The organism is Pseudoalteromonas sp. MMG005 (assembly GCF_018101015.1).
Classification (GTDB): Bacteria; Pseudomonadota; Gammaproteobacteria; order Enterobacterales; family Alteromonadaceae; genus Pseudoalteromonas; species Pseudoalteromonas aurantia.
Genome location: NZ_JAGJEK010000037.1, coordinates 1 through 45,598, shown reverse-complemented (window position 1 = coordinate 45,598; position 45,598 = coordinate 1). Strand labels below are relative to the sequence as shown.

General features: G+C 40.2%; 24 protein-coding genes. 6 read left to right on the top strand and 18 right to left on the bottom strand.

From position 1 onward, the window contains the following. Positions 1-348: 348 nt before the first annotated feature. Together J8M01_RS22875 and J8M01_RS22870 are read right to left on the bottom strand one after the other, a co-directional pair. On the bottom strand, positions 349-2,733 hold the full coding sequence (locus J8M01_RS22875) for an SIR2 family protein (RefSeq protein WP_211059465.1): 2,385 nt from the start codon (positions 2,731-2,733) through the stop codon (positions 349-351). Positions 2,734-3,304: 571 nt separating this feature from the next. Continuing rightward, complete coding sequence (locus J8M01_RS22870; protein ID WP_211059464.1) at positions 3,305-5,074, bottom strand: diguanylate cyclase; 1,770 nt, start codon at positions 5,072-5,074, stop codon at positions 3,305-3,307. Between the two features lie 314 nt (positions 5,075-5,388). Here J8M01_RS22870 and J8M01_RS22865 point away from each other — a divergent pair, with 314 nt between their 5' ends. Continuing rightward, a complete protein-coding gene (locus J8M01_RS22865) occupies positions 5,389-6,258 on the top strand; it encodes an AraC family transcriptional regulator (protein ID WP_211059463.1) in 870 nt (289 codons plus the stop codon). A 73-nt stretch (positions 6,259-6,331) separates the two neighbouring features. Here the strand turns inward: J8M01_RS22865 and J8M01_RS22860 are convergent, their stop codons facing one another. From J8M01_RS22860 to J8M01_RS22835, 6 genes are all read right to left on the bottom strand, one after another. After that, positions 6,332-8,791: a TonB-dependent receptor gene (locus J8M01_RS22860; RefSeq protein ID WP_211059462.1), complete on the bottom strand. Its 2,460-nt coding sequence runs from the start codon at positions 8,789-8,791 to the stop codon at positions 6,332-6,334. A 253-nt stretch (positions 8,792-9,044) separates the two neighbouring features. After that, positions 9,045-10,178 carry a PepSY-associated TM helix domain-containing protein gene (locus J8M01_RS22855; RefSeq protein WP_211059461.1) on the bottom strand — a complete coding sequence of 378 codons (1,134 nt, stop codon included), beginning with the start codon at positions 10,176-10,178 and terminating at the stop codon, positions 9,045-9,047. Between the two features lie 133 nt (positions 10,179-10,311). Beyond that, positions 10,312-11,640, bottom strand: a complete 1,329-nt coding sequence (locus J8M01_RS22850; protein ID WP_211059460.1) for an NERD domain-containing protein — start codon at positions 11,638-11,640, stop codon at positions 10,312-10,314. 96 nt (positions 11,641-11,736) lie between these two features. After that, a complete protein-coding gene (locus J8M01_RS22845) occupies positions 11,737-12,732 on the bottom strand; it encodes a hypothetical protein (RefSeq protein WP_211059459.1) in 996 nt (331 codons plus the stop codon). Between the two features lies 1 nt (position 12,733). Beyond that, the gene (locus J8M01_RS22840; RefSeq protein WP_211059458.1) at positions 12,734-13,723 is read right to left on the bottom strand and encodes a WD40 repeat domain-containing protein; all 990 of its coding nucleotides are present in this window, start codon (positions 13,721-13,723) and stop codon (positions 12,734-12,736) included. Between the two features lie 113 nt (positions 13,724-13,836). Continuing rightward, on the bottom strand, positions 13,837-14,289 hold the full coding sequence (locus J8M01_RS22835; protein WP_192510002.1) for a DUF4920 domain-containing protein: 453 nt from the start codon (positions 14,287-14,289) through the stop codon (positions 13,837-13,839). A gap of 211 nt (positions 14,290-14,500) precedes the next feature. Between J8M01_RS22835 and J8M01_RS22830 the strand changes: the two genes are divergently transcribed. Further along, positions 14,501-16,705 (top strand): TonB-dependent receptor, encoded by a 2,205-nt coding sequence (locus J8M01_RS22830; RefSeq protein WP_211059457.1) that lies wholly within the window; start codon positions 14,501-14,503, stop codon positions 16,703-16,705. Between the two features lie 42 nt (positions 16,706-16,747). Here the strand turns inward: J8M01_RS22830 and J8M01_RS22825 are convergent, their stop codons facing one another. Next, the gene (locus J8M01_RS22825; RefSeq protein WP_211059456.1) at positions 16,748-17,902 is read right to left on the bottom strand and encodes a helix-turn-helix transcriptional regulator; all 1,155 of its coding nucleotides are present in this window, start codon (positions 17,900-17,902) and stop codon (positions 16,748-16,750) included. Between the two features lie 162 nt (positions 17,903-18,064). Here J8M01_RS22825 and J8M01_RS22820 point away from each other — a divergent pair, with 162 nt between their 5' ends. After that, the gene (locus tag J8M01_RS22820) at positions 18,065-18,745 is read left to right on the top strand and encodes a DUF2306 domain-containing protein (protein ID WP_211059455.1); all 681 of its coding nucleotides are present in this window, start codon (positions 18,065-18,067) and stop codon (positions 18,743-18,745) included. Between the two features lie 66 nt (positions 18,746-18,811). On the opposite strand, the gene J8M01_RS22815 is transcribed toward J8M01_RS22820, so the two are convergent. Next, entirely contained in the window at positions 18,812-19,696 is an 885-nt protein-coding gene (locus J8M01_RS22815; RefSeq protein WP_211059454.1) for a LysR substrate-binding domain-containing protein, read from the bottom strand. A gap of 107 nt (positions 19,697-19,803) precedes the next feature. Here J8M01_RS22815 and J8M01_RS22810 point away from each other — a divergent pair, with 107 nt between their 5' ends. Continuing rightward, entirely contained in the window at positions 19,804-20,124 is a 321-nt protein-coding gene (locus J8M01_RS22810) for a hypothetical protein (protein WP_211059453.1), read from the top strand. Positions 20,125-20,170: 46 nt separating this feature from the next. Here J8M01_RS22810 and J8M01_RS22805 read toward each other — a convergent pair whose 3' ends face one another. Continuing rightward, entirely contained in the window at positions 20,171-21,175 is a 1,005-nt protein-coding gene (locus tag J8M01_RS22805) for a hypothetical protein (RefSeq protein WP_211059452.1), read from the bottom strand. Positions 21,176-21,589: 414 nt separating this feature from the next. Here J8M01_RS22805 and J8M01_RS22800 point away from each other — a divergent pair, with 414 nt between their 5' ends. Both J8M01_RS22800 and J8M01_RS22795 read left to right on the top strand, forming a co-directional pair. Next, positions 21,590-22,561: a hypothetical protein gene (locus J8M01_RS22800; RefSeq protein ID WP_192509995.1), complete on the top strand. Its 972-nt coding sequence runs from the start codon at positions 21,590-21,592 to the stop codon at positions 22,559-22,561. 55 nt (positions 22,562-22,616) lie between these two features. After that, positions 22,617-24,161, top strand: a complete 1,545-nt coding sequence (locus J8M01_RS22795; protein WP_211059451.1) for a hypothetical protein — start codon at positions 22,617-22,619, stop codon at positions 24,159-24,161. Positions 24,162-24,466: 305 nt separating this feature from the next. Here J8M01_RS22795 and J8M01_RS22790 read toward each other — a convergent pair whose 3' ends face one another. From J8M01_RS22790 to J8M01_RS22760, 7 genes are all read right to left on the bottom strand, one after another. Continuing rightward, on the bottom strand, positions 24,467-26,038 hold the full coding sequence (locus tag J8M01_RS22790; RefSeq protein WP_211059450.1) for an NAD(P)-binding domain-containing protein: 1,572 nt from the start codon (positions 26,036-26,038) through the stop codon (positions 24,467-24,469). Between the two features lie 46 nt (positions 26,039-26,084). Next, positions 26,085-26,915 (bottom strand): amidohydrolase family protein, encoded by an 831-nt coding sequence (locus tag J8M01_RS22785; RefSeq protein WP_211051885.1) that lies wholly within the window; start codon positions 26,913-26,915, stop codon positions 26,085-26,087. Between the two features lie 21 nt (positions 26,916-26,936). Continuing rightward, entirely contained in the window at positions 26,937-27,926 is a 990-nt protein-coding gene (locus J8M01_RS22780; RefSeq protein WP_211051884.1) for a methyltransferase, read from the bottom strand. Between the two features lie 405 nt (positions 27,927-28,331). Then, positions 28,332-29,348, bottom strand: a complete 1,017-nt coding sequence (locus tag J8M01_RS22775; RefSeq protein WP_211051883.1) for a TauD/TfdA family dioxygenase — start codon at positions 29,346-29,348, stop codon at positions 28,332-28,334. A 15-nt stretch (positions 29,349-29,363) separates the two neighbouring features. Next, on the bottom strand, positions 29,364-30,302 hold the full coding sequence (locus J8M01_RS22770) for a TauD/TfdA family dioxygenase (protein ID WP_211051882.1): 939 nt from the start codon (positions 30,300-30,302) through the stop codon (positions 29,364-29,366). Next, positions 30,302-38,911 (bottom strand): non-ribosomal peptide synthetase, encoded by an 8,610-nt coding sequence (locus tag J8M01_RS22765; RefSeq protein WP_211059449.1) that lies wholly within the window; start codon positions 38,909-38,911, stop codon positions 30,302-30,304. Before J8M01_RS22765 ends, J8M01_RS22770 begins: the two co-directional genes overlap by 1 nt. 63 nt (positions 38,912-38,974) lie before the next feature. Beyond that, positions 38,975-45,595: a non-ribosomal peptide synthetase gene (locus tag J8M01_RS22760; RefSeq protein WP_282100543.1), complete on the bottom strand. Its 6,621-nt coding sequence runs from the start codon at positions 45,593-45,595 to the stop codon at positions 38,975-38,977. Between the last annotated feature and the right edge of the window lie 3 nt (positions 45,596-45,598).

Genomic DNA, 45,598 nt, shown 5'->3' with positions numbered 1-45,598 from the left:
TTACTGGCTGCTATGAGCGCGAAGCAGACGGCCAGCAAACTCGTTTTTGGAATAAATGAGTTAGTGCAAAGGTTCTAAAGGTGGTTCTCGGGATTAGAAAATGTATGGTAATCAAATAAAGTTTACTCTAATCCTACTGGTCCCACATATGTTTTTAGTAGTATTTTTAGCATGGAACGGCGACAAAGGCGTGAAAAACAATGGTACCAGGATATGTCCTCAATACTGATTTTGGTTCGTCTTGGGCGAGGCATACTTTAACCGATAACTGAAGCTTATTAGGAGCGCGCAGGCCATACTATTTAGTATGGCTGGCTATATTTATTGTTAAAAATATCGATACCTAAGCTAATTTCTTACGTTCATTTTTAGCTTTATTTCATCTAATTTTTCTTTAGCTAGCAATAATTCAACACTACTATTCGACTGTACAATTTTCATGAATTTTTCATATAATATGCCTGACTGACTCTTTCCTTTAAATAGTGCCGTATTATAACTTAAATTACCTTCTTCATTTATCGTTTGATGAATAGCGTCGATAGTAGAAATAATATCCTTTATTTCCGCTGGCTTTGATAATGTAACTTTCTTTAAGCAAAGCTGAGCTTTGACGTGTGAAATGTTTTGCTGAGTTTTTGAAGAGTGACTAGACTTGGCCCAAGTATAAGCTATATTTAATTCTTGAATACATTCATCTATTTTTGTCTTGACATCACTCGACTCATACATATTAAAGTAAGCTTTTGATTTTTGAACATAAAATTCAGGTTCCTTACCTTCGATTTCGTTTAATTTTTCATAAATCTCAAGTATTAATGCAGCGGCCCCATGTTGTGATGCTGTAAATACGAAATTTAAGCTATCAAATTTTCTTAGTTCGACTACAAACTGCTTAGATGTCTTATAACTATGTTTGAATAGTTCCATTAAGGTATCGGAGCACCATTTTAGACCCTTTTCTTTAAAGAACTCTCTTAGCATAGAAACAACCCAGCTGCTCGCATATGATGTTATTTTAAAATTAGTATGGTCGACTTGCTCATGAGAATCGATCTGCTCTATTAGTAGAAATGGCGAGTGTTCTTCAGCCAGTTCAAGTATTGTTTTTTCATCGAAACCTGAAAAGAAAACCTCTTCACCAGTAAAGCTATGACGAACGGCTATGACATAAAGTAATATGAACAATTCTTTTGATTTATCTATTCTTGACATGACATTGTATTCACCAATGACATTAAATACATTGTAAATTTTATCTAGCAGGTGTTTGCCTTCTGTAAAGGTTGGCAATCTTGAATTAATAGCATTTTTATTGATAATAGCTAGTTCAGTTTCTGTTATTAATGTTGGTAATCTAATTACTCCAGTTCTAGAGGCCGTAGTGTTTAAGATATATTCAGCATCATTGTCATTATCATTGGCGCAAATTAATATTGATACCTTATTTTCACTGAGTTTTTCTCTGTGTGTTTTAATTAAACTAAAACCATTTTTGTTCAAAGATCCATGATCAAAAAAGATAATGGAGTTTTTTTGACCAAGTAGTTGGACAATTGTACCATTATCAAGTCGTTGATTTGAATTGATGATGTAAATGTTTTTATCCTTAATTTGGTTCAATAAATGATAAGCTAATAATGTTTTACCCGAAACACGTTTTCCGCGAAGTATTGTTATTTCATTTTCTTTTAGTGACTTTAAGACTTGAGCGCCTTTCTCCCTTTCTCCGAAGTAAAATGGAATAACCCTTTTATCTAACCTGTCTTTGTTCTTTAACTCAGTTAGGCCTTTTATAAGGAAGTCCTGATTCTTTTCATAATCAGAATCAAGCACAGTAATTGGCTTCTTAAATATCTCTAAGTTATTAGAGTTACTCCCTGAGTCTTGATAAGCCTTGATCAGTGTTTCATATATTTGATTATATGCACCTTTTTCGAACGTTATAATTGTATCTATACCAACACTTAAGTAATCTTGCTCGTCGACAAAGTCTAATTTAGAAGAGAGAAATGCTATATTTCGTGTTTCTTTTCTTTCACTCTTATTTTCTTGTGCTACAAGAAATGAAATATCAAGTTCATCCGATAAGCTACAACCGATATAAATAACATTCTTATTAATAAGATCTAGCTTTAGGAAATCCAGCATCTTTTTGTTTGAACTTAACGATTTTAAATAATCTTTCTTTTTAAAAACTAACCGACTTTCATCATGCCTGAGTTCATAATTGATATCACCATGAAGTTTGAATAATGTAGGAAGTTCTTTTGCTCTCTCAGATAAGTTACTATCGTAAGGGTGAGCCACTTGATAATCAGAGTGTCTTTCAATTGCATCATCAGCATTTAATGTATAAATATAAGGCCAGTTTATGTCGCTGATAAATGATTTTTTTATATCATCAAGTTGTACATTCTGAAAAGAAGATTTTAAGTGGTAATTAATTTTTTCTTTAGGAACGAAATTAAAATATAGTTCGGCTATGGCACTGAAGTTTTTACTTCGTATTTTGTTGATACTGTCGACATTAAATTCTTCACATTCAGCTAAACGATATATCATTTCATTTTTGAAATCCAGTCCGGAAGGCACTGTTCTGCTATGGCCTGTCTGACAACCTCTAGTGAAACCTGCTCCAATAACTGGTACTAAATTATTATTTGAGAATGCGCTGGATAATAAATTGATAGTTTCATCATCACTGTAATGTAAGTAATTAATTTGTTTCATTTACGTCCCTTAAAATTATATCTTGATGATTTTATTATTTTTATCTGATTTGTATAGCTGAAAAACGGTCATGACTTCATGGAATTATTTCAATTTAGAAATCTAACCGCTCTTCTTGGCCACCAACATGTTCAAAAATGTGTACTAGTTGGACATCTTATAATCCTAACTCAAAGATAGACCATAATATCAACTCTCAGATTTTAAAGTATTGTTCATAATAATCAAAATACAATCCGCGCAAAAAACGACAAATGTCCATAATTTGCTTATTATAGAACACAGACTAATATTACTGGATATAAAAACAGCGTTAAGTCGGGTGGGATCTTAGTTTGCGGTAAACTGCCTAGGTCGATACACTCGCCACTCGAACACCCATTCGGATAACTTGTGATAAGGTAAACCCGCACTAACAGAATGTGAATGAGCTTTTACTCTAACGAATAATGGGGCAGAAACGAGTTATGCTGATGATCCGTTATTAGCACTAAGCAGACATTCACGGCCAAACCTTAATACCCCATTAATCAAACGTAGCCACTCAATTCATACCAATGAAAGAGTCCATTTACCTCGGCTTAATTTCATTCATTTCGCCAGCCATCACAACTTGGTTTCGCCCGTTTCTCTTTGCGGTATATAATGCCTTATCAGCGAGTTCCAGTTGCGTAAGCGGCATATTGCAGTCTGGCTGATGGCCTGCGACCCCAATACTGATTGTTAATTCAATGGGGCCTGCGCTGCTCATTATGGGCTGAGCAGCAATACTTTCTCTAATTCTTTGCGCTATATTTGCACCATCTAATTCATGGGTATAAGGTAAAACAATACAGAACTCCTCACCACCGTAACGGGCGACTAAGTCGCCGACTCGAGTTATTTCATTGGAAATACGCTCTGCAATCAGCTTCAAGCATGTATCGCCAACTTGATGCCCATATTGATCATTTACGCGCTTAAAATAATCAACATCTATCATTAACAAGCATATCGGATAGTTAAACCGAACCGCGCGTGCATATTCAACATCTAAAAACTCATCTAACCGTCGGCGATTGGCAACTCCGGTTAAGGCATCTGTTATAGAGGACTGCATTAATTGTATGTTTGCCTTTTCAAGTTCTGCAGTACGCTGTAAAACTTGCTGCTCTAAGGTGTCTTTTGCATTGGCCATATGTGTCATTAGCGAGTCTTTCAAGGCAATTTTCTCTTTTCGCTCGATTTGCAAACTTTTGGCGATTGCAAACGACAAACACAGTATCTCAAAACTTATTCCAAACATCAGTGCATGCTCTGTAAACCAATTGAAAGGCACTAAACTTATTTTAGTACCGACCAAAACTAACCCACCAAATAACGCCCCTCCCCAAGCGATACTATAAAACTTAGCCACTTCTAAGCCATCTTTAACTCTCAGGTAGCCTATTACCAGTCCAAGTACACAACATGCCATGCTAAAATAAATGGTCGGTGCCAAAATAAGTTCATACGGTAGTGCGAGTGACGCTATTGCCATCATTCCAACGGCAACAGTAAGATACCGTAAAAGCCGATTAAACTTAGGGTAAGCGTGCTCTATGACAAGTAAATTACGACTGAATAGAATGCCAAAAAGAACAATAACGTACAGAATAAAAATACTCGACTGTCCATTCCACCAAATACTATTAGGCCAGAAATACTGAAAACTTAAGCCCGATAAATTACACAGCAACAATGTCATACTTGAAATATAACCAAGATAATATCCATAAACATGCTTGCGTGTGATCACCGCACAAGAAAAAACGTAGACGAACAACAAAGTCATCAATCCAAAGTAGGCCCCTAATATGAGCGTGTTTATCTGGTTCCTTTGTGTAAAATCAGACGACTTCCACAGTTTTATCGGTAATATCATCACACTGGATGTTTTCAAGCGAGCGTATAACTGAACGTTTTCATGTGGTCGAATAACAAAAGGGATCAAGAAAAAGCGATGTTTTATCGGACGACTTGAGAAGGGTTGCAGATCCCCCAACTGATAAGAGGATATCTTTCCATCATGTTCAATAAATAACTGTAAATCATCTAGTAAAGGATAACTTACTTCAAAAATGACATCCTGCGGTGTATTACCGTGAATAGAGAAAGTGTGTCTAAACCAGTATGTTCCCTGCGTAATTCCCAAATTCAGATTATCTTTATGGTGCGGTTGCCATTTTAGCTCTTTCGCGGTAGATACATAATCAAACGTCGCCACATCTGAGGTTTCAACATATGAAAAACTTCGACTTATTCCTGCCCCACCTTGCGTTAAATCGTACTTTGGTTGACCTGCATTAACATGCAAACACATAAAAAAAACTATGACATACAACAGGGTATGACACACGCTTAATCGTGATTGTTGAAATACACTTCTCATATAATTAGCCTGGCTACAGTGAACGACAGCAACACAGCATGAACATGTTAGGACTATTGCATTCAGCTCAATTAACTTTATGCCAGATCCCCCATGTTTACAAATCAATTTCAAATGGCAATACAAAAGAACCATGTTGAAAGAAAGCAAACATTATCAATTCAATATCGCATAAAGTAACCACCATTGCATAAGCAAGTACATTTATATAGATTTACTCGCAATACGATATTACGGAGCATGACATGAAAGCCATCACACGTAACCATTATCAACAACGACTTCTGAGCGTGATTGATTATATGTATGACAACATAAATAAGGATCTTGATGTGAACACATTGGCAGATAGAGCATGTATGTCGGCCTATCATTTTCATCGTATTTACCGTGAGTTTGCGGGTGAACCTATCAATGTAACCGTTAGGAGAATGCGCCTACAAAAAGCTTCTGTAATGTTACTACGTAGTGATATGAGTCAAGCTGAAATTGCCGCAAAAGTACAATACGGCAGTGTTGCCGCCTTTAACCGCGCTTTTAGCAAACACTATGGTCAAACACCTGACGTGTATAGAAAGTTACGAAGTACACCCTTGGTTGACCACTCTGCGTTTTATCCTTTATCAAAGAAAGAGTATCCGTTTATGTTTAATATACAGCAGCACACCACGCCAGAAATCATGCTCATAGGTCTTGAACACCATGGTGATTATATGAAAATTGGCCAAGCGTTTGAAAAATTGACCGTCATTGCTGGCGCCCATAACCTCATCAATGAAGCAACACGGTTTTTTGGTTTATACTACGATGATCCAAAATCTGTTGAACAATCACAGCTCACATCACTTGCCTGCATCAGTATTGCACCCGATGAAGCAGAGCAACTAGATCCACAATTAAAAGTCGTAACTGTACCTGCAGGCAACTGTGTGAGTATATTATTTAAAGGTGACTATGCAGAGCTGAAAAAACCGTATGATTGGCTTTTTGGACAATGGCTGCCGCAAAGTGGCCTAGAGCTAATTGACTTCCCACCATTTGAAGAATATCTAAATGACTTAAAAGACACCGCCCCCGTGGACTTACTGACCAATATTAATTGCCTAGTCAAATAACATAAAGCCCTGATATCACTATCAGGGCTTTATCAATTAACCACATTGTTCGCTATTTGTTTATCTCTACAATCTAAAATGTATAGCTTGCTGTTAATTTAACGTTTCGTTCATTTCCTGGTAAACCACCTAAAAAGAGTGCTTTAGCATAATATTTTTCATCCGTTAAATTTTCTAAATTTAACCTAAGTGAGTATGTTTCAGTATGATATGCAACCGCTGCATCCCAACGCGTATAGCTACCAATGGTCGATGTTGGTAATCCAAAATTAGCGGCGTTAATTGTACGCTCACCAATATAGCTCGCTCCTAAACTGACCTTTAAGGGTGCATTTAATTGCGCTAATGCTAAATCATAATTCAGCCATATGCTCCCTAGCTTCTCTGGGATCCCTTTTCTTTGACCTGATGCTTTGTTGCTTCGAATCTCAACTGCATCTTGCCAAGTGGCATTCGCATTCATACTCAATACATCATTAATCGCCAAATTGATGTCTACTTCGACTCCGTCTGATTTGTTTTCATCATCATAAAAGTACTGCGGCACATCAATATTATACTCTGCATCATCTGGATTATCGTTAAATTGCTCATTATTATAACGAAGGTTCGTACGACGCGTATCAAACCAAACCACCGATCCAATCAAGTCTTCATCTAATGCGGTAAAGCGCACACCTAAATCGATTGATTCAGACTCTGAATCTGGTCGATTCTCTTCATTTTCATATCTGGGCGTGCTGGTGTCAATCAAACTACCCAACACACTATAGGCTGTGCGACCTTTCGCAACGTTAATAAATGCGGCAAGCTGCTCAGTAAACTGGTAATTGGTACCTGCATTAAAGGTAAAACCACTATCACTGGTATCAATTTCATCACTAACCCCTGGAGTGCGGTCAGTCCCTTTATGTTGATATTTTTGCTCTACCTTTGTATGCGCTGCGCCTAAGCGAACCGTTAATTCATCTGTAACGTACAAAACTTCCTGAGCGCTGATCCCATACGCTGTGAGTTTTTTGTCATAATTGCTTCGTAACGTAGGGCTATAATCTTCAAATGTACCCGTTGGCCAGTTCGGATTGCGAATATCTAAAATGTAAGGCAATGCATTTTTACCTTCACCCGCGCCATCTGCGTCATATATTGACCAGCTTTTATAAGCCATATCACGGCTTTCATAGTTCGCACTGACTAAGTGCTCACCAACCACTGAACCGAAACTCCAACTCAGTTTTAAGTCAGCAAAATATTGCCATGTTTTCTCACTGGCGATTTGCTTTCTGTATTCTTGGCGTCGTGCTGAGTAAGGATAAACGGTGTCACCGAGTAATAACGGCGCGCGCGGGTCAGCATTAATTTCACCATAACGTTCCCAATACACATAATTGTACGCACCGGTCTGACGAATAAAGTTAGAGTCGTATTCTCGATATAATAGTTGTTGTGTAAAACTTGACGAATTATCAAAGTACCAATCATGACGAAGTTTCACGCGTTTTTCTTCACCTTGGTTTGGTTTTGACAAAGGTGAAATTAAGTTACCAGACCCTAAATCAAAAGGATGTAACCCATCAGACGCTGAAATTGAATTAGCAAGTTCAGTACGTTGTGCCTGTGTTAACTCAATGCCCAGCTTATCATCACCATCTGCATTGGTGTCATTGGGCAGCATATCTGCCGTAACAACACCAGGGTTACCTGCAATGCTATCCCAATTTAAAATTCTTACCGGATCACCCACTGAGTCAATTTGTACTTCATCATCTATGTATGCAGCCGACAGTAACAAACGGTGATTATCATTCGGCTCAAAACTCAATGACGCATATACCTCGTTACGTTCGGACCCTAAACTTCTAAAACCATCCGTACTGTCATGATTAGCAACGAAACGGTAAGCCCATTCTTCAGAGAGCACATTACTTGCGTCAATCATAACACCGTATGTATTCCAAGCACCTGCCGTCGCTTTAATTTCATACTGTTCTATATCCAAGGGCTTTTTTTCAACAAGGTTTATTACGCCACCCGCGGCACCAATACCATACAATCCAGTAGCCGGCCCTTTTAAAACCTCGATGCTTTCAACATTACTCAACGTGCGCGTTGGGTTAAAACTATTACCTAAGTCTGCGCCTCCATACATGCCGTCATACGTATAACTCACCCCAAGTCCACGTAGTATCAGGTTGTCACCTACGCCATAGTTGTTACCTGCTTGTGATAAACCACTCACATTGCGTACTGCGTCTTGCAAAGTGAGCGCGGCTTGATCTAACAATAGTGCTTTATCTACCACAACAACCGCTGCTGGTGTTTGCATCAAAGCCATATTTGATTTTGTGGCGGTGCCAGAGTCTAAAATAAGCTGATTATGACGGCCGTATACACTGATACGTTCAACACTTTGTTCGTTGGCCGTCTCCTCTTGCGCAATAACGTTTGCAGAAACTGCGACACTGCCAAATAAAGCTAACTGAACAGATATAGCCAGTGAACTCACACCAAAACCAAAACGTGAAGGTTGCATACAAACTCCTAAAAATACTGCAACAAGAGGTGGTTACCTCAAAAATAGGAGGCGCATATTAGCAACAAACACAAATGATAACAACTCTCATTTGTGTTTTATAAATGTTTACTTTGTTATTGTATATCGAGATATAAATCCCTTTTGGAATAAATAATTACCTTCTACACATTCTAGAAACATCAATAACATCGTCTTAAATTCATAAACCTATAACAAAAACGCCACCTCAACTCTTATTTGCACATCAGCCCTATGAATAGAGTGAAGCAAGCTTGGTTTTAGTCCGTTGTTTTATGCGTTTGCGTCGGCGGGAGTACCATAAACATAGCCCCGTAATACCCAAGAGAATTGGTGCCAATCCAACAATACTGTATATAATTTTACTGGCCAATCCCGCGAAATTACCAAAGTGTAGTTTACGAAATGTATCAATCATCACAGTGACAAAACCCTGCTCACGAATGTCATAGCGGCTTAGGTATTGCCCTGTTTGGCTATCAAACGTCACCATACTGCCATAGTCACTCAGTAACGGGTTAGATGTCGGAACTTGTCCAAATAAGGTAATATTTTGATTTGGTTCTGTCGGAAATAAAATGTAGGTAGTTTTGAAGCCAGCTACATAGTCCGGTGCTGTGACAACCATCTCTGTGATGCTAACATCATCAACATAGAGACGCTTTTGCATAATATGATGTTCTGGCCGCTGTTGATGCTCTTGCCATTCATGAATATAAATAGAGATGTTGTAGTAACCACCCGTCACACCTAAAATGAGCAATACTGGTGACGATAATGTGCCAACTATTTTATGAATATCGCTTAATACAACCAACAAACGCTGATCCCAGCGCAGTGTCAGTACTCTTTTCCAAAACTGCCGATAAATGACTAAACCTGAGATGCCTAAAAAAATTAGAAACAGCGCAAAAATACTGGTGAATGCAGTCCCTAGGTGTTCATCAAATCCATCAATATCATTGAGTAATAATGTGTAATGTAACTCTACTAACCAGTCGGTCAAGTAGTGATGTAAATGCTCTGGTGTACTTAGAACCTTGCCAGTGTAGGGGTTCAAATGGGCTTTAAACCAAATATTTGTGCCTTTTTTAATTAAATATATTCGATCTGCCTCGCCATTATTACCGAGCAGTTCCCAGCTCCCCAACTCATACTCTGGCAATTGTTGACGCACAGCGATAAGCAAGTCATCTTCTAACATGCGTTCTTCTGAAGCAAAAACAACCGTTTCTTCTGGCAGTAAAATACGGTCAATCTCTGTTTTAAAAACCAAAAGACTGCCAGTCAAGCAAATCAATAAAAATGGCAGTAAACACAACAAACCAACCCAACTATGAAGCTTATATAGCTGCCTTTTAGTCATAAACACGTTCAACCAATACATTGCAATTATCACAATATATTATTTTAAATAATATTAATTATCAATCTCATGTGTATTTATATTGAGATGTATGTAAATACCCCACCGTAAATTGTAATGATGAGGCTTTATACTACTCGGCGGAGTTACTTAAAGGCTCGTTGGTAAGTGGTTTCGATTCATCATCTGGCTTTTTGGCAACCGTTCCTGTGTTACTTGCTGAATACGCAATCAATAAGCGGTTTATTTTTTCCACCTTCGCAACATCCAACACGTTACTTTGGTAACAGTCAATACGATTAATCAATTGAGCCAATAAACATACTTCTGCAGGCGTTGGGGTTTTAAATGTCACCTCCTGATTAAAAACAATTAAGCCTATCACTTCATCGTCAAGACCTATCAGCTCTCTCAACAAACTTAAACGTTGATCCAAACATCTTAACGGGTTGGTGAAATGCGCTTCATGTTTTTTATTTCTCTCTATCCATGTTTCTGAATGCCTGTCTGCATAAACATCACCCAGTTGAGATTGGCTAACAATTAAAAACACCCCGTGTTTAGAAGTAATGACTTGATCTAGTTTGATGTTGCCACTTGAGGTTGGCAACATCAGATTATGATGCAAACTGTAATGCGTTTTTAGAAGCCCTTTTCTTAATGTCGATTTTAGGTAGTGATTACTAAAGTGTCGTTTGGCCATTCTGGTGATATAAGGGCTCGTCGACTTTATAACAAACAAAAATACCAGCAATAATATAACCGCGATAACATACTCCCCAATATACTGCCATAACGGTATAAATCCTGAAGATATATCTTCAACTTTAGAGACTGATGAGACGTATAGGCTCGGATCCCGAAGGTCCACTTTAGGCTTTGAGGCTTTCACTACTTTAGTGTGGGTATTAATGACATCATTGATCTTTTGCTCTTGTTCCGCATGTTTTGGTTCTGTCGTAAAAGCGGTTTTCACAGGGTGACGTATTGCCCACTGTCGTTCAAAAAGTAATTTTTGTGCTGCTTGCTCATCACTACAACGGACTAACTCCGCCATATTATTTTTATAGGAATCACAGTGCGGTGGTCGTTGATAAAAACGTTGCCATGCTTGTTGTTTTCGTTGATCACGATAACTTGATAATTGAGAGTGGGCATTATTCTCGGTTTGTGCTTGCCCTGAAATTGCCAACTCTACTGGTACTTTTAAAGCAACAACAATTTGTGATTCAAGTTCGGTGGGGTTTTGGCAGAATACCTCTATGCGTTCTTTTAAACGCCCCGCTCGATTGGATAACTGACGATGTTGTACCCCAGATGCCGTTTTAATTAATAACTGAATGTTCGCGGCTTCTTGATTAAATCGTGCACACTGCTCCACAGTCAATTGTGGCTCATAACTCAGTACGTTCAAGCTAAGCAACGAAGCAGCGACCAGCAAACATTTCAGTATTAACCGCATTTTATCATCCATTTAAAACCCGCACATGATGACTGCAACCCGAGGCTGCGTGTCTATCTTTTTGACACAGTATACATTGTAATAGCCTATTCGCTATTATTGCGTTCCTAAAAAAAGTAACTCATCTGTATGCCAATGTTCTACAACGGCTTCACTATTGAGAGTCACCAATCTACCACTGCTTAATTCAATCATATCAAACAATGTTGTGCCCATTGATTCAGCCTCTATATGCCAACTTAATACCTCTTTACCAGAAGACATATGCCACACAGTTAACTCTGATTTTGGCGACGATGTTAAAAGGTAGGGTGAACCAGAAAGAAACAATGCGTGTCGAAACCATTTAAACCGAGACATATAATCTAACTGCTTGCTCAATTTCCCATTACTAACATTTAACACTTGCTGAGTTTTCAGACTATCTGACACAAACATATCATTGCCTGTACGTGCCACCGAAAGCGTACTAATTCGTGAAGGGTACCTGACTGAGTATAACGTATTCCCTTCATCCATTGCCCACGCTTTAACATAGCCATCATGAGCAGCACTTAATACGCCAATATTATCAGGTAAAAAATGAATATGAGTTACATTGCTTGTGTGAGGGACTATTCTACGGGCTTGCTTGTTTTCGCGATTAAAAAGCGTAACCGAACCATCCGTCATGCCTATTCCCACTAACCTAGCATCTAGTGACAATTGCAAAGTTGTAATTCTTGCTAATTCATCAAAACCAGATACATTGAGGGTCCCTTCAAGGTTACCCGTATTTATATCCCATAATTGTAGTACGTTACTCCCCGCAACAATAATCAAACGGTGTTGCTTATTGAATAAAAACGTTCTTATGGTGGTGGGCAATGCCTCTTTTGCCAAAGAAAATACCACCTTTTTAGAACGCACATCCCATATATTAACACTTGGCCCTTCCATCACTAATGCAGCCCATTCACCATCGTGTGATAATTTACCGTCAAGTACACGTTCTTCACTCAGCACATAACGCTTTTGAGCTTGTGCAACAAAAGGGTCTGAACAACCAAGTAAAGTACAAAGTAACAATAAACTGCCGATGAAGTAATTCACGCTATAGCGCCTTTATTAAATCCAAATTCCACCGTTCAAGTACCGCATCAGAGTTAAATGTGAACAAATTACCATGATTGTCGGCATGCATTGCAACAATGCTCGCCCCCTTATTTTTGGTCTGAATAGTCCATGTCCCTAACTCCTCTCCAGTTTCTGTGTGCCATAAAGACAGATGTGATTTAGAAGAAGATGTCGCCAATAGCGCCCCATTCTCAACGAATGTTGATTGCCTGAATATTTTAAAACGCGCACTATAATTTAGCTTAGCCTGCTCTGCGCCCGAAGTTAATTGTTTAATATGTTGCGCACTTAACCCATCTGAAACAAAAAACCGAGAGAAATCACGTGTGGTCGCTAAACTAGTAACGCGGTGTGCAAACTCTTGCTCAAATAGCGCTGCCGAAGAACCAAATTGCCATAACCCAATTTTACCATCTAGCCCACCCGAGAGAAAAAGCGCGCCTTGAGTATCAAATTTTAAATGCCGTATGGGTTGGCTATGTGGCTTAAAACGATTATTCAATCGCGTGTTTATATCAGCCATATTCAGTGACCCATCAGCCATGCCCACAAGCAACCGGTCTTTATGTGGTGATAATGCCATGGCAGTGATCGTTGCGCGCGCTGACACTCCTGAAAAATTTACTTTACTTATCATTGCTTTAGCTGGAACAGACCACAGGCCGACAGTATTATCATTGGCCACTAAAATCAGCGATTTATCTTTTGATAAAACGACATGTTTGACTGGCTTTAACACTTTGTGATCTGGGATCTTAAATTCCACTTGCTGCGAGTCAACCTGCCAGAGCATGACAGATCCTGTACCGGTGACTCCTAGCAATAGTTTACCGTCGTCAGAAAATTGCCCCTGTGAAATTGACTCTGTCGAAAACGTATGAACAACCCCATCACTTATTTCAACATCGTGTTTGCAACCAATTAAAAGCAATAAAATCAATGCCATAAAAACTACAGGCCAACGCATCTTTGCTACTCCAATAATATCTTGAGTAATATGTTCTCAAGCACAACTCATTTAAGCAAATTTAGAAGCAAGTTTAGTGCCTGCGTGCTTAACTGACCGAACAATTACCAGCACTATTGCAAAATAGTGACCGATGAAGGTTTTAATATATGGACCGACATCGGCGTGGTAACCTCATTCGGGTTAAATGGCTCTGCATTTTCTAGTGCTTTATGTGCCAAATATTTTCGTGTTTTTTCCAAATCCATAACCCGCGTCACAATTTCACCTGTTGCGAATGCACTGCGTCCTACAGCTGACAGTGGAAAAACCATAACACCGTCTTTCACTTTCACGGTTATCTCATCATTGTCAGTGACTTTAAGTGCCATCCAACAGCCTTTCTTTTTACATACTTTGGTCACAATACCTTTTAAAGTAACGGGTTTATTACGGTACGATGAAATATCACGCAAAACCTCCTTAGCAGCCACTAATTTACTCATATCAGCACCCCCTGCAAACTCTTCTGCATTTGCAGTCAATGACCCGCCACATAACAATAGTATGAACAGCACTTGCCTCATTTTCGACTCCTTATAATGTCCCTTTAAAAACTCAAACTAATACAACTACTCCGTGAACATATCAAAGAACATGCCAGAAAAAAACCCATTTTGTTCAAGTTTAGCGCTTTGTTATAACTAAAAGTAATTAGTTATTGTATTTAGCTATTTTAAAGCGTAATATGCGCCCCGCAATACGAAATGAGAACTATTATTATTAAGGATTAATACCATGAAGTACTCTGCCATTTGTCTTTGTATTAGCGCAGCTATCCACACTCAAGCACACGCTCAACTAAAAAAAACCTCTGTCGATGAACACATTGAAGTGCTTGGCCATAAAATCACTGCACCCAATCATGATGTCGCCGCATCAGTCTCCGCGCTGTCTTCAGATGATATAAAGCGAGGTCAATCTGCTGATCTCACACAAATATTAAAAGCACTGCCTGGAGTTAATATTTCTGGGAGTGTCACGCCACTGTCAGCGCAACCCAGTATCAGAGGATTATACGGCGAACGTATCCATATATCTGTCGATAGCATAAAACGTAAAACAGACTCTGATGGTAGCCAAAACATTTCTACCATTGGCAGTTTAGGCGTCGATCCGAGTCAATTAAAACAAATTCAAGTGCTGCGAGGCGCAGACTCATTAACCGTTGGTTCAGGTGCTATCGGCGGTAGCATTAGAATGGTGACAAAAGACGCAGAAGACTACTTAGACAACACAGGGATAGGTGCTCAGTTCTCAGTTCAAAACGAATCGGTTTCGGATTCATTGAACAGGTCCATCAACGTATTTCAGCTCACGGATACAACCGATACTATTATGGCCATGAGCCACGTGGAGTATGATGATATTGACGTTGTTGGTGCACAAAACCACGAAGAAGCCGTCGCACAAACAGACAAAATTATAAATCAATCCGAGCGCAGTAACGTCGCATTAAAAAATACATGGTACTTTCACTCTCAACATTATTTAAAAAGCAAAATTGATTACAGCAAAACAAAATCGGTCGATCAACCGTATGACCAACGACTCAGCTTAGGTATAAAGTACCCGACTTTAATGGAAGATTATAAAAACGATTACCTCGAAGGTATGGTCAATTATAGTTACCAACCAGTCAACGCATTGATTGACTTAGACATTCAAACATTTTACGCAAAAAAAACCTACGACAAAATTACCAAAGGATATATCCCAAGAGGCGATAAAAAAGTCAGTTATGATAAACAAAGCTATGGTCAAAGCAAACGTCACGGTGTGCGACTTGCTAACCTATCTCAATTTGACGGCTTTGTTAGCCACAAACTAGCTGTTGAGCTTAATTATGAGCATGAGTCTTTTGATCAGCATCAGTTTGAGGAGCAGATACGTACCAGCTACTATGGTGAGAGTAATGCTGATTCATTGTCTATTTCAATTATTGATCAGAGCCAGTTTTTTAACCGTAAATTATTAGTCACCGCCGGCCTTAGATATGACGAATACCAGCGCCGTACAAACACATTCAAACCCTTTGGAGGTAATAGTGATGATGCAACATCGAGTGAACTTGGCCTAACCTATAAAGCCACCCGCCATGTAAATTTTTATCTAAAAACTGCCCAAGCATTTAGAGCTCCGTCATTGCAAGAATTGTATAAAAAGGATCAGTGGCGTTGTCATATCGGCGGTAAGATTTGCTTCAGTGAACCACAACCGAATTTAAAAGCTGAAAAATCTACAAACTATGAAGGAGGATTTGGATTCAGTATCGAAAACCAACGCTACGCGGACACGTTCCATATAAAAGCCATTTACTTTAACAACACAATTGACGATTACATCGATAATATCCCTTTCATGTATTATCTTGATAACGCGGGCAATAAACACTTTGGCTCTCCAGGCCCAAAGCCCACCAATGGCATACCGGTTGCTACACATAGAGACTACAGTGCTAAAAATATTGGCCGATTAGACAGTGAAGGCTTCGAAGTTGAATCCCATTATCAGTATCTTAATACCAGCATATACTTGGCATATTCTAAAATGAATATGGATGTTATGGGTGTGCCAAACTTTTTCTTAGGCAATGTAGACTACACAAAACAACCCTATTCAGAAGCCCCCGCTGATAAACTGACGTTTAACAGTCATTATCAACTCAGCCAGTCACTGAATGTTGGCTTTCAAATACGTCATTATCGTTCACAGCAAAGGCTCAGTGAGCAATATTTACAACGCGGTTATGGTACAAGCACCGCCACTGTTTATAACGTCAATGGCCATTATCAAGGAGACGGTCAACTTTCAGGGTTAAATATACGTGTTAGTGTGGACAACATAACGAACAAACGTTATTTACGCGCACCAGCAAGCAGTGCCACCGACCCAAGTGAACTCGGCCGCAATTACAAATTAGCATTGAGTTATCAATTCTAGCGGCGCATAGATAACGTATCAAATAGGTGATGCATCAAACCATCACTTATTTTCTCGTTTTCTATATGCACTCGGTGTAGACCCAACCTGCTGTTTAAATGCGCTATAAAAAGCAGACCGCGAGTTAAACCCCACCGCCATTGCAATATCTAATACACTATCATTTGTGTTACTAAGCCTAACTTGTGCGGCTTCAATTCGTGAACGATTTACCCACTCAAAAAATGAAGTCTTCATGGTCTGATTTAATGTTTGAGAAATGTAGTGTGCGGGAATATTCAAGTGTATCGACAACTTGTATAAGGTGAGTTCATTGTTTAAATATAACGCGTCGCTAACTAACGCATTATTTAACTTGTCGGCAATTCGCTGCGACTGTGCATCACCTAACGCAGACCGCTGATACTTAATTTTGCTGCGTGCCAAATCAATAGGCTCCTCAGCCAACTTTTGATACACCGTTTCAAAGGCTGGGCGCTGGCGCAATGCCTGTATAGAAAAAAACCACACAACAACTAAATTCAATACCAGTGGAATAACGTCACTCACAAAGCGTATTTTCTCGTTAAAGTTCGAGAACAACACCATAAGTAACCACACCCAACTACCAATAAGTAAGCACAAAGTGACATTAATCCAATACAAAGATTTATGGGTTTCATTCGTAAATACTTGCCTTAAGTCTGCTCTGTAGTTTTTTAATTGCCTGAATATCTTATAAATATAGAGGCTGCTTTGCACTAGCCACAATAAGAATAACGACGCAACGAGTATTGCACTGAACTGTTCAACGCCGGCTTTTAACTGTGCATCATCGGCGTAAAATATCTTAAATTGAGACTCGCTAGGAAGGCATAACACCACAGCCCCAACGATTGCACCAAACAGCGCCAGCACAGCATGTAATAAATGAGCTCTTTTGAGCTGCCAACGATAAGTTGCTGTAAGTCCTTCAATGTACAGCCAAATACACGGCATAATTAACATCCAAAGAACGCCACTGATTGCAATATAATAAAGTTCTAATTGCGCAAAATGCGCAAACACTAATGGCTCAAGGCCGACCACACCTTGCACCATCAAAAACACCATAAAAGGCACAACATATGCTCTGTCTTTTATCCGTGTCGCCAACAAAGAGACAACAAAAATGGCGATACCAAATGTAATTAATCCAAGTATTATTTCTGGGCTCATAAATTTTTCTTAGTATATTTTTCAATGAATTAAAATGCATTTTGAGTATTAAAACGTAATACTACACTGACTTTTATGTCTTCGCCAATTGTGCTGGACGACATCAATAAGCAATCAACATAAGGTGTCTCATAAAACCAACTACAAATAAAAGAGAGTCGTATGGACATGTCACCTATGATGCTAATTCATATTATCACAGGCAGTATCGCCGTACTTTCTGGTGTCGCTGCATTGGCACTTAAAAAAGGCAAAAAGCCGCACCGTAACGCGGGCAAAATTTTCGTTGTATCAATGACCCTCATGGCATTAACTGGCGGTTATATTGCCTATATAAAGCCAATGATGATCACCCTAATTGCCGGGCTATTTACACTACATTTAGTACTGAGTGCTTTTCTCATTGTTAAGTCTCCCCCGCATGCAATCAAACCATTGGATTATATGCTGCCATTTGCCAGTGCAGGTTTATGTGTTGCGAGCGCATATTTTGGCTATAACGCACTCACGAGCCCCATCGGCCATGTTGATGGATTCAGTCATGAACCTTACTTCTTTTTTGCATTACTGTCATTGGTCGCACTCATCGGTGATATAAAGCTTGTTATCAACAAAGGGATTTCGAACACCCAACGCATGACCAGACATATTTGGCGCATGAGTTTCGCGCTATACATTGCCATAGGGTCATTTTTCGGACAAGGTGCACAGGCACTGCCCGATATGATCACACAAACGTTTCTAATGCATATACCTGAGTCCCTTATATTGCTCATCATGTGCTTTTGGCTCGGTAAGACTTGGCTAAACAGTCGTAAAAGTAGACCCGTGTTCAATCAATAAAACGATTGCGCCTCACAGTGCCAATCGGGCCTATTTCATTGCAGCAACACCCGATAAGTCACCAGTTTATAGATCTGTAAACTGGCCCCGTAGCCATTGCTGAAACACTTTCACTTTGTGCCAGTTAAAGTGTCCAGCAGGCCCAGCTAAATAGTATTGATACTCACACGATACTTTAAAGCTGGGCAACACCTCAAGCTGCCCTAACGCCAGTTGCGGTTGGATCAACTGACGACGTAGCATACCAACGCCCTGCCCCGCAAGTGTGGCCTGCATCACGAGTGCCGCATTATCTATTTCCAAAAAATGAGAATCAAAGTCTTGCTCTAATTCAATTTCCCGAAACAGTATTTGCCAAGCCCGCTCAGCATCAGGGCAAATATCCATGATTAAATTGTGACGCTTGAGCTGTGCTTTTAAAGGTTGATCAATATTGATCAACCCGGGTTTGTAAGCCAATAACATATCATCACAGGCCAGTTGCTCACTGTGTAAGTCAGGATAATGTCCCTTACCAAACCTGATCCCTAAGTCGGCATCATCAGAATCAAAGTCCACCAAACTATCACTGGGATCTATACGAATTTTTATTTCTGGATGCTGCTGCTGAAAACTGCTCACTCTTGGCAGTAGCCAACACGTTGCAAATGAGGGAAGTACCGATATATTTAAAATCGTGGGTGAAGGATCTTCTTCTATCGCTTTTAAACCTGTATTTAAATGTTCAAACGCTTGTAAAATATGCGGGTACAACATTTTACCTTTGTGTGTCAGTGTTACTTTTCTTGTCTGGCGTTCAAACAATTGACATGCTAAATGCGTTTCCAAACTGCGGATCTGCTGGCTAATCGCCGCTTGTGTTACATACAAACACTCTGCGGCCTCTTTAAAGCTACCTAACTCTGCGGCATATTTAAAGTACATTAAACTTTTTAATGGGGGAAGTTGCATTGTATTATACATTAGAAAAACTTAAGCATAGTAAAGTTTTTATCGTTTGTCAGTAATCTTAAATCACTTAATACTCATTAGGCATCAAACAACTAAAGGGCATTATTATGAATAAGTTACTTATACTACCTATATTACTCACTGCCAACATACTCTCGACAACTATGGTACACGCCACAGAAAGTCAGCAAGAAACAATCAATACTGCTGAAGGTTACCCGTATAAAAACTTAATTATGTGGGCTGATAAAGTTGAGCTTATATACTCAAATAACAATGAAAATACAGTTTGTCGTGTGAATGTTTTAAGCGACAACCTGACTCACAAAGGCATTAATCGTACGGTCAGTAACAACAAGTTCAAGAAAACCCCGATGGCTGCGTGCTTAACACGTGATACAGCCAAACAACTGCTAACAAAACTATGAATGCCACACTTGCTTACACACTCGATCGACGTGCGTATCATTCACTTTAGTGAGTTGCTAAGCGGTCCATTCGCCATTGATTAAACGCTTGTTCAATGGTTGGGTGGGCAGCTTCCAATAAGCCCGCAATTTGCTCACTTGATAACATCACACACATATTCTGCTGCTCTTGTCTAAGCAAAGCCAATAACGCTTGCTCTGCTGGAACGTCATTAAACATATAATGTACCCATGCCCAACCACTAAAGTATAATTGAGCTGTATCAATACTGCCCCACTGAGTTTCAGAATCGAGCACCGAATACAGCTCCATAGGTGTTCTATTCAGTATTCGGTAATCTACGTCAAAGCCACGGTGACCATTAACGCTTTCAAATGTTTCAGCCAACCCTTCATTTAGCCAGCGAGGCATACTCCCAATGAGCCTCAGATTAATTGCATGTACAGCCTCATGAATGGCGGTTTTCAAAGTCGTGTTATCTCCCTTATATTCGACAAAAGCGGAGTTGTTACCATGAAAAAAGACACCTTGGCTTGAACGAGGGTCAAACCCCCCTTGCGAGGTATGATCTTCATAAGCTGCGCGACTATCCATAATAATTAAGTTCACATCAATGGGCTTGGCCGCGCTTTGTCCTAGCATACGCAAGTAATGAGTATGTACACTCCTTAATCGTGTAACCAACTTTGTAGTGAATGTCGTATTGATGACGCCTTGATGATAAACTTTTAATTTAAGCTGCTGATTAATAACACTTTCAAATAGAAAAAATTCAGGGCCAAGCGTTTCAGCCAACCGCTTAGCGGAGTCTCGTTGATATCTAAAGAACCCGCTCAGATCACATTGTTTGTGTTCAAGCTTTCTCTGAGGTTGGGCTGCAATCGTTGTTTTACGAATTTCTGGCGGTAATGCGTTATCCGTTTGAACTGTGACCACATGTTTTGACAAGTCGGGGGAAGGCATGGCTGTGCTTTTGCTTTGAAAGTCGAGAAAAAACCAAATACATACAACAATAACGATAACCGCCACAATAATACGTTTAAAAGCCATAAAATTACTGCCACCCCAATTAGCATTAACTGACAATCTACTTAACCACCATTTAGTAATAGTAAGCCTAACATATAAAACAAAAAAGCTGCCATGTAATAGGCACACCACGACGAAAAGCCAGCTCACCTCGTCCAGTAATAAAGCCAGATGCAATCACTCCCTCATCAACACTGAAGCGTGCAATAACACCATGACCCAATCTCAAAAATAATAATTTAAGGCATCAACATGCCATAAACACGCATTATTTCTCCTCACTTTATCCGTGTCACAGAGTACCCAAAAAGAATAAATACACACTAATTTTACAAAATTACCGGTACAACTGTAACCAAATTGTAAATATTGTAATGTATCTTGCTCTGCGTTGCGCAACACAACATAAAACACACAACAACTTTCGAGGAAATCATGAAAACAATATCAACGCTCTTTGCAACAGCTTTAACTGCATTGGCATTCGCACCAACCGCCAATGCCTACCTATACAAAGACCCTGGTTACGTAGAGCAGAAATCACGTGTTATCAATAAAAACAACGCAGTGGGTCGCTCTCACCAATACAGAGATCAACAAGGGTGGATGTATGTAGATGAAACGAGTAAAGGGGCAACCAGTGGTTTTTATCAAGCAGGAAATTGGTTAAAACTTCACAATCGTAATTTTAAAATTGCAGTTGGCTCTGTCGAATTTTCCTTCAACCCAAGTAAGCTTGATTGCACACAAGGTATGACATTTAATTTAACCGTTGGTGAAGATAGCGTTGCTGCATTTAAACCCAATTGTGACGACTTGCTAAACGCATCAATCACTTACCCTGTTGAGTATTATTTCGATCTAATACCTGAAGCAATCAAGCCAAAAGTTGAGTTACCACTTGATCCGTTAGGTCTATTAAAGCTTGGCGTTAAATTTGGTGCCGGTATCGAAGCTGGTGCCGATTTTACGGTTGGTGGTGTCATTGGTGGTCACAACAACGAAGAACCTTTTGAAGTTGATGGTGTTAGACGACCAGATTACATTTACGCAGAAGTTGCGCCTTATGTTGGGGGAGTAGTAAGTAGCTCAGCATACGCTTCATTTGGTCATGGTATTTCTGAAGCCGGTGTGAAAGGTAAGTTAAGCCTTTTAAAAGTAAAAGGTAAAGGGTACGTGGAAGCAGGGATCCGCCGAATCAAACAAGATGAACAAATAATAGAACAAGGCTTTTTGGAGCTAAAAGTAACCACCCAATTCAGTGGTGGAGACGGAAAAATTCAAGCTTACTGCAAAAAGCTATGGGGTTTATTGCAATTCAATGTTGATGTCATGAAATGGGATCCACTTTATCAACGTGAATACACATTATATGAATACGCTAGCCCACAATGGGACACGCTATAACCTTTTGTATTGAACATCGTGGTGATCTAACTGGTCACCACAACAGGAATTGACCATGAAGCTAAAAGCAACTTTACTACTACTTGCCTTGTGTGCTGGGTGCATACTTTACCTCACACAGCATAAAGAAGAGCAGGTAGAGCAAACCTTATTTAAAAACCCTATTTCACACAGTGCACCGAAAAAAATATTGCAACACACATACTCCGTAACAATAGAGTCAGCCGTGCTCGCCGAAAATAAAGCCGTCATAACCCATTCATCTCTTAGTTGGCACATGCACTTAGACAATACACAAGTCAACCAAGGCCTATTGACCGATATTGTGTTTATGAACAATGGCAAGCCACAGCCTTTAACACCACAGTTGCCATTCACATTTAACCGTCGTGGCACTGAGATCACGCAAGTAGACTTGCTCGCCTTACCCAATGAGCATACGTTAAATGTATTACCTAACATACTTAATTTAATGAGCTTCTCAGAACAGTCAACCTTAACGTTTAACGATGCGCATGGGAAGAAGACCTACTCATATAACAGGTTAGGTGATCAGATAAGCCGCCACCTTGAGTCGCGTCAGCTTCATTCTGCATCTGCGATTAATGATGAGCAAGAGCATTGGTCAATGACCTTAACTAACCATGACACCCCTGTGGAGGTAAGCTATTCATCTGAGAACCTATGGGAAAACAATGCACAAAGATATCAAGTAATACAAAAAGTGCATATTACCCGCCTAAATCATCAATCGACGCCGCTAATAGCAGTAAGTCGCGATCACAATGCCACTTTGACAAAGGCATCCCAATCTCCGGTTGCACGAGAAATTACAGGCCCTGGAGCATTACAAGACGCAATCTTGGAACTCAAAACATCGCTAGACCCACTATTAGCCAAGCATATTGGGAAACACCTGCTCAGTGAATATGATTTATCTGAACTCGTTGCACTCATCGAGGAAGACCCAACTGCCAGCTCTGCAATTATTTACGCGTTACAAAAAGAACAAAGCCCACTTGCTGAACAGATGCTCACTGATTTACTTTCTACTGAGCAAGTTAATATTCAAACTAAACAAAAACTACTTATTGCACTGGGCCGCTTTGGGGCGTCGTCAAACATCTCGTTTAATGCATTAGCAACCATCGCAGATAAGCCAAATAGTCCATTAGCCAAAACAGCTTTGCTAAATTTAGGGTCAATGGCCAAGTTTACTCCACAACAACAAGCTTCGGTTGAGACATTTTTACTAAACTCCCTCAATGGAGAGCGGCACTTAGGCACAGCCATACTTGCTGTTGGTAATAGCAAAATTCCTCATTTGTTACCAACCGTTGCAAAACTTTTACAGCACCCACACGCAGACATTCAACGTGATGCAGTAAAACTTTTATCAACAGAACCACACTATCATGCACAAATCATCACTGCGTTACTAAAAAACCCCACAGTGCAAAGTGTTGACGTATTCGCTCGCACATTGTCTGACTCAAGCGTGGTACTCAACCAACAAAGCAAAAGTCGTTTGAGAAACCTACTAAACTCAACCGACAACCCCATTATTAAAAAACGACTAAAGACTCTTGGAGTAGGCTAAGCCAGCTATAGCCCATACCGAACTGTGTTATTGGTATGGGTTAAAACATAAAAACTAGCACGTAAATTTGCTAAATTAAACTCGATGATTACGTAATTCTACAGACATAAGTGGTAGCCACACACCCTTGCTACCTCATTGATAAGGGCATGAATAACTTTAGTAAGCTATGTGGAAGCGGCCTACAACAGGGGATCCCTATGACCAGTTTCCGGTGCTTTAGTTATACATATTAAGAAATACAAACACGGTTTTTTCGATTACCACACCGCTCATGTCCAAAACGGTTTGTGCAACGCTAAAGTTCACACCGTTTCTTCTGTTTTGGCAACAATGTCAATTGTTCCATCTACATAGGACTGCAACGGATGTAAATGGATATCTTCTTTCCAAATTGCAAGTAGATCCTCTATGACGTGATGTTCTGAAACCAATTCCCCATAACGATATTCTCGTACGATAGGGTGTAAAAATTGACTATGATCTGATGCATCAACATTTTCACGATGTATTCTATCCGCAACAAAAGGGTCGAAATCTTCACTTTTACCATACTCCAATGTTACGGTAAAAAAGTGGGCCTTGCTTTTTGCCTCTGAACTCAGTAAATGATTGATTGGTAGTGAAAAGCCATAGTGAGCCTTACCATTTTCCATATAGAAATAATCACCGATAAAACCCGGTTGTTGCCACATAGCACCAGACTCATTAACTTGATCTAGCACCAACTGAGCAACATCTTCACGATTACAATTAACCTCAGGATATGCCACATCATGATTCTTCTTATTCAGAATCGTGTTTAGTGCGCGACTATTGTATCTAAAACCATGGATAAAGCCTGATGTTGCCATTTTATAATCTAGTGAATGGGTCAAAGTACCTGCAAAATACATATTCTTTTGATTTACCGATTCAAAGTCATTATTCAGTTTTGGATATTTATCTTTGATAGTAAGATCTGGCTGTGTTTGTTCACTAAATAGGTGTGTATCAATTGCAAAACCGGTACAACATAGTACCTTGTCATACCATAATTCTTCTACTTCCCCTTGTGCATGCTTGTACTGAAACAGCACTTTGAAACGCCCATTTATACGCTCAATAGACATAATTTCTGCGTCCAATACGGCATTTTGAGATTTTAATTGATAAGTATCAAGTATGTTGTTATTCACTGCACGTAAATGGCCAACATAATGTGTTTTCCAAGCAAAGTTAACCGAATTCGGGCTGCACAAATGAATAACAGCTGCCGAAGGGGTCAAGTGATCCGCTGTTTCAAACGCAGAGTTCCCTTTCCCTATTACTAACACTTGCTGATTTTCGTAATCTATAATATCAATAGACATTTCAGTATAATTCTCAGCCAATTCAATACCTTTAATTTCAGGTATATAAGGCTTTAAAAAGCCACTTGCAACAATTAAATGCTTAGCTAGAAACTGATTTCCATTGTTGTCTGTTAATAGATAACTGTCTCCTTCTTTACCTATATTGACGACACGCGTATTACATTTGACCTTAATATTGAAATGATTCACATAATCCTTCATGTAATCCACAAGGCTATCTGCGCTAGGAAAGAATTCATGATCATACTCTTTAAATAACAACGAATAATCATCGGAAAGTAATGAATTCCAATCATGTCGCATATTGAACTCTGGGTTTTTACTGCCCGTAAACCGTTTGTTTATCGAAATTAGTTTGCGATGCCTAGGAAACTTTTTATAGAAATTTCCTGGTTGTTCACCAGCCTCTAAAATGAGATAATCTTTTTGATCTCGCTCGAAATAATACCCTAGTTGCACCCCTGCTGGTCCAGCACCTATAATGATGTAGTCATGGGCCTGTGCTTTATAAGAACTATTCATAAAAAACTCCAAATTATTAACGACGGTTAGCCTAAAATGGTAACAACTAGAAATCTTTTCTAGTTAATAATGACAAGGCGTTTGTACGCATTATTTTTTGTAATTGGATTTCACTTAACCCAGAATTTAAATACTTTTTCACCAAAGCTTCATAGTTGCCACATACTGGCCAATCTGAACCAAATAGAACTTTATCAATGATTTCGGGGTTTTCCTGTACCATATTTGATACCACGTCTACAGGGACCAATGCCGTATCTACAAACGCATTGGGATACTCTGTGATGACTTCGACCGCTTCTTGATACCAATGAGGTTTACCTGCATGGCAAAATACAACAGCAAGATCAGGGTATGTTTCTAGAATTGGAATGAAGTCAGCCGGGTTACAATACTTTTGTTCCGTGTCTTTTTGCGCAGTAAAGCCTGTATGAAACATGATCACTAGGCTCTTTTCTTCACAAAGCCTATAGATTTCCATCATTTCGCTACTTAATGCATCGAAATCGTGATCTGCTGGGTAAAACTTAAAACCTCTTACACCAACTTCTATACTTTTATGAAATTCTGCAACAGTGTCCTTATGAAAGTTAGGGTTAATACTGCCAAACGGCAATAAACTATCATTACCGTCACAGCGAGTTGCAATCATCTCACTCGTAATAGAATAATTTGTACCCGGTCCACATTCCGCTAAAATAATCCCTGTACTCACGCCTGCGTTATCAAGGTATTTTGACATCGCATTACCATTGGAAAATAGCTCAGTCACTTCGGCCCCAGGCTCTAGAGGTATTTTTTGAATTAAACCCTGAATATCCTCTCGCAATAGCGGAAAGTCTCCAACGTGGATATGAAAGTCTATAATGTTATTCATGGTATTTCCTTTTATATTTATTTATAAACTACCGATTATTATGTGCCTGTCAGTGCCCGTTTCTATTAACTCAATATGAGAGAAACCAGCTTGAAGCAAGAGAGATTCATACTGTGCAAAGCTGCGATGACCACCTTCTGTATGCAACATCATGTTTAAATGCATAACTGCCGTTGAGTAATCACTTCCCTTTACGTCAAAGAGTCGCTCTAAGATAAACACCTTGCCCTGCTTTAATTTAGATAACGATATTTTAATTTTTGATAAAATGGTGATAGCCGAAGCGTCGTTCCAATTCGATAAAACATTACTCAGCATGTAGTTATTTCCTTGTGGTAAAGGATCTTCAAAAAAGTTACCACTTTTAAACTTGATATGATGAAACTCCACCGTTTTATCGCAATACTTTTTAAACTCAGGAGCGACTTCTGGAAGGTCAAAAATCGTCACAGTACTGGCTTTCTTTGCCGTAATGAGCATGCTCGCCATAGCCCCAGCACCGCCACCAACATCCACAACTGAACCTAACTTCTCAGGTAAAAATGAAACTAGAGGTTTGCCAGAGCAGTGACTCAACTCCCACATTGCAGCCGCGAAACTGTAACTTTTATCACCATTATAAATATCATCATAAGGGGATTCAGGAGCGCTCTGATGCGTGAGTAACCCCTCTAATTTATGTATTGCTTGTCTTCCTTGATCACAAACAAATTGAGTAAAATTACCCAAGTAACGTATATTTCCTTTTTCAAAATACGGCTGATAATACGTTGTAATAGCAAAACCATCATTTTGTTCATTCAAGATATTGAGAGATTGAAGTGTTAACAACATGCGCTGTAATGCTTCGGGTTCCAATGATTGCTGTTTTGCTAATTGCTCTGCAGAAGAACCAGGCGCTAGTACCAATTGTTCAAATATCTGATACTTAAAACATAATGAAAAAATTTCAGTCACAACATAGCCATATAGATGCTTGTCGTATCCTTCGAGACTATTCAAACCTGTCATTTACTTGCCTACCTTATCCAAACTATGTAGTTAATTCACCAAGGTAAACTTGAACAACTGTAAAAGTGAGATATTACATCAAGTTATTGGCGCAATTTTATATAAAGAGCGGCGCGTATCCATCGGAGTACAGTGTCATACTCTGATACAATCAGCCAACCTACCTTTCATCTTTTTATCGTCCAATTGAAACTTTCTTCTAATACATCTGGCTTATTTTACTATTTCAATTGAACACTTTCCGACCAGATTAACATGTTAATACAATTAATTTCAAGTTAACATTTAAGCAATCAATCACACTTAAATGTTACATTGAAACTTTTTACTTTTGAGCATTATCCGAGAACAATCTTGATAATCACACGCCCACTTCATATCAAATCATGCAGACTTAGTTACACGCTAGATTCCACTTTTATGACCACTAATATTGACCATATCTGCCATCGCTACTACAACTTTTCTAGTACCTGAAAATTCATCTCTACCATGCGCAATCACCCTATTATCTACCATTACTACATCGCCTTTTTGCCAGTCAAAACGCACTGCACAGGCTTCATATGAAGCTGCAATTTGTTGCATTTGTTCATCTGAAATATTAGTACCATCACCAAATGTGACATTTCTGGGTAACCTATCCATGCCTAATAGCTCTACTAAAACGGCTTTAACTTGTGGTTCAAGGCAAAAAGGATGGTGTAACTGAACTTGATTAAAAAAGCTATACTCTCCAGTTGGTAACGCCAACAACCCTTGCGTATTATACTCGGTACGAATTGTGCCTCCCTCTTCAAGGCTAACAGTTAGACCAAAGCGATCACATATCGACTTTACTTCATCTATGCTGCTAGTTTTAAAGTAATCTTGCCAACTAACATCGAACCCTTCAGAGAAGTTTCTGATGTATCGTAGCCCTTTATCCGCAAAGTCCTGCTGTATTGCCTTTGGCAACGCTTGATACATCGCACGGCAATCAACCAAGGGTGTACAACCTCCACATTCGGCGGGCTGCTCGCAAAAGAAGAATTGCTTCGTCGGCCATATTCCGGTGTTTGAACTTTCATTATGGAAAAGTATCTTCATGTTGTTAGGGTACGGTGTGGACTTATATATTTTATTACCAACTTCTTTTTTTGGAAGATCGCCATAGTTACCGTACAAATCAGGGCAAATTGCCGCTGAAAACGCCTCAAACTGCTCTGGTGTATCGAGATTAAACCCTCTAAAAACCAACGCTGCATGCTGCTCTAGTTCGGTTAAAATAGTTTGACGATGTGTTGAAGCCCATTCAGCTGGATCTTCTATATTAAGTCCTGAGATAAAAATGGGGCTGGTCACTCCCTTGCCAGAAAGACTTGACACCGACATCTTGATAAACGTCTCTACCTGCGGTTGTTCTGTTATAGTACATTCCATTATGGTCTCCTTGATTTACGCCATACCGACGAGTACTTTTCTCGCACCTTCATAAGGTTGACGTCCATGAGTAAAACGTAAATTGTCTACTAATAAAACATCCCCTTTTAGCCAAGAGAAATGAAACATTTCCTGATCATAGATTTCACGAATTTTAGCCAAGTCCTTTTCGGGGATCTCTGTACCATCACCAAAATACGTATTTCTCGGTAGCCCTTCATTTCCAAACATAGATAAAAAGCTTTGTTTCGTTTCAGGATCTAAGCTAGATACATGAAATAAATGTGCTTGATTGAACCATACTTTAAAGCCATGCAATGGATGCTCAATAGCTGATTGATTAACTTGTTTGGTTCTTAGTTCATCACCACGCCACTCAAATTCAAATCCATTCTCATTGCAAAACTTTTCGACATCTTCTTTTTTATCTGTTTGAAATACTTCCGTCCAAGGTAAATCAATATCACTATAGTTACGAACGTACATTATCTTTTTAGCTTCGAATTGTGATCGAATAGATTCGGGAATTTTGTCATAAACAGCACGACTATCAGCGAGCGGAGTTGCGCCCCCTTCTGGCGCCGGCAGCATACAGAAAAAGCCTAGCTTTGAAGGCCACTTGTTAGCGTAAGAGCATTCATTATGTTGTGGGATAACCTCATCATGATGATATTCCGTTGCCGTATAAACATTTCCCCTCAGCTCAGTCCTTGGTGTCGATCGGTATTGATAAGATGCAAGTTCGCTATCAAACAAAGTGCTTAGTAATTGACCAAACTGTTTGCTACTAACGACTTTCAATCCTCGTATTAATAAAATACCGTGTTCATCCAATAATTGATTAATCTGTGCCTTATACTCAGCGGCCCAGTCGACAGATTTCATACCTGACGTGTCAACCTCTAATAAGATCTTACGATTATGTACCTCAGGAAGTGGCTTTGTCTCTAACATCACTTTATTACTCCTTCAATTTTATTCTTTTCGTGCCTAAGACTACGTTTTATCACATTAGTAATTTCTACTACTGTCTTACCCTCTAATAAACTTGCGTGTGTAGCGTCAAACTCGAAAATGCGCGCTTTGTTTGAAAAGGCAGTCGCGACTTTGCTGTTACAGAGTTGTTCTTTGTCTGTGTTCATCGCTTTAAATACGGCTACTTCTGCATCTAACGATTTACTGATTGCCGGAGCCATCGCTAAACCTCGACCTAAATCAACACCAAATTGTAAAGCAGCATTAAGTTCGGTGCGTGTCATTGGAAAATCTGGTAGATTTGTGAAAACAGACTCTGTAATAGCAGCCATGAGTTCGTCATAGGCATACTCATTTGCATCGCCTAGCTTACTGGCTATTCCTCTATCAACATAACGCGCACTATTCAGTAAATATTCCTTGTCTGTTTTTACTGACCGTGCTACCCCCACAGGGGCCGCATCAAGTAAACCAAGGTATGCGACATGTTCTCCTCGTTCCTGTAACAACGATGCAATTAAATGAGCGAGTGTCCCTCCAGCCGACCAGCCAATTATTCTATATGGTCCTTGCTTTTGGGTTTGCAGGATATGTTGTACATATAGCTCAGCGAGTTGCTGCGCAGAATTAAAACGATAGTCTGATGAGTAATTATAAGGTGCTTGTAACCCGAGTAATTGGTAATCTGGGTGTAATTGTTCAGCCAGTTGACGATAATTATCAACACGTCCACCGTAAGGGTGCACGGCAAAAATGATTTCATTTGCCGTCTGGCTCAATGTCACAACAGATCCTGGAAGCTGAGGTTCACTGTGTGCTTCTAGTAAAGAAACCACCCCCGCAATTGTGTCTATTTTCGCCATCTGCTGCGCTGTTATTTTGATGCCTACCTTTTTAAACTGGCCAATCACCAAAATCATTTTTAGTGAATCTCCCCCCAATTCATAAAAGTTATCATTTGTTCCTATCGTTTTAGCATCACATCCCAGATATTGAGCCCATATCTGTGCTATTTGTTGCTCTAGTTGAGTTTCAGCTAACTGCCTTTTTTCATTCTTTTGAATGCTAGGTAGCGCCCCTTTATCAATTTTGCCATTCGCTTTTAGAGGTACCTCTTCTATTGGTACGATAAAACTTGGCACCATATGCTCTGGTAGCCATTGGTGCAACAACTGAGTTAATTCAAGTTGTCGCTTGTTATTATCAGTATTCTCTCGAAGTTTGACATAGGCGACTAAACTTCCTTCTGCATTTAGCAAAGCAACAGCCACATCGACATTTGACGAACGTAATAATGTCGATTCTACCTCCTCCAATTCAACTCGAAACCCTCGTACCTTCACTTGATTATCTTTGCGTCCGATGTACACCAATTCACCGGCTTCATTCCTATACACTAAATCACCCGTTGCATAACGACGTGCCAATGATGATGTTGCAAATGGATCGGGTGTAAACACCGCTTTTGTTAATGTCGGTTGTGCTATATAACCTTGGCTAACACCTACTCCCGATAAAAAAAGTTCACCGACAATACCATCTGGAACTAAATGGCCATCCTCATCAACAACACAGGCCTGCATGCCTGCAATTGGCCTACCTATCGGGATAGGTGCTGCTTGTGCATTTGCAATTGTGTAAGTACATGCGCCAATTGTTGTTTCAGTTGGGCCATAATGATTGATGACCGTGATACCTTTACCCACAAGGTCTGAAATCGCGCGTTGCGCATCTGCCTGTATGGTTTCTCCGCCAACAAATACATGAGATAGAGAAACTAATTCTCCTTCATAATGTACTAACAAAGCTGCGAGTAGACTTGGCGTAGTTTTTAAAACATTAATACCTCGAGTATTAATGTGACTCGTAAACGCTTCACCACTTTTTATTAACTCATCACTGGTAATATCTAAGCTGCCGGCAGTGGCCAGCGACAAAAATAAACTGGTGTAGCCCAAATCTGTGGCAAAGGAAGTTAACATGGCGTATTTTGCATGCTCATTAATATAATGACGCGATAAAATACCTTGAACATAATGACTTATATTTCCATGACTCACAGCGACACCTTTGGGATTACCAGTGGTCCCTGAAGTGTAAATGATATAGGCTGTATCACTTTCTGATGGTATCATGTCATAAGTATGTTCTTGTTGACGTAGCTCTCCTAAATGTACCGCTTTAATTGACTCTGTGGGGCTATTTGCCGTACTTCTGTCAGTTACAATCACACAGAGTTTAGCATCATTAGCGATGTATTCTATTCGCTGAACTGGCCACGCTTTTTCCAATGGTACAAATGCAGCTCCAACTCTAAAAGTCGCAAGTATCGTCGCCAAAAAGTAGGTGCTTTTTTCAAGGCATATACCAACTTTACTTCCTTTCACGATTCCATTGGTAGTCAACAAATGAGCAATATCGTTAGCCGTGTCATTCAGCTGACGATACGTCGTACTTTGTCCATCACAAAATACCGCTTCCAAACAAGGGTGAGCCGCTATCTGCTGATTAACTGTCTCGACAAAACTAGGCAACATAGATGTTTGCCGGTCATAACCACTGCGAGTCAGTAGTACCTCCTTCTGCGCCGGTGATAGCCAGCACAGTTCAGCGACAGGCTCATCAGAGCCCACGGCCATTGCTTGTAATATTTCAGACAAAGCAGTACTTAACTGCTCAATACCGTATTGAGAGTAATAGTTACTATGGTACTCAAGCTTCACCTTAAGCACGTCGCTGTGCGATGCAATTAGAGACAAAGGAAAATTATTACCTTGCTGAGACTCTATATTTTTAACTTGCAAACCTTGTGATTTTTTACCCTCAGGTTCAGTCAATGATCTAGGATAATTTTCAAAAACAAATAAGCTATCAAATAAACCTTGCTGAGTATGTTCCTGTGATAATTTTTGTATTTTCGATAACGGATAATAACTAAATTCATCTCTGTCGATATAACCTTGTTGGAGCTGAGTAAGCAATTCACAGACGCTTGCCTTGCCATCAACAGTAACGACCGCTGGAATCGTATTAATAAACAACCCAACCATAGACTCGACTCCTTCTAAGTCCGCGGGGCGCCCTGAAACCGTCGTACCAAACGTCACCGTTTCAGTGCGGTTTGCACGGCTAAGCAAAATAGCCCACGCAGCCTGAAGTACAACATTTAACGTTGTTCTCGTTTGCTTTGCTAAATGTGTTAAAGCCTCAGTTTGTGATTGCGACAAGACCAAATACTCTCTGGCTACCTCTGGCGCTTTTTCTAACCTACGAGAAAATGGCAGGACACTCCGCTGCGATATGGAGCCTACTTGAGCTTGCCAAAATTGCTCTGCTTTTGCGTAATCTTTACTTTGTAACCATTTTATATAGTGCTTGTATGGCGTAACTCGGGGTAACTTAGGTTCTACATCACAGCTTATAGCTTGATAAATCGCCATGAGTTCAGAAAAAACAATACCGGAGCACCAACCATCAATAAGAGCATGATGCTGGGTCCAAAGTAATCGATAATGATTAACGCCTAAGTGCCATACAGTGACCCTAACGAGGGGTGGTTGCGCTAAATTAAATCCAGCAACCTTATCTTCTGAGCGCATTTGATTCATGAGTGTTTGCTGTTCAGCATCATCTAAATTGCTCAAATCTAACTCTTGCCATGGCAATATTACCTGGGGAGACACCACTTGGTTCATCGCTCCTAATTCAGATGCCATGAAACCTGTGCGAAAAATGTCGTATCTATCAATTATTGCTTGCCATGCCGCTCGTAGATGAATTAAATCGACCTCACCTTCAATGTCCATTACTAGCTGATTAGCATAAGCAGAACGCTCTAAATTACTGTGAAATAACATTCCCTCTTGCATAGGTGTTGCGGCGTAAATATCTTGTACTGTTATATCTCGCGTCCAACACTTAACTTCATCAGGCGCTAAAATTGCGAGAGGAAAATCTGATGGAGTGAATACTCCTATACCAAGCTCACAACAGTGAGCAACAATTTCTTCAAGGCTCGTAACAATCAGTTGATTCAACCGCTCTAATGCTGAACGGTCATAGTTTTTCTTGTCGTAGCTTAAAGTGAATTGCAATTGCTCAGCAAGAATTTTACCGTTGAAATTTAGCCCATGTATCAGCTTTCTCTTCGCACTTATCGCTTGCCCAGTTCCTTCTTCAACACCGAATAATGTCGAAGTATCATTAATTACCTGCTTAAACTGGCCTAAATAGTTAAATACAACTTCTGAATGAACACTTTCCGCCTCTATAAGGTGCCCTGCTTCACGTAACAAGCCAAAGCCAATTCCTTTATTTGGTATCGCTCTATATTGCTCTTTGACTGTACAAATTAATGCTTCTAAACTATCGTTCGATGCCTTTAAAGTCAGTGGGAACGTTGTTGTGAACCAACCAAGCGTACGGCTTAAATCGTAGTCACTACTCAGCTCTTCTCGACCATGACCTTCTAAATCAAGGCGCAAATTCGAATGCCCAGACCAGAGACTAAAACCACGTACTAGCGCTGCTAACAATAGTTCGTTTATTTGCGTGCGATAAGGTATATTCGCTTTTTGCAGCAATTGCTCTGTAATACTTTGACTTAATGCAAATTGTAAAGTACCCACATACTCAGCACTGATAAAAGCTTGCGCTTGCTTTGCTTCACTGTAAGTAGGCACATCATGCGTGAGACTCGAGCGCCAGTATGCAATCTCTTCATCTCTTGAGGCTGCATTAGGCCAACGATTTAAGTATTCACACCACTGCTGATATGAATTTGTTTTTAAACCCAGTGATAACTCGGTCTGCACATCGGTTAAGTTAGCTTGCGTCAAGCAATGTTCAAAGTCTTCTAATAATATCCGCCACGAAACACCATCAATAATTAGATGATGGCACACAATAAAGAGCCGCTGTTGATTTGATTGACGAAACAATACCAACCGAAATAGAGGCCCAGCTGTAATATCTAAACTTTGTTGTATCTCTTGTACTAAATCTGGAATATGCGAAAAGTCATTAACGTCAATTTGGCTCAACACTTGATCAATATCGAACTCGGATAACGCACTAAACTCCCCATACCATTTTTCACCGTCTTGTTTAAAATGTAAGCGCAGCGCATCGTGCTGCGCAACCAGTGTTGCTATCACTTGCGTTAAGAACCCCATCGTCAGGGGAGTATGACATCCTAGCATCACCGCTTGGTTAAAGTGGTGTAAATCAGTCTTATCAGCAAAGAACGTCTGATGAATCGGCAACAATGGTAATTGTCCTTCACTTGCCTGTTGTGACACGTGGTGTGTTTTTGTCGTCGATAAGTGCACCGCCAATGCTTGTATTGTTTGATGTGAAAATAACTGTTTAACTGAAAAGTGTAATCCTGCTCTAGCAGCTCGTGATACTAACTGTATTGACAAAATTGAGTCTCCCCCAAGCTCAAAAAAATTACTGGTTACACTGAGTTTATCTTTTGGTAAGCCAAGTAACTGAGCATAAATCCCCGTCAATACTTCTTCTTGCGCGTTACTTGGGGCTTGATATGTCTCTTGATAAGTCAACACATCGATTTCAGGCAATGCCTGCTTATCAATTTTTCCACTATTTGTCATTGGATATGCTTCTAATACTGCAAACCCTGCGGGGATCATATAATCTGGTAATTGCGATTTCAGGGCACGTTTTAAAGACTGTATAAGTTCGTTGCTCGACAGGCCGGCTGTTTTATTTGCAATGATATAAGCAAGTAACTTCTTTTGTCCTGCAGAAGGTGATTTAACGATTACTTCAGCAGCCGTAACACCACTATTTGCAAGTAACTTCTGTTTTATTTCCCCTAATTCAACGCGAAAGCCTTTGATACTCACCTGATCATCACTTCGTCCCAAGTACTCAAATTCGCCTTGTATATTTTGGCGAACAATATCACCAGTAAAATACCATGTTCCTAGACCAAGTGGACTTTCCACAAAGCGCTGCTGAGTGAGTTCGGGGTTATTTAAATAACCCAACGCAAGTCCTTCACCCGCAATGACTAATTCTCCAATAAAGCCTGGTGGTAATAGTTGTCCATCTGGACTCAATACATACATGTGTGTTTTATCAATAGGTTTGCCTATTGTAATGGCTTGCTGAGGACATAACTTAGCAATACTCGCGCAAACCGTAGACTCCGTGGGTCCATATGCATTGTACATCGGATAGTGCTTTGCCCATTGATTCGATAAACTTTCATCACACGCTTCCCCCCCAACCAATAATGCCTCAAAGTGATAATCGTCATGCCTAGGCAAATGACGCAAAAATGCCGGTGGGAGTAAAGTATGTGTGATTTGCTGCTGTTGAATAAATTTGGCAAGTAGCATTGGCTCAGTTTTACTTTGCTCCGTGCAAAAATACAAAGTTCCCCCATTTAACAATGCCCATTGCCACTCCATAATAAAGGCGTCAAAACTGATTGTTGCAAACTGTAATATCTTACTGCATGTACTTATTCCAAATCGCTCCCCCATGTATAACCCAAACTGCAGTGCACTGCGATGTGAGATCTCGACGCCTTTAGGGTTGCCTGTGGAACCAGAGGTATAAATGACATAACACGCCATTTGGTCGCTTTGTTCATAATTAGGAACAAACCCTTGTGTCACGTAGTGACTTAGTATCTCCCTATAACATACCTCATCAACACACAGAGATCTCACGTAAGCGCCATCACTTAACTTAAGATCAAAAGGCTCTGAAGTGACCACTAATGATACGCCTGCATCTTCAATAATATATTTAAGCCGCGTCTCTGGTAGGGTTGGTGACACTGGTAAATATGCAGCGCCCAGCTTCATTATACCCAGTATACTTGCGATCAAATACTCATCCCTTGCCATCATGACAGCAACTACGTCTCCGCTTTTGACGCCAAGTTCTTGCAAATGCAAAGCCATGCAAGTTGCAATATGTTCTAGTTGTTCATAATTTATCGTTTTACTCGGTGTCACTACAGCTGTTTCAGACGCTAAGCGTTGGGCCAAAGCACTAAAATGAAGGTGAACCTGATCACTTAGTGGGTGTATTTCACAAAGCTGTTCGGGTGCCTTTACTATCGATGCAAGCTGCACGTCACTCAACATATTTATCTGACTTAATGATTGGCTAGTATCGATGCAGGTGAGTAAAGAAGCCCATGCACATTCCATATACTCGGCAAATTGAGTAATCGTGTCTGAGTTAAAAATCTCACTATTGTAGACCCAATTGATTTGTCCGCCTTTATCATTGAGCGTCACATTTATGTCTATATCAAATTTTGCGACCACATCTTTACGCTCAACTGCTGCAAGGTGAATACCAGGCAACGATAATCTTGGCGAGTCACCATTACTGGTACTCAAGAGTATTTGAAACAACGGAGTGTACTGACCACTTCTTGACGTTACACAGTGCTCTACAACTTGTTCAAAAGGGACATCTTGGTTAGATTGTGCATCTAAATTCACCGTTTTAATATGCTCTAGGAACGCATCAATACTATCAGCGCTGATACTCGCTTTTAATACAAGCGTGTTAACGAAAAAACCAACAACATTTTGCAACTCCGATTTCATACGATTTGCTGCTGGCATACCGATGATAAATTCAGATTGGTTACTACAGCGACTCATAACCAATGTAAGCACCGCATGCACTAACATAAATGGCGTCAGCCCTTGACGCTTTGCAAAGGCAAGTGCTTTTGAACTGAAGGCAGAATCAAGAGTTCGCAATAACCGCTCACCTTGGAAGTTTTTAAACTCCGGCCTAGGATTGTCTAGAGGGAGATTATGCACAGCCGGTACATCTTCTAATTGACATTGCCAAAATTTAACTTGCTGCTGTAATGCATGCTCATCCAAATGCTCTTGTTGCCACAAAGAAAAATCACCATATTGGATTTCAGGCTCAGTAACGGATGCCTCCACTTGATTAACAAGCGCTTGATATTCAGCTACAAATTCTCGTGTTACTATCTCCATTGACCAGCCATCAGACGCAATATGATGCATACTAAAAAGTAATACACCATGTGCTTGACCTCCTTGCCTCGGCAAAGAGATATAACTAGCCCGAATCATAAGGTCACATCTTAAATCAAATGGCTTAGAGCATTCTTGATGGGTTAATTCCTCGACTAAATTAACTTGGTCAACCTCATTGATTTGGCTGTGATCGAGTATTTTAATCGTAAATTTAGCGTCTGCTTTCACACGCTGGACTGGGCCGATATCAGATTCGCTATAGACGGTTCTCAACACTTCGTGACGACGAATAATTTGTTCAAGTGCCGTTTCTGCAATCGCGAGATCAAAATTGCCAGTAATAGTAAAACCACCGGAAATGTTATACTCAGAACCCTGATCCGAGAGCTTATCTAAAAACCACAATCGCTTTTGAGCAAATGATAGAGGGAGCGTGTCGACCTCTTCTGGACGTCGGGCTATTTTCCGCTGTTTATTAGCCAACTTTTGCTGGCGTTTTTTCTGTGCCAACTTTTTAACTAGCTCTGCTCGTTTTCGGTTTTTCTCTGTCAATAAAGGTGTGTTGTCAATATCCATTTTTATTATACCTACTTTTGTTATTCACCGAACCTGCGTAATTACGCGATTTAGTCCTTTGTCTTATTCGTCACAAAGCTCTTGATATAGCTTTTCTATTTCTTCATCGGTCATATCTGCTAATTCAGCTTCTGCCGATGCTAACTCGTCGTCATCGAATTTAAGCTGCTCATCAATTTGATGAGCTAAATCACGAAGTACCGGCGCATTGAAAATTGCTTTTATAGACAAGTCAATGTGGAAGGTTTCGTTAATTTTGGTAACAACTTGCACGGCCAATAATGAATGCCCCCCTAGTTCGAAAAACTCAGCAGTAACACTGATTTCCTCGGCATTTAGGTGCAATAATTCGGCCCAAATTCTAGCAACTTCTATTTGAGTATTATTGTCAGGTGCTATGTACTCACCAACCAATGTTGCCAAGTTTGGTTTGGGTAAGGCTTGTCTATCCACTTTGCCATTACGGTTAACTGGAATATGCGCGATGTCAGTGATGGCGTTAGGCTGCATATAAGCAGGTAATGTCCGCAAAAGTTGTGACTTTATCTGAGAAATAAGCGTACTAACCGTTTGACCATCTCGCACACACACATACGCTATGAGGATTTTACTGCCTTCTGGCGCTTCCCATACCTTCGCCACACAATCAAGCACATCTGGATGGTGTTGGATCTGCTGCTCAATTTCATTGAGCTCAACACGATAACCACGAATTTTCACCTGATTATCTTTTCGGCCAATAAATTCTAAATTGCCACGGTTGTTATAACGTACAATGTCGCCAGTTTTATATAAACGCTCTTGATGGCCCGTAAACAATGACGACTCAATAAAGCTTGCAGTGGTTAAGCTTGCATTGTTTACATAACCTCTGGCTAACCCTTGACCACCAATATACAACTCACCTTCGCACCCTTGTGGCACTAAATGTCCACTCTGGTCAAGTACATAGAGATTCACATGCCCAGCTGCACGACCGATTGGAGCCACTCGATATTGGTCATCAGCATCAATTTCATAGTAACTACTCCAAACCGTTGCTTCTGTCGGCCCATATTCATTGTAAAAACGAGCCGCTTTGCTCCAGTCACTATTGAAATGCAGCTGTTGTAAATCACGTTCAACACCTTCACCACCGGTGATCACTGTGCCTAAGCAACTCGGAGCACTCGCGAATAAGTTGGCATACTGTAACAATGAACGGTACATTGTCGGCAAAATCGCTAAATGCGTAATATCATGCTCCATGAGGTAACCATAGATGGTCGAAATATCCACGACGTCACTATCCTTAACAATATGCAGCTCTCCGCCTTGGGCTATCACGCCAAAAATCCCCAACAAGCAGGAATCGAAGTAAATAGAAGACAATGATAGAAACCGCCCGGCAGGTTCACGGTAAGCCTCTAAACGACTTTGTGTTGATGCTATGATTTGCTGATGCTCAATCTGGACACCTTTTGGCTCACCACTGGATCCAGATGTGTACATAATATAAGCTAGATTCGTAATCTGTTCGTTGAGGATAGGGTTAGTTATCTCATACTGCGTCACTGCCTGATGCGTTTCTTGGGCATCAAGATAGCTTATCGCTTCTATACCTTCTTGGCTGAGCACCGATTCAAATTGCTCATGACTCAAAACCAACTTAAGTTTAGTGTTATTAATAATAAAGGCTCTACGGCCTGCTGGCTGCTCTGGATCCAATGGGGTAAATATCAAACCAGCTTTGGCAATCGCATACATTGCTATAACCATATCACTGCTGCGCTCCATACAAACCCCTACTGCACTCTGTGTTGGCAATCCTAGGTTTAATAAGTAGTGTGAAAGTTGATTCACAGCATGGTTGAGCGCTTGATAGCTATAACGAGCTTCATCGCATACCAGTGCAATAGCTTGTGGGCTCTGTTCTGCTTGATATTCCAACATATGATGGATTTGACTAAATTGTTGTGGTTTCGATAATTTTCCACAACTGCGTGCCATTAAAGCTTCGCGCTCTGCATAGTCCAATAAGCTAATATCACTTAGCTTAACGTCAGGTTTTTTAACGACCTGATCCAAAATCCGACTAAAGTAAATTGAAAACTTATTAATTGTACTTTCATCGAACAATGCAACATCATACGTCCAATTAATACTTATGTGCCCGGGCGCAAACATAACGCCTAAATTAAGGTCCGTTTTAGCAACGACCTCAGTGTCTTCCAACGGAGAAAACGCTATGCCCTCTATTTGTTTCACTTCTTGACCAAGGTTATTCATATTTAACACTATTTGGACCAAGGGTGTGTGACTGGCAGTACGCAGCACTTTGCATTGATCAACAAGTTGCTCAAAAGGGACATCTTGGTGCGCGTGAGCGTTCAAGTTCACCTCTCGCACATGACTTAGAAAATCATCAAAACAGCGATGTTGAACCTGCGTACGCAATATTAGCGTATTAACAAATAAACCAATCAACGACTCTGTTTTTACATCAGTGCGATTTGCAATAGGACATCCAATAACAATGTCTTGCTGATTGCTCAGCTTACTAACTAACAATGCCAAAGACGCATGAAGTAACATGTACATAGATACTTCATGTTGTTGTGCAACATTTTGTAATTTTAACACCAACTCTGAGGGCAGCTTTGAGGTAAACACAGCACCTAACTGCTTGCGATTTTCTGGACGCGCTCTATCCAGTGGCAAGCTGTGAATACTCGGTACATCTTGCAATTGAGACCGCCAAAACGCCAGCTGTTCTGATAAATAGTTATCGTTCAAACGTTGCCGTTGATGGTATGCAAAATCGCTATATTGAATTGTCAGCGCAGGTAATTCAGGCGTTCCGCCAATTTTAAACGAATCATAACATTGAACAAACTCACGCATGAGAATCCCCAATGACCAAGCATCAGCTGCGATATGATGGAGATTAAAGAGCAATATACCATCGTGCGGGGCGACATTAATAAAATGAATATTAAATGGAGGCCGTTCATCCAACTTAAATATAGCTTGGTAAAAATCATTCAGTTGTCTATTAATACTTGCCTGTTTCTCATCCCCTTCAAAGCAGCTGAGGTCTGAAATGCCAATGTCTATTTGAAAATCACGACACACCTCTTGATACGCATTTTGACCATCGAACTTATATCGCGTCTGTAAGATATTATGACGCTGAACCAAATAATTGAGCACTTGAGTAGCAACCTCTAAGTCAAACGCACCTTTAACCTTAAACGCCAACGGCATATTATATTGATTACTCGGACTGACCTGTTCCACGAACCATAATCGCTGCTGCGCATAACTTAACGGGATCACTTCACCTTTTGACACTTGGGTGTATTCATGTGAAAGTGACTCAACGTGGGCTTCAATATAGCGCGCCAACTGCTGAATGTTGTTATTTTCAAATACCGCTTTTAGCGCTATTGTTCGCCCAAATACAGCATCTATTTGGCTCACTAAACGGGTTGCTAATAATGAATGCCCTCCCAACGAAAAGAAGTTATCCGTCGTACTGATCTCTACAACGTTCAGTAGCTCCTGCCAAATAACGAGTAATTTTTCTTCAATAACGTTACTTGGCACAGCATGACTAGCGCCACTTTGATAACTTGGTTCAGGCAATGCGCTATGCTGTAATTTGCCATTAACTGATAATGGCCATTTTGTCACCGTCACAAAATATGCTGGGACCATATATTCTGGTAAGGTATCAATTAAATTTAATTTTATTTCATCGATGCGTTGCGTACTCAATACGTGGTCACCAATATTTAAATACGCAACCAACTGAATGTGCCCTTGTTGGTCGTGTTTCGCTAACACTATTGCGTCCATTACATCCGGCGCTTGGCGTAGCGCTTGTGAAATTTCGTTCACTTCAATCCGATAACCTCGGATTTTTACCTGGTTATCTTTCCGACCAAGGTAAGTCATGCTGCCGTCAACCGAGTGCTTTCCTAAGTCACCGGTGCGATAAGCCTGTTCGCCTAAATAACGCGTAAATACAGTGGCACTGTGCTCTGGACGATTTAAGTACCCTGCAGCTACGTTTTCACCCACAACAAGCAGCTCTCCCACCGCACCTACAGGAACAGGCTGATTTTGTTTATCAACTAAGAAAACTCGGTTATTTGTGATAGCTGTACCGAGCGAAATTCTGCCATTGGCGACATCGTCACGCACATTACTATAGAGCACATCAGACATGACTTCCGTTGAACCATATAGATTATAAAAATCAACATTAGTCAGCCATTGTGTAGACTCCAATGCAAGATCGAGCGTCAAAGCTTCGCCACTGATAAACCAATATCTCAGGTTTGATAATACGGATTTATACTTTGATGATGCATTAACTAAACTGTGTAAATGAGAAGGGGTCGTCACAATACGAGAAATATTGAACTGTCCAATTGCATTAACAAATAAATTTGCATCTTTGACCTGCTCACGCCTTAGCAAAACAACAGGGCGCATTGCAGCCAACGCGGTATAAAACTCCCACATGCCACGAATAAATGCCATCGAAGTCATCATGACTGACACTTCATCCACCGACATAGGAAAGCGTGTCAGCATCCAATGTACCCGATTTACAGCGGATCTATGTGTACCGCGTACACCCTTAGGTTTGCCTGTCGAGCCTGATGTATAAATAATATGAGCGATATCATCACCCGTTATGTTTATATTTGGGTTATCGCTGCAACTGTCATTCAATCGCCGAGTATGAGATGGTTCTGCCAGATTAAATTTTGATTGGCTAAAACATGACGAAAGCAAGCTACCATCATGTAGTAACAGGACAATATTTGCATCTTCAGCCTGCAACTGTAGCCGTGCAATAGGAAGCTCAGTAGACATTGGCACCAAAGTTGCTCCTGCTTTAAGAGTAGCTAACATGGCGACTATCCGTAATGCACTGCGTTGACAATAAATACCTATCGTTTGTCCTTTTGACACTGACTTCTCATTAATAAGGTAATGTGCCAGAATGTTTGCTTTTTTATTCAGTTGCTCAAAACTCACGCGTTGCTCACTTGTGATAAGCTCAGGTAACCTTGTATGCTGAGTCAACCCTTGTTCAAACAACGCATGAATGGTATTTGTTGGCATTGCTTCTTTTTGAATAACACGGCACACACCTGCCGCTTGTGACCAGTTAAATTGGGCAATAGTCAATTCTGGTTGGGCCGCAACTTGCAAAAGCAATGCATGAAACTCTTGAGCCAATGACTTAATTGTATCGTCACTAAATAGCGCCGCGTTGTAGGCAAATACATACTTAAGCCCAGATGTTGACTCTCTTAAATACAAAGTAATATCATATTTACTGTCTAATTCATGTTGCTCACCAAACCCACTGACCCTGAGCTCTGATTGTGAGCTTGGTACACTCTCGTTATTCCCCATGTTAATAAACAGCTGAAAAACGGGTGCATGGGTTAATGATCTATCTGGGTTTAAATGCTCAACTAATAATTCAAATGGCACGTCGCTATGAGTATGAATATCCATATGAGTGCGTTTCATACGTTGCAGCAGTTCAATAAAGCGTTCAGAACCGTCATACTGCGTGCGAATAACCAATGTATTTAAAAATAACCCTATTAAATTGTGACATGATTTATGATTGCGGTTCACCGCCGGCATCCCCATAACCACATCTTGCTCATTACTAAAGCGCCCCACAGTCACTGCAAATGCAGTTTGCAACAACATAAATACCGTACAGCTTTGTTGATGAGCTATTTTTTTTAACTGCTCGAATTGCGATAATACTAAAGTGCCATCAACCCGCGCACCACTAAACTCCCCTTGCTCTCGGCCTTGATCTAAAGGAATGCTATGCAATGGTGGAGCGCCATCTAAATGCGCTAACCAAAAATCCAGTCCATTTTCAAGCTTATCTCCTTTTAAGTAATTTCTTTGCCAATTTGCATAGTCAATATATTGAACAGGTAAGGGGGCAATGTTTGGTGTATAAGAACCACTAATCGCATCATAGTACGTAATCAAGTCTTGTAACAAAATAGAAAGAGACCAGCCATCAGATGCAATATGATGAACAACCAAAGATAAGACATGATCATTTGATTCTAGCTGTATTAACTGGGCTCTAAGCATAGAATCTTGAGTTAAATTAAAAGGCTGCTTTGCTTGTTTTGCAACTTGAATGTTTGCCATGTTGATCTTTTCTTGTTCACTGCCGGTGATCTTTACCACTGGTAATATGACTGAAGACTCCGACAATACAATTTGTTGTGGTTTTCCTGCAGAGTCCTGCCGATAAACGGACCGCAATACTTCATGTCGAGCAAGTACGGCATCAAGGGATTGTTTCAGTACTGCAATATCTAAATCACCGCGTATACGCACGGCCATTGGCATATTAAATTGAGAACTTTGCTGGGCAACTAACTGCTCAATGAACCAAAGCCTCTGCTGGGCGTATGATAACGCGAACGCTTTTATATTGCGTTCTACTGGGATGATCTGCATATTGCCATCGGCTGGGGTTGTTTGCGTAATATAAGTTGCTAAACGGCGAATGCTGGCATGCTCAAATAGCTGCTTAATCCCTAATTGCTGACTAAAGCGGACATTCACTTCACTCATGATTTTAACAGCTAACAAGGAGTTGCCCCCTAAACTAAAAAAGTTACTCGTGACACTCAATTT

Bases quoted from the DNA above. Each gene is read 5' to 3' on its own strand.
- J8M01_RS22775 (WP_211051883.1), bottom strand. From the start codon at position 29,348: ATGGAATGTACTATAACAGAACAACCGCAGGTAGAGACGTTTATCAAG.
- J8M01_RS22800 (WP_192509995.1), top strand. From the start codon at position 21,590: ATGAAAACAATATCAACGCTCTTTGCAACAGCTTTAACTGCATTGGCA.
- J8M01_RS22765 (WP_211059449.1), bottom strand. From the start codon at position 38,911: ATGGATATTGACAACACACCTTTATTGACAGAGAAAAACCGAAAACGA.
- J8M01_RS22825 (WP_211059456.1), bottom strand. From the start codon at position 17,902: ATGAGCCCAGAAATAATACTTGGATTAATTACATTTGGTATCGCCATT.
- J8M01_RS22850 (WP_211059460.1), bottom strand. From the start codon at position 11,640: ATGCGGTTAATACTGAAATGTTTGCTGGTCGCTGCTTCGTTGCTTAGC.
- J8M01_RS22855 (WP_211059461.1), bottom strand. From the start codon at position 10,178: ATGACTAAAAGGCAGCTATATAAGCTTCATAGTTGGGTTGGTTTGTTG.
- J8M01_RS22780 (WP_211051884.1), bottom strand. From the start codon at position 27,926: ATGACAGGTTTGAATAGTCTCGAAGGATACGACAAGCATCTATATGGC.
- J8M01_RS22770 (WP_211051882.1), bottom strand. From the start codon at position 30,302: ATGTTAGAGACAAAGCCACTTCCTGAGGTACATAATCGTAAGATCTTA.
- J8M01_RS22860 (WP_211059462.1), bottom strand. From the start codon at position 8,791: ATGCAACCTTCACGTTTTGGTTTTGGTGTGAGTTCACTGGCTATATCT.
- J8M01_RS22805 (WP_211059452.1), bottom strand. From the start codon at position 21,175: ATGGCTTTTAAACGTATTATTGTGGCGGTTATCGTTATTGTTGTATGT.
- J8M01_RS22835 (WP_192510002.1), bottom strand. From the start codon at position 14,289: ATGAGGCAAGTGCTGTTCATACTATTGTTATGTGGCGGGTCATTGACT.
- J8M01_RS22785 (WP_211051885.1), bottom strand. From the start codon at position 26,915: ATGAATAACATTATAGACTTTCATATCCACGTTGGAGACTTTCCGCTA.
- J8M01_RS22840 (WP_211059458.1), bottom strand. From the start codon at position 13,723: ATGCGTTGGCCTGTAGTTTTTATGGCATTGATTTTATTGCTTTTAATT.
- J8M01_RS22810 (WP_211059453.1), top strand. From the start codon at position 19,804: ATGAATAAGTTACTTATACTACCTATATTACTCACTGCCAACATACTC.
- J8M01_RS22790 (WP_211059450.1), bottom strand. From the start codon at position 26,038: ATGAATAGTTCTTATAAAGCACAGGCCCATGACTACATCATTATAGGT.
- J8M01_RS22820 (WP_211059455.1), top strand. From the start codon at position 18,065: ATGGACATGTCACCTATGATGCTAATTCATATTATCACAGGCAGTATC.
- J8M01_RS22795 (WP_211059451.1), top strand. From the start codon at position 22,617: ATGAAGCTAAAAGCAACTTTACTACTACTTGCCTTGTGTGCTGGGTGC.
- J8M01_RS22865 (WP_211059463.1), top strand. From the start codon at position 5,389: ATGAAAGCCATCACACGTAACCATTATCAACAACGACTTCTGAGCGTG.
- J8M01_RS22830 (WP_211059457.1), top strand. From the start codon at position 14,501: ATGAAGTACTCTGCCATTTGTCTTTGTATTAGCGCAGCTATCCACACT.
- J8M01_RS22875 (WP_211059465.1), bottom strand. From the start codon at position 2,733: ATGAAACAAATTAATTACTTACATTACAGTGATGATGAAACTATCAAT.
- J8M01_RS22815 (WP_211059454.1), bottom strand. From the start codon at position 19,696: ATGCAACTTCCCCCATTAAAAAGTTTAATGTACTTTAAATATGCCGCA.
- J8M01_RS22870 (WP_211059464.1), bottom strand. From the start codon at position 5,074: ATGTGTTTGCATGTTAATGCAGGTCAACCAAAGTACGATTTAACGCAA.